This is a genomic window from Streptomyces sp. BK340 (assembly GCF_007827595.1).
In the GTDB taxonomy this organism is placed as follows: domain Bacteria; phylum Actinomycetota; class Actinomycetes; order Streptomycetales; family Streptomycetaceae; genus Streptomyces.
In genome coordinates this window covers 1-56979 of sequence record NZ_VISR01000043.1, presented here as the reverse complement: position 1 = coordinate 56979, position 56979 = coordinate 1, and the positions used below count along the sequence as shown (strand labels likewise).

Genomic DNA, 56979 nt, shown 5'->3' with positions numbered 1-56979 from the left:
TACACCGGTGCGCCGTGCAGGTCCAAGGCCCGCTCCACGATGCCGATCGCCCGCCGTACACCGGCGCAGAAGCCGCGCGGCTGGGCCAGCTCGACTTTCCCGGCCCCGCTCACGTGGCGTCACCCCCGCCGAGGCGGGGCGAGGGTACCGCCCCGGCCGTGGGGCGCTCGGCGCGGGTGCTGATCCGCAGCCGCAGCCTGCGGGGGTGGTAGACGGTGGCCAGCGGGACCGGCCGGACGTCGGCGTCGGGCTCGCAGGTGATCCGCCACTTGCCGAGGATGGTGGCGAGTCCGAGGGTGGCCTCGGTGCGGGCGTACAGGTCGCCGATGCACTTGCGGGCGCCGGTGCCGAACGGCATGAACGCCTGCCGGGCGAGCGGGCTGACCCGGTCGGGCAGCCAGCGGTCGGGGTCGAAGCGGTGCTCGTCGGGGTAGGCCTCCTCGTTCAGCGCCACCGCGGCGGGGCTGAAGACGATGGTGGTCCCCTTCGGCAGCTGCCGGCCCGCCAGTTCGGTGTCGGCGGCGGTGAGGCGGGTGAACAGCCAGGCCGGCGGGTGCAGTCGGAGGGTCTCGCTGATGATCCGGTCGGTCAGCGAGAGGTTCGGCAGGTCGTCCCACTGCGGTGTCCGCCCGCCGAGAACGGTGTCGATCTCCTCGTACAGCGCGGCCTCGATGTCCGGGTGCTGGGAGAGCAGGTGGAAGATCCAGGTGAGGGTGCCGGCGACGGTCTCGGTGCCGGCCGCCATGACGGTGATGACCTGGTCGTGGATCTCGGTGTCGTCCAGCCGGCCGCCGTCCTCGTCGCGCGAGGCGAGCAGGGCGGAGAGCAGGTCGTCGTGTTCGGCGTCGTCGCGGCGGTAGTCGTCGATGAGCTGCTGGGTGGTCGTGTGCAGGTAGTCCAGGTTGCGGCGGTAGCGGCGGTTGGCCGGGGTGGGCAGGCGGCGCAGGAAGCGGGGCAGGAACATCTGCCGGAACAGTCCGTTGAGCACGGTGTCGAAGGCACGCTCCACGCCGTCGGCGAGTTCCTTGCTGACGGGCGTGGAGTACAGGGTGCGGGCCACCGTGCGCAGGGCCATGCCGTACAGCTCCGGGAAGGCGTCGACGACCATGCCGTCGTGCCAGCGGCCGGTGGTGGCCTCGATCTCGGCGTGCATGGCGGTGGCGTAGCGTTTGAGCTGGGAGCGCTGGAAGGCCGACTGCATCAGCCGGCGCTGTCGGCGGTGGTCCTTGAACGGGCAGGTGACCAGGCCGTTTCCGGCGATGTCACGGGCCCGGTCGTAGAAGACGCCGCCCTTGTCGTAGGTGCGGTCGTTGGTCAGCACGTCGCGCAGGAGTCCGGGGTGGCAGGGGACGTAGGCGGAGGTCGGACCGATCTTGATCTTCACCAGGTCGCCGTGGGCGGACAGCGACGACATGAAGCGGACGGGCTGGCGCATCATCTGCAGGGCGTGGCCGACGACCGGGACCGCCCCGGGGGCCGTCCCGGCGGTGTACGTCTGCTGGGGCATCGCAACCTCACATCGGGTGGGTGGTCGGGGGTCTAGCGACTGCTGCCGAGTTCTTCGAGGTAGCCCTGGACGCTGGCGGCCACCGCGAACTCGGCGTCGTAACGGCCCGAGGAGCGGTGCCAGTCGTAGGAGCCGCGGATCACCGTGCGCACGGCGTCGGTGCGGTACCGTTCCACGGCCTCACGCTCGGCGGCGTCGAGTTCGTAGATGTCGCACACCTTGGACAGGCAGCTCTCCAGCAGGAGGTACTGGGAGAGGCGGGCGTGCACCTCGTCCTGGAGGTGGGCGATGCTGCGGCCCTTCGGCCAGCCGTGCTCCCGCTGCAGGATGAAGACCAGGTTGTTCCGCTCGCCCCGGGCCTCCTCCTTCTCCAGTGACGCGATGTCGTTGAACATCAGGTTGACGTCGATGGCGATCTGCAGCATCGCGGAGAGCACCGCGCTGTCGAAGACCCGCTGGGGCACCTCGAAGTGCCCGGCGGCCTCGGCCATGTCCACGGTGGGCTGGACGCCGATGGTCTGCCGGCGCACGGCCAGGTACTGGGCGGCGCTGTCGTAGGGGGTGTCGTGGAAGCGGCTGAGGGCCTCGTCGACGTATCCGGTGAAGTAGTTGCGCCAGTGCCGTGCGCTGCGTGCGCGCCAGGAGGCGGACATGCCCGCGCAGCTGCGGTGCCAGATGTCGGCGAAGCCGTGTGCGATGGGCGGTGCGGTGGCGGGCAACGGGCCGTCGAGGGCGGCCGCGACCGCGTCGGTGAGGCTGCGGGTCTCCTCCGGGTCCTCGCCGCGCGGTCCGTCGAAGAGGTCGTCGAAGAGGAAGAACCACGACATCAGGTCGACGCCCAGGTCGAGGTCGGCGCCGGTGGTGTGCGGATAGAAGCGCGAGGCCAGGTCGGCGTAGGCGCCGCGCAGATGGCGTGCGGCGGCGGCCTCGGTGGTGATGAGGCCCAGGGAACGCGGCCACTCCAGCTGGTCGGCCTCGGCGCGGCGGTGGTCGGGGCTCTGCCGTCCTGGCAGCGGTATGCGGAAGTCGATGTCCTGCGGCATGGTGATCTCCGTGATGGGGCGCTGGGGGAAACGGCGGTGGCGTGGGGCGGCGGGTCATGTCCCTCGGGAGGACGACCGGGCGGCGGCGCCCCGCGGCGGATGCGGACGGGTGGGGGGAGACCGCGGGCCACGCTGCCCACGGCCGGAGGGAGGCTCCGGGGCGACGCTGCCCGCGGAGCCGGGGGCCTGCCTGCCGGCACCGTCGCCCTATGGGGTGGCGGCGGGGGCCTCGGCCCGTCTCCCTCACGGTCCTCGGCAGTGCTGACAGATCTCTTACGGGGACTGGTCCGGCCGGAGTTCTCACACCTCGCGGCGGACGATGAACCGCCCGATCGCGAGCAGCTCCTCACACGTGCCGGCGTCCAGACCGGCGCCGCGCAGCGCCGCCTCGCCCAGCGCCATCCGGCGGGCCGCCTCGGCCAGGGCCCAGGCGCGGCCGCCCGCGGCCTCGATCAGGCCGGCCGCGCGGCGCAGTTCCGCCGGGCCGGGGTCGCCGGGCGCGGCCAGCCACGCGGCCAGTTCGACGCCGCGGGTCCCGCCCTGGTCGAGCGCGTAGGCGACCGGGAGGGACTTCTTGCGGGCGCGCAGATCGGAGTGGACGGACTTGCCGGTGGTGGCCGGGTCGCCCCAGATGCCGAGGACGTCGTCGGTGAGCTGGAAGGCGAGGCCGACCTGCTCGCCGTAGAGCGCGAGGGCGTCCACGGCGGGCTGCGGCGCCCCGGCCAGCAGGGCACCGATCGCGGCGCTCGCCGCCAGCAGCGCACCGGTCTTGCCGCCGGCCATCTCCAGGCACTCCTCGACCGTCACGTGCCGGCGCTGTTCGAAGGCCATGTCCTGGACCTGGCCGTGGATCAGCCGGCGTGTGGTGCGGGCGAGGAGTCCGGCCGCGGGTGCCGCGGTGGGCAGCCCGCAGTCGAGCAGCACCTCCTGGGCGAGGGCCAGCAGCGCGTCCCCGGTGAGGATCGCGCTGGAGGCGCCCCACAGCGACCAGACGGTACGACGGTGGCGGCGCTCCTCGTCACCGTCCATCAGGTCGTCGTGCAGCAGGGAGAAGTTGTGCACCAGCTCGACGGCGACCGCGCCGGGCAGTGCGGTCTCGGGCCGCGCGCCGACCGCCTGGGCCGACAGCAGGGCGAGGGCGGGGCGTACGGCCTTGCCGCCGTCGGCCGCGGTCGGCGCGCCGGCGGCGGTTATCCAGCCGAGGTGGTAGGCGGCCTGGTGGCGGGTCCGGCGGTCGAGCAGGTCGAGGGCGGTGCGCAGGCCGGGGGTGGTGACGTCCCGGCCGCGGTGCAGGCTCGCGGGGGCGACGGTCACGCCACGGCCTCCGCTCGCCAGGGCTCGGCCGGGTCGTCGAAGATGGCCACCACCTTGCGCAGGATGCGCCGGTCCGCCGGGTCGAAGGGCGTCTTCGCGTGGATGGTGCCGAGCTGGTCCCACATGACGATGTCGCCGGGCTGCCAGGTGTGGGCGTAGGTCAGTCCGGGGGCGCCGGCGTAGCCGCACAGGTCCTGGAGGAGTTCCTTGCTCGCGGTGGGGTCGAGTTCGAGGACGCGCTTGGTGTTGAGCGGGTTGACGTAGACGGCGTGGCGGCCGGTGCGCGGGTTGCGGGCGATCATCGGGTGGACGGTGGAGGTGCCGTCCTCGGGCAGGATCACGGTGGCGTCGGCGGGTCCGGCGCCGCCCTCGGGACCGGCGAGGGAGACCTCGCCCTGGAAGCCCTCCTCGATGGTCTCCTCGTAGCCGGAGCGCAGGGCGTGCCGTGCCCGGTAGGTGTGCAGCCGTCTGCGCAGCTGGGCGGGCAGGGAGTCGTAGACGGCGTACATGTCGGTGAACAGGGTCTGTCCACCGCCGGAGACGGGGAGTTCCACGGCCGCGAGGAAGCCGATCCGGGACACCCGGGGCCGGAAGGAGTAGTCGGTGTGCCAGTCCATCCAGCCGGCGTCGCCGACGCCGATCTTCCGTCCGTTCTCCACGATGTTGGAGATGATCAGGATCTCGTTGTGGTCGGGGCTGGCGCCGGTGGTGAGCCCGGTCTTGGGGATGTGTCCGAAGCGGCGCCCGAAGCCGAGCAGTTCGTCGTTCGAGGGGTCCCGGTGGCCGCGGAAGACCAGCACCAGGTGCCGGTCGAGTGCGGCCCAGATCCGTTCGACGGTGGTGCCGTCGAGGTCCGGGGTGATGTCGGTGCCGTGCACGACGGCTCCGACGGAGGAGCCTGGTATCGGCGAGACGTCCATGGCCTTGCGTCCCCCTTCATGGATGCTGCGTGGTTGCTGCGTGGACGGGTGGGTCAGCCGCTCAGTTCGAGATGGGCGAGGTCACCGGCTTCGCGCCAGGTGCGCAGGACGTTCACGAACTCCACCGAGCCGCCTCCGTAGCTGCCGTTGAGGACATGCAGCTCGCTCGGGCGGCCCTCGTTGTTGAACAGGCCCGGGGTGCACGCCTCGGCGTAGTCGAGGTTGCGGTTCGCGAGCCGGAGGATCTCCTCCACCCACTCCTTCTCGCCCGTGGCGGAGGCCTCCACGACGTGCCGGCCCCGGTCCTTGACGGCCTTGAGGATGTGCGCCACGTGCCGGCTCTGCTCGCCGAGCATGTACGGGACGTTGACGTGCAGGCCCGACTGGACCTTGGAGAGGACGAAGCAGTTGGGGAAACGATTCACCATCAGTCCGTGCAGCGTTCGCGCCCCGTCCGCCCACTTCTCCGACAGCCGCAGCCCGTCCCGCCCCACGACCTCGTAACCGGCCCGCGCGGTGTAGGGCACCGCGTACTCGGACTCGTAACCCGACGCGAAGACCAGGCAGTCCACCGGGTACTCCCGGCCCCCCGCGACCACCGCGTGCCCGGTGAGCCGCTCGATACCGCGGCCCTCGGTGTCCACCAGGGTGACGTCGGGCCGGTTGAAGGTCTCCAGGTAACCGTCGTGGAAACAGGGCCGCTTGCAGAACAGCCGGTAGTACGGCTTCAGGGCGGCCGCGGTGGCGGGGTCGTGCACGACAGCGTCGACGCGGGCCCGCAGCTCCTCCATCTTGCGGAAGTCGGCGCGCTCGACGGCGTCGGCCGCGTCCTCGGGGCTCGTCCCGGCGGACTTCGGCAGGATCGCCGCGAGCCTGGCGGTGATCTCCGTCCAGCCGTCCGCGACGAGGTCCTGCGCCACGGCGGCTCCCGAGGTCAGCGCGTGGAAGTTGTCCATGCGCCGCTGCTGCCAGCCCGGTTCGAGCCCCTTCACCCAGTCCGGGTCGGTGGGCCGGTTGGCCCGTACGCCCACCGCCGGCGGGGTGCGCTGGAAGACGTACGTGTGCGCGGCCGCCTCGGCCAGGTGCGGAATCACCTGGACGGCCGTCGCGCCCGTCCCGACGATCCCGACCCGCTTGTCCCGGAGTTCCGCGAGGCTGCCCGGCACTCCCCCGCCGGTGTAGCCGTAGTCCCACCGGGCGGCGTGGAAGGAGTGCCCGCGAAAGGTCTCGATGCCCTCGACGGAGGGGAGTTTGGGCCGGTGCAGCGAGCCGATCGCCATGCACACGTAGCGGGCCCGGAAGCGGTCGCCGCGGTCGGTGCGCACCAGCCAGTGAGCCGTGTCCTCGTCCCAGCGCAGCTCGGTGACCGAGGTCCGCAGCAGCGCGTCCCGGTAGAGGCCGTAGTGCCGGGCGACGCTCCGGCAGTGCGCGAGGATCTCGGCACCGGTCACGTACTTCTCGGTCGGCACGGTGCCGAGCTCTTCGAGCAACGGCATGTAGACGTAGCTCTCGACATCGCAGCGCAGCCCGGGGAACCGGTTCCAGTACCAGGTCCCGCCCACGTCACCGGCCGCGTCGATCAGGCGGATCCGCTCGAAGCCGCACGTCTCGCGCAGCCGTGCGCCCACCAGCAGACCGCCGATGCCGGCGCCGACGACGGCGACGTCGACCACGTCGGTGACGGGGTCCCGCTCGACCGGCCCGGTGCGGGGGTCGGCGGCGTACCGGGACAGTTCCCCGCGCGCGGACCGGTACGTCCGGCCCGCGGCCGCGGTCAGGCGTTTGTCGCGCTCCTCGCGGTACTTCGCCCGTACCGTCCCGATGTCGACGGGGGCGGCAGGGGCGGCGGGCCCCGGCCCGCCGTCGGCTAAGGGGTCTGTTCCGGAACGTTCCACAGCGTCTCCTGCAGGGGGTGGACAGGTGCGGTCAGGTGGCGCCGTACGTCGTCGAACTGGTCGCGCAGCCGGGTGGGCGCGTCGGCGTTCGTGAACAGGTAGAAGCGGTCGGAGCCCAGCGCGTCCCACACGGTCTCGGCCACCAGCTCGGCGGAGACCGTCGTGTCGCCGGTGGCGTCCCCTGGTGCGGCGAGCCCGCGGACCATCGGGGTGTCGACCCGTCCGGGGCAGAGCACCGAGACCCGTACGGGGGTCCCGGCGAGGTCGGCCCGCAGACTGCGGGCCACGGCCAGGTCGGCGTGCTTGGAGGCGGCGTAGGCCGCGCTGCCGCTGCCCACGGCGAACGCCGACATGGAGGCGGTGTGCACCAGGTGCGCGGGCCGCCCGCTCGCCAGCAGCCGGGGTACGAACGCGCGGGCGACATGGACGTGCGCCCAGTGGTTCACCTCGAACACCTCGCGCATCCGCTCCAGCGGCACCGACCACAGCGGCATGCCGACGGGGCCGACGACACCGGCGTTGTTGCAGACCACGTCGATCTCGCCGAGCGTGTCGTACGCCGTCTCGGCCAGGGCCGTCACCGCGTGGGGGTCGGTGAGGTCCACGGCCTCGGCGCGCACCCGCGCGCCGCGCGCGGTGAGTTCGGCGGCCCGGCGGTGCAGGTCGGCGTCCTGGATGTCCGCCATGACCACCTCGGCTCCGCACCGGGCGAGGCGGGCGGCGAGGGCGAGGCCGATACCGCTGGCCGCGCCGGTGACCACGGCCGTCCTGGGGTGTAGGTGCACGGGACCGTCCGTTCCTCGCATCCTGTGGGGCGGGCAAGGCACGGGCCGCGTCCTTGCGACCCGGAGGGGCTGTGCGGGGCGGGCGTACGCCCTGGTCCCGGTGGCCTCCACCCCGTGGGGAGCCGGACGGAGGCCACCGGTGGTTCAGGCGGGGTCGGGCAGTCTGAGGCTGATGGCGAAGATGGCCGCCGAGAAGACGGCGAGCAGGGCGAGGACGATCACCGCTGCCGAGGAGTGGCCCATCGAGCCGCCGAGGGCGACATAGAGGGTGCCGCCCACGGTCGCGCCCAGGGCGGTGGCCGTCTGCTGGCTGGTGACCAGCACCCCGCTGCCCATGCCGGCCTGGGCGGGCGGGACGTCGGCGAGGATCATCCGGAACAGGGTGGGCCCGATCAGGGCCTGGCCGACGCCGGTGAGGGCCAGCACGGCCAGGACCAGGACGAGGGGGACGTCCGGCCAGGTGACCCCGGTCAGCAGCGCCATCAGCAGCAGTCCGGCTCCCTGGACGGTGGCCCCCAGGGTCACGATGCGCCGGCCGAGGGCCGCCGCGATCCTCGGGGTGAACAGCGCGACCACGAAGAAGGCGGAGGCGAACGGGGACAGCACCGCTCCCGAGGCCAGCCCGCCGAGACCGAAGTCGTCCTGGGCGACCAGGGCGTAGACGAACATGAAGCTGCCGAACCCGATCGAGAACGGCACCATCGCGAGCAACCCCCGGCGCATCCCGGACTGCGCGAGGACCGACGGAGGCAGCAGCGGCGAACCGCCTTCCGCCTCCAGCCGCCGCTCGACCCGGACCAGCGCCACCACCGCGGCGGCCGCGACCACGGGCAGCGCCCACAGCCACAGCGGCCAGCCCAGTGCCTGCCCCTCCACGATCACCAGCAGGGCGCAGACCAGGGCCACCCCGAACAGCAGGGTGCCGGTCAGGTCGAAGCCCGGCCTGCGCTCGGCCCTGGTGTCCGGCATGTGCCGCACGGCGAGCAGCGCGGCCACCCCGACGGGCACGTTGATCAGGAAGACCGACCGCCAGCCGACCCCGGCGATGTCCAGCGAGACCAGCAGTCCGCCGAGGATCTGCCCGGCCACCGCCGCGAGTCCCGCGGTCGCGCCGTAGAGGCTGATGGCGCGGGCGCGGGCCTGACCCTCGGTGGCCGCCTGGATGGTCGCGAGGACCTGCGGTACGAGCATGGCCGCGGCCGCGCCCTGCAGCAGCCGGGCGGCGATGAGGAAGCCGACGCTCGGGGCCACACCGCACAGCGCGGAGCTGAGGGTGAAGGCGATCAGGCCCCACGCGAAGAGCCGGCGTCTGCCGTAGGCGTCGCCCAGACGCCCGCCGAGCACGAGCCCGAGCGCGTAGGCGACGCCGTAGCCGGACACCACCAGCTCCAGTGCGGTCTCGCCGCCGTTCAGGTCGTGGCCGATCGTGGTCAGCGCCACGTTGACGATGAAGAAGTCGACGATGGACAGGGCGAACCCGGTGAGCACCACGACCAGTCCGGTCGTGGACAAGCCGGCTGCCTTGTCGGCTTCCTGCGGGGACGGCTGCTCCTGGGTTCCGGGAGCGCCGGTGGGGGGTGCTTCGCGATGAGTCATCTATTCAACCGAGCTGGGGGTTCCGGTGATCTTGGACATGATTCCCTTGGCGGGGTCCTTCGCCGACTCCGTCCACGGGGTCAGCGCGTTGAAGCCGCGCTCCGACGCGGCCGGCTGCACGCGGGTGTCCATCGACATCCGCATGACGGGCGGGGAGGACAGGTTCGGGACCGACCTGTGGCAGGTGTAGGCGTGCAGGAACAGGACGTCGCCCGGCTCCATGGCGGAGTGCAGCAGAGGCTCGTCCGCACCCACCAGGTCGGCCGGTATGCCGCGCACCGGGTGGCCGAACCTGCGGAAGGACTCGTGCACGACGTGCTCGCGCGGTCCGCGCCGGTGGCTGCCGTCCACGAGCGCGACCCCGCCGGACTCCTCTGTCGTCGCGACCAGCGGTATCCACGTGGGGCGGAAGTCCTTGTTGGGGCCTATGTAGAAGCCGTCCTGGTGGAACGGCGTCAGGTGGGCGAACGACGGGTTCTCCGCGCCCGCGGCCGAGGGGTAGTAGCGGATGGTCGTGGAGCGGAAGACGAAGACGGGCTCGCCGAAGACCTGCTCGAACACCCTGAGGGTCGAGGGGTGGTTCCAGAACTCGTCGTACTTCACGTACTTGTGCATCGCCACCTCGTCGACCTCCTCGAAGGAGTCGATGGCGACGTCGTCCAGCGTGGCCCCCGGATCCGCCGCGCCCAGCGCGATCAGGCCGTCCAGCATCTGCTCCGCGGCGGTCCGGACGAGGCCGCGGTCGAGCACGCCGCGCAGATACAGGTAGCCGTGCTCCTCGAAGAAGCCGTCGAGCGCCTCACGGTCGTCGAGCAGAGGCGCGCAGTCCGTGTAATCCCCGGTCACGTACGTCATGGGTTCCCGTCCTTGTGACATGGCCTGGTGGCTTGGTCCGAAGGGGCGTGAGACGTGTCCCGCCCGGCTCGCGGGAAGGCCGCCGACCGCGGTGGCGTCGGCGGGCGGCAGGCATGTCAGAGGGTGGCGCCCACCAGCAGGGCGAGGTCGATGAGACGGTTGGAGTAGCCCCATTCGTTGTCGTACCAGCCGACGACCTTCACCTGCCGGTCGGTGACGCGGGTCAGTTCGGCGTCGAAGACGCAGGAGGCGGGGTCGCCCACGATGTCGGTGCTCACCAGGGGCGCCTCGGTGTACGACAGCAGGCCCTTGTAGGCCCCGGCCGCGGCCGCCGCGTACGCCTCCCTCACCTCGGCCACGGAGGTGCGCCGGCTCGGGGTCACCGTCAGGTCGGTCACCGAGCCGGTGGGCACGGGCACCCGCAGGGCGAACGCGTCCAGACGGCCGGCCAGTTCGGGCAGCACCAGGCCGATGGCCTTGGCGGCGCCGCTGGAGGTCGGCACGATGTTCAGGCCCGCGGCGCGCGCACGGCGCAGGTCCTTGTGCGGGGCGTCCTGGAGGTTCTGGTCCTGGGTGTAGGCGTGGACGGTGGTCATCATGCCCGCCTCGATGCCGACGCTCTCGTGCAGCACCTTGGCCAGCACGGCCAGGCAGTTGGTGGTGCAGGAGGCGTTGGAGATGATCGTGTGGCGCTCCGGGTCGTAGGCGTCCTCGTTGACTCCGAGCACGACCGTGATGTCCTCGCCGCTGGCCGGGGCCGCGATGATGACCTTCTTCGCACCGCCGTCGACGTGGGCGCGTGCCCGGGCGGCGTCGGTGAAGATGCCGGTGGACTCGATCACGATGTCCACGCCGAGCTCGCCCCAGGGCAGGGCGCCCGGGTCGCGCTCGGCCAGCACCTCGACCGTCCGGCTGCCCACGCGGATCGCGCCCGGCTCGGCGGCGATCTCCTCCGGGAAGCGGCCCAGGATCGAGTCGTAGGCGAGCAGATGGGCCATGGTGTCGACGTCGCCGAGGTCGTTGACGGCGACGATCTCCAACTCCGGGCCCCGCGCGGCCATCGCGCGGAAGACGTTGCGGCCGATGCGTCCAAAACCGTTGATGCCGATGCGCACAGTCATCGATGTGTCCCTCACCTTGCGCTGCTGGGTGGTTGACGCGCCGTTGCGCCGAGGTGCGATGCCGGACCACACATCACCGCTGGGCGGGGACGTGGTGCATCACGACCTTATATAAGCATGCGATACATTTCCAGGGTGACCTCTCCTCAGAACACCAGCCACCAAACCGACTTGGACGTCGACGACCTCACCAGGGCGATCGAGAACTTCAACCGCTTCTACATCCGGCTCGCCTCCGTGCAGAAGTTGTCGTTCACGACGCTGTCGGTGCTGGACACGCTGGCCTTCAGGGGTCCGACGCGGCTGACGGACCTGGTCAGAACGGAGCAGTTGAGCCAGCCGGGCATCACCCAGCTGGTGACCCGGCTCGAACGGGACGGACTCGTGGAACGCCGCCCCGACCCGACCGACGGTCGTGCCGTCCTCGTGCACATCACCGAGGAGGGCCGGAAGATCGGCCGGGCCCGGCACGAGGACCGGGCCCGCCATCTGCGGCCTCTGATCGGCGAGTTGACACCCGAGGAGCAGCAGACCATCACCGCGGCCCTCCCCGTCCTCGCCCACCTGGCCGAACTCGGCATGCGGGCACGGCAGTAGCCCGGTATCCGGGCACGACCGCAGGAGGGCGCACACGCCGGGCGCTCCGGTCCCGGCGGTACTTGTACGGTGGCCACCTGGGCCGTGCGGGACACTGGCATCCGGAGCCACGCACCGAAACGGTCCACTCCACCGCCCGCGAGGAACATGCCACCCCGATGCCCCGTCCCGCCCACCCCGACGACGACCGCGGCTGTGTCCGTCCGGTCCTCGCCGTCCCCCTGACCCTGCTCACCCTCATCGCCGCGTACTTCTGCTGGACCGCGCTGACCATCCGCCCGTCAGGCTCCTGGGACAACGACGCATACGCCGGCATCGTCCTGTCCTGCGTCCTGACCATCGGGGCTGCCGGTGCGGCGACGGGTTTGTGGCTCCTGCCGTCGGTGCGGCGGGTCATGGGGTGGGGGTGGGTGGTTCCTGCCGTGGCGCTCGGGGTTGTGGCGGGCGTGCGATGGGGCTTGGGCGGCTAGGGACCATTACCGCCCCATTCGGCGCGTCACGTGCCGGCCGTCGCCTCCTGCGAACGCTCCGCCGCCGGCCCGCCGTCCGATCGATATCCACTCGCGGCCCCCGGCCCGCCCGGCCTACCCTCGACCGCATGAGCAAGCCCCTCGTCGCCGTGCTGAGCGGGGCCGGCATCTCCACCGAGCAGAGCATCGGCAGAAGTAACCTCGCCCCATGACCGAAGACTTAGTTCAGCGAGCGCACTGGGGCGACCTGGAAGGGCAGAACTGGGCGGTGTTGGTCCGGCTGTCCCTGGAACCGGACGCCGACGAACTGACCTCCTCGGCTCCGAGCGCAACGCCGTCGGCTCGCCCGGCCGAAGACGGGCCGAAGTGGCGCCCGGCGACGGGCAGGGACATCAAGAGCCGCCAGGAGCAGGAGAAGGACGGACGCCGGTTCGTCGAGAGTCGCGGAGGCCGGCATGTCTACACGTACGAGGAACCCGACACATCGGCGTGGAAGCGCAAGCGCGTACGGCAACCTGATGGCACGGTCGCCTATCGTGTGATCCGGCCGGTGTTCGAGGGGGCGTTGGAGGACCTCAAGCGCGGCACAACACCGGACGGTCAACGGCTGGACGGTCTCATCGTCTACGACATCGACCGCCTGACGCGCGACAACCGCCACCTCGAAGACGCCATCGAAGTGGTGGAGAACTTCCGCCGCCCGATCATCGACATCACGGGCACCCTTGATCTCCTCACGGACAACGGCCGGACAGTCGCGCGCCTGCTCGTGACCGTGGCCAACAAGTCGAGCGCCGACACGGCCCGGCGCGTCCGACGCAAGCACCGCGCCCTGCAGCAAGCAGGGATCCCCACAGGGAGCACCCGCCCCTTCGGCTACAAGGACGACAAGCGCACGCTCGAACCCAAGGAAGCAGCCGCGCTCCGCAAGGCCGTCGAGCGTGTTCTCACAGGAGCCTCCCCGCGAACGATCGCGGCCGACTGGAACAAGCAGGGCATCACAACGGTGCTGGGCAACCGGTGGAGCAAGGAGACTGTGAAGCAGGTTCTCCGCAACCCCCGAATCTGTGGCTACCGTTCACGCAAGGTACGGGAGTTCAATCCGGAGACGGGCACGGAGAGCGTCAGGGTCGAGACCGTCCTCGATGACGACGGGAAGCCGGTCAAGGGGCAGTGGAAGCCGATCATCTCAGTAGCCGACTGGAAGGCAGTCACCGAGGCCATCGGCCGCAATCCCGAGCCAGGCGACGCTTACAACGCTCGCAAATACCTCGGCTCCGGCATCCTCCGGTGCGACAAGAACGGTTGCGGCGGTCGACTCCGCGCCATGAAAGCACCCGCGAGCAGGAAGAAGCCCGAAGGGTTCTTCTACTACACCTGCCCCGACAAGCGCAGCGGCTACGGGTGCGGCGGCATCCGCATCTCGGGCCCGGACACCGATGAAGCGCTCAAGATGCTGGTGATAGCCAAGTACGAGCAGGAGGCCGAGGAGCGCGAAGCGATGGCGGTGCCGGCCGAATGGTCCGGCGAAGAGGAGCTTGCGCGCATCAGGGAGGACATCGCCGACTGGACGGAGCAGCGGAACCAGCGCCTTGTCAGCAAGGAGCGGTTCTTCGCGTTCCTCTCCAAGGCAGAGGCCACGGAGAGGCGGCTTGTGAAGGAGCGCAACGAGTGGCGCCGTCGGATGCTCCTCGTGCAGGGGAAGCCTGTCGATCTGCGGAGCGAGTGGGACAACCTCGACTTTGTGGAACGAAGGGCGTACGTGGAGAAGACGCTGCTGACGGTCCTCGTGAGTCCCGCTGTCCGCCCAGGCGGTCCGGTCTGGAACAGGCTCACGCCCATCTATCGGGATGAGGACTGAGTAGCAGGTGGCAGGAGGTCTCCTCACGAGGCGCGCTTGCCACCGCGGGCCGGTCCCTTGGAGACCTCCAAGCCAAGAATGGCGTTCACTTGGCGCCAGCGAGCGTCGGACCACTTCGGCGCCTTACGAGCCTGTTCCCTGGCCCACGCCCAGCCGGCTGCCTCCGAGCCGTCCGCTCGCGCGGTCAGTGGTCCGCCTCCGCCGACGATATAGGATGCCCATCACGCGAGATTTCCCGCAACACGGCGAGATCTTCGGCGACGCCAGCGGCTATGAGCGCAGCACCAGGGGTGTGGCCGGAACCGACGTAGCGCCAGTGCCGTTCGGTGTTCGCTTCGGGCACGACGGTGTGCCCCTGGCGATGGGCACGTTCAGCTCGGAGCGCTGCGTAGGTGGTGGAGTAGGCGCGAGACTTGGTGAGGATGTGGCCCCGGTAGCCCAGGGTGTGAACCCAGGCGCGTAGGCGGAGTGGCGCGTACTCGGGAAGGCCGCCGAGGCGCCAGCAGGTCCGCATGAGGACACGGACGTGTTTGCTCACCCGCGCCGACTCGATGTCGCCCCAGGTCGAGAGTCGGTAGTCAGTGCCGGCACCTATGTCGCTCGCACCCTTGGTGACGTACTTGGCGACGTACGCGGCCACCGCGTCATCATCAGGGCCGTCGCCGTCGATCCGTAGGGGCCGTGCGTCTATCTGGGCGCCCCAGCGCAGGTTCAGCTCACCCACGGCAGGGCTGTAGGACGTGCGGACCTGGACTCGCCGGGCGGAGGCGCGTAAGGCATCGATGAGCAGTTCCGCCGTGCCCCAGGCCGGGGGTTCGTCTCCGGGTCCGGTCGGGCCGTCGAGGCGGACGACGGCATGGACGTGGACGGCCGCCCGCCTCTGGTACTCAGCGACGCGGGCGAAGGACAGCCGGGCGTGCCGGGCGAAGTGGGACTGCACCAGGCCGACAGATGATGCGAGGCGCCGCCGGACGTCGATGACGAAGCGGTCCCAGAGCTTGGAGGCGTGTGCGTGCCACAGAACGTGGGCGGTGTAGTCGTAGCAGTCGGGGCAGAGTGGTTGGCCGACACTAGGTGCGTCGGGCGCGTGGACGAGACCGCACCCGAGGGGACGGCCGTGTTCGCAGGTGCCGCCGTCGCGGCGGGGACGGCACAGCTCCGATGGCCGGTGCACCGGCCCGAAAGACGGAGCGGTGAGGGTGACGAAGAGCCGGGGGCGGTAACGGACGGCATCGGGGACGTTCTTGCCGCCGAGGAGGCCGGCGCGGACGAGGTGGTAGGTATCGCCGGCATGGAGGCGGGAGCAGGCCGGGCAGATGCTTGCGCGGCGGTTGCGGCAGCGGACGAGGAGGCGTTCCCCTGGCTCGCTGCGGGTGTCGTAGTGGTGGAGGATCTCGCCGGTCGTCCCGTCCACTGTGATGGTGGAGCCGGAGAGGTGGACGGGGTGGGAGCAGCCGCCGGTAGCGGTGATCTGCTCCAGCAGGCGAGGGAACTTCGGGTCTTGAGCGAGGCGGATTGCGTCGCGATCTGCTTCGGGGAGCTGACGCAGACGCGCCGCGCGGTCGAAGGCGGCGCGCCGGTCAGCCGGAGTGAAGTCCGAGGTGATGGTGGTGACCTTCCGGGGTGGGCCGCCGAGGCGGCAGGGGCATGGACGGCTGGTGGTGCGGCGTGGGTCATGGAAATCACCTCCGTGTCGGGGGCGGGTTGGTGGTCAGCGGATGGTTCCGGTGCCCCGGCAGACGCGGCAGCGGCGCGTGCGACCGGTCCAGGTCTTGCGGGCTCCGTCGCCCTTGCAGTGGGGGCACCTCACGCGAGGCATGGGCATGGCTGTGTGTCCCTTCGGGTCAGTGGTGGGCGAAGCCGCTGATGAGCCAGGTCACGAGGCCGTGGACGGTGAAGACCACGGGAGTCTGACCCAGGTAGAGGCCGAAGAGGCCGACGCAGACCGCTTCCCAGGCGCGCATGTCGCGGGAGCGGACAAGGAGGACGGTGATGATCCCGAAGATCACCGAGAACGTGAACGCCGTACCTTCGCTGATCACTTGTCGTCTCCTTCCGGCACCCCGAGGGCGCGGTTCAGGGCGGGCAGTTCCGGGGCCGTCGCGGCGTACTTCCGCGCCGTGGAGACGGCTTCTTCGGTCGGGGTGAGGTGGGAGCGGGCGCGGCTCCAGCCGCCGTCGGGGCCGGTGCAGACGGCCACGCCGCGTTCCTCCGCAGTGATCGACTGGGCGACCGCTACGGCGTCCTTGTTCAGGTCGCCCAGGGTCATTTCGGCCGTGGCAGGGTCGTTGACGCGGTGGCAGATCCGGCCGCCGAGCTGAGCCCGCAGCGCGGTGACGCCGACGCCGAGGTCGGAGCCGACGCGTTGACCGGCGATGACCAGGTGCAGGCCGAGCGCGGCGCCGAGCTGCCCGATCCGGAGCAGGAGGGTGGAGCACTGTTCGGCTTCCGCCTTGCTCTCACGGGTGCCGTCGGACAGGTACAGTTCGGCGATCTCGTCCACGATCACGACGACCGGCACCGGCCGGAGCTTGTCCGGCAGTTCCCAGATGGAGCGCACCCCGGCCGACCGGCAGGCGCTCGTGCGGGCCTGCATGTCGATCACGAGCGCGGAGAGCACGGCGACCGCTTCGCGTCGGCAGGTGGCCAGCGCGCTGAGCCGGTCAGCAAACAGACCCAGTTCCATGCCGCCCTTGCAGTCAATGCCGACCAGGGCGACCGGCTGCGGGGCGAGCTGGGTGATCAGCCGGGCCAGCAGTGTGGACTTACCCGAGCGAGTGGCACCAGCGATGAGCCAGTGGGGCACGAGCCGCAGGTTCATCACCCAGGCGCCGCCGCTCTCCAGGACCCCGATGAGCGCCGACAGCAACTCCGCCGGAGCAGACGCTAAGCCGGGCCGCTCAAGCGGATCAGTGGCCGTCGCCGTCAGCATGACGAGCCCGCGTTCGGGCGAGGCGACCCGGACCGCATGAACCTTCCACGCATGCACGAACGCGTCAGCGGCCTTCAGGAAGGTCGCCGGGGTCTGCCCGGCATGGAGCCGGACCAGCACCGTCAAACCCATACGTGTGGCGCGCGGGAAGGAGATCCGCGGGGCCACCGGCCGCAGCGGGTCACCCTTGACGACCAAGTCGCCGAGCAGCCCACGCGGCGGACGTTTGGACACGGCGAGGTCGTTGAGCATCGCCACCTTGCGCCAGGTGAACACGACCCGGCAGGCGGTGACCGGATAGCCGATCAGGTACCAGTGCCAGACGGGGCGGTGCCGGCGGACCAGGTCACCGACGACGAGCACCCAGGCCAGCACGGCCAGGCCGAGGGCGAGCAGGATCGGCCCCATCAGGCGTCACCGCCCTTGGCGTGCGCCAGACCGGTCACAGGGGTGATCGCATCGGCGCGGAAGCTGACGCCGTGCCGGTCCCCCATCGACCACATGAACGCGGTCAGGCCCGTGACCTTGACGATCTGCCCTTCCTCGATGCCCTTCGGCTGACCGCTCACGGCGATCTCGATGACGGAGATCCGCCGTCCGTCCTGCCGCACGGTGACAGCCACGGTCCACACCGGGTTGCCGTCCCGGTCCCTCTTCACCTCCTGCGTCTCGGTATTGCTGAGCTTTGCTTCCGGAGCGATGGCGCACCGCAGTACGCCCAGTCGCGCCGTGTCCACGGGAATGGACTGCATTTCGTTGGCCTCCTTGGCCAGTCGGGACGCCAGTCACATCCTGACGTCACTTGTCCTTACGAGTGATGACTATGGAGCTCTGTACGGCGGTGGCGCAACTACTTATACTGACGAGTGATGTCGCGCGTGCGACGTGCCTATGACTTCCACCCGGAGATGACCGAATGTCGGAGATCCAGCGCCCCGGAGCCCTCTACCAGCAGGTGGCCGCCGCGATCCGTGAGGCGATCCTGTCCGGCGAGTTCGCGCCTGAGTCCCTGCTGCCGTCCGAAGCACAGCTCATGACTCGCTACGGTGTCTCCCGGCCGACCGTCCGCAACGCCATTGCGGCATTGCGGGCCGAAGGGCTCATCGACGTCCGGCACGGCAAAGGCAGCTTTGTCCGCTCCAGCGGTCAGCCCGTCCTCACCCTGGAACGGGGCGTCAGCCGCACCAGCGACGGCAAGTTCATGATGCCCAGCGGTGACATCTGGCAGGAGGCCGAGGAGCCGAGCACCTACCGCACCCGCACGACAAAGGCCACGGGCCGACTCCTCCAACTCGGAGCCGAGGAAGCCCTGTTCGGCTGTGACCGACTGCTCACCGACCCCAGCACCGGGACGCGCGCCATGCATCGCACCTTGATCCCGTTCGAAGTTGCCGAGGGAGTTCCCCTGCTCGGTCAGGAACCGTGCAAGCCATCGGCCGCCCTCTACTGGGTGCTCACTCAGGCCGGCCACAAGCTCAGCTGGACCGAGGCCGTACGGGCACGCATGCCCCTGCCCGACGAGCGCACCACGCTCCAGCTCCCGGACGCCACACCGATCCTGCACGTCAGCCGCGTCGCGCACGGCACCGACGACCGCCCGCTGATCCTCGAAGAACTGCGCTTCGGCGCCGACCGGGCAGAACTCGCCTACCGGATCACCGCCGACAAGCAGCCCGCACGACGTCCCCGCGCCTGAGCGCCGACAACGATCGGTCGAAACCGCCTTCACTTCCTCAAGGGCGCACCTGCGGCGCGCCGGGGCGCCCGGCCGCCCCGGCCGGGCGTGCGGCGTGGACGCCGGTCCCGTCCGGTCGGCCGGCACCCCCGCCCACAGCACGCCCAAGGAGTCGAGGTGTCGACCACTCATCAGTGCCGAGCCTCGGTCCGTACCGGCTGCGACGATCAAGAACACGGAAGCGTGGTTGCTGCCGGTGGGTGGCTGAGCGAGACATACGCGTGCCAGCTCTCTCGCCGCACGGCATCGTCGTGGCTGACTGTCTGTGGCTGAGGCATCAAGCAGGGGAGTCGCCGACCTCACGCAGACTTGACCAGCTGAAACGCCCCTCACGCTGCACCGCCATCGCTGTCCGCGCGTGCGTCCAGGAGCTGAGCGAGCCGGTCCACGACGGCCGGCCAGCCCGTCAGCCGCACCACTCCGCGCCCGTCCTCGTTCGTGGACGCGACGGCCCGCACGGCGGACAGGTCCAAGCCCGCGCCCAGGAGCGCGCGATTCAGCCGGTCAGCAGCCTCACGCGCCTCACGCCAACCGGAGATGTAGTCCACCCCGGACACCCAGAGACCGGAGTCCGTCCCCGACAGGTCGAGACCATCGTTCAGCCAGCCCTCACCCGAGCCAGTCACCTTGCCACCTCTGCCCTGATCTAGGTAACGGATCATCAATTTCCTTGGACCAGGGCTAAAACGCAGCACGGCGGCCCCGGTACCATCAGGCACCGGGAACCGCCGTGTTCCCAGCCGGGCCACCCTTCGCTTTCCAGGGCTGACGGGGTGGCCCGGCCTATATGGGGATGTGAAGCGCGGACTCTCGCTCGGGAGGGGAGCCCCCGGGCCGTCCGAGAGACCGCGCCCCTTCGGCCGGAGTGGTCAGGCTCCGACCAGTTACCGGGCCGCCGCCCAGCTCCCGATCGCGAGGGAGCAGAGCAAGAGCGGCGACCCGGCGTCTGTCAGGCCGACGACTCGAACCAATCGGCCCAGACGCGATCAAGATCAAACCGGCACCACACTGACTTGCCAGCACCCTTCAGCCCCGGTGACCACCAGACCGCATCGGCCAGGCGCTGAACGATCATCAGGCCGCGTCCCCGATCCGGTACGAGCGCTTCGACGAAGTCGCCAGTCAGATCCGGCGAGAGAAACTCACCCGCCGGGAGGTCGGGAGGATTCGAGTCCTCGTCGAAGACACCAATCCCCAGCAGCCCCGGCCAGTTGATCAGCCACACGTCGATGCGCCTCTTCGCACCGGGCATCGACAGGCGCTCATCCGGTACGGCGTGGTGGACGACGTTGCCGACCAGTTCCGATACGACGAGCTTCGCGTCATCGACCACGTACCCCAAGCTCCAGGTCGTGAGGTAGGAGCCGACCATGTCCCGCGCGGCCTTCACGCAGTCCGTGTCCTCTGCGTAGACCGTCAGCGCCCGGAAGTGGCCGCTAGAGGGGTCGTGCCACGAGCGGTGCGGAGCGCCCACCGTCGGGGCGTTCGCTGTGTGTTTGCTCTGCCGCGCTTCCACCGCGTTCCCTCCCGTGCACTGGCGAGCCACTTGGCCCGCCCAACAGTGGTGACCAGTGAACGGCGCGGCAGGCTTGGCCGGGAGCGTTCATCGGGGGGTTCACGTGACCACCGGCAAATGCGAAGGGGGTTCACCAATGAACCCCCCAACGCGACACTGCTGTGACACGATGAACACTCGCCGTAATCCTCGGGTTGGCAGGGGAGCATGAGCCGAGAACCGAACGCTCAGTTGATCGCGGTCATGGACGAGGCGAAGGTCTCCAACAAGGGGCTGGCCAAGCGGATGAAGGACGCTGCCGCCCAGCGAGGCATCAGTCTCGGAACGACACACATCGCTGTGCAGCGCTGGCGAGACGGCATCGGCATCAAACCGCAGACGGCAGCGATCATGGCCGACGTCCTCAGCGCCAAGCTGGGCCGCCGCATCACACCGGGCGATCTCGGCTTCTTCGACCACACGCGGCCGACTGCCCCGGAGCCGATCGGCTACCCGAGCACGGTTCCCGAGGCCCTGTCCATGCTGGACGGCCTTGCGCAGGAGCCGGCCGACACCCCCGCCTCAGACCAACTGATCATTGCGGACGCCGACCTCAGCTCAGCTGTCCTGTCATGGATGATCGCGCGGCCTGACGGCATCCAGGCCGACAAGCCTGCGCACCAACGAGTCGGCATGCGTGACGTACGGGCGATCAGGGATGCAGCCTCGATGTTTATGCAGCTCGACTTCAAGTACGGCGGAGGCCACGGCCACAAGGCATTACGCCACTACTTCCGTCATGAGGTGCTTCCCCTGCTGAACGCCAGCTACAGCGAGAAGGTAGGTACAGCGCTGTTCGGGGCCGCCGCCGAGGTCTCGCAGTTGCTCGCATGGACCGCATACGACGTCGGCAACCACCGGCTTGCCCACCGCTACCTCACCTCCACACTGCGCCTGTCCCAGGTCATCAATGACCGGATGTTCGGTGCACGCATCCTGGGCAACCTCAGCCACCAGGCCAACTACCTGGGCAACCACGCCCAAGCCATCCGGCTTGCCCGCGCAGCCGTCGAGGGCGCCAAAGGCCAAGCCACCCCGCGAGCCATGGCGAACTACTGGGCGATGGAGGCCCGTGCACTCTCCAACGCCGGCGACCGAGCCGGAGCGTCCGAGGCGATGAATCAAGCGGAACGACACTTCGAGCGTGCCGAAGGTGCCGATGACCCAGCATGGCTGAGCTACTTCGATGACGCCGAACTCCTGGGCGAGTTCTGCCACTGCTTCCGGGACTTGAAGATGCGACGGGAAGCCGTCGAGCACGCACAGCGCGCCGTCGACAGCACCGATCCGCAATACGCCCGCACGTTGGGCTTCTGCCGCATGGTGCTCGCCCAGAGCCAGCTACTGAACGGCGAGCTGGAAGCCGCCGTCACCACCGCGAGTCTTGCCGTTGACGGCGGCGATTCCCTCCAGTCCTCCCGCTTCCAGCGCTACGTCACCGACTTCCAGGCCGAAGTCAGCGCACACGCCGCGCACCCCGCCGTTGTCGCCTTCAACGAGCAGGTAAGCGAAGCGCTCGCCCGCCTGGACGACGAGGACGAGTAGCAGCTACCAGGGACGCCAATCCCGCGGAGCATCGTCGTTACGCAATCCAGCGATGCGCCGGCGGTACTCGGCCGCCGTCTCCTCGTTCTCCTGGACGTTCTGCATGAGCCACGTCGTCATGCCGAACTCTTGGAGCCGCCGGAGCGTGTCATAACCGTGCCAGTCGTACAGGTCCCGCCCGTACGCCCGCACGAAGTCCGCGTACTGCTCATCGGTCTGCCACCCAAGGCTGTAATGCTCGACCGCCGTGACCATCAGGTCCCACTCCGGGTGGTCGAAGCAGAAGGCCTCGAAGTCGATCAGGATCACCTCATCCCGATCGTTCACCATGAGGTTCTGCACGTGGGCATCCCCGTGCACCGGCCCTTTCGGAGTCTCGAACCTCAACTCCTCGAACTGGCCCCGCAGCTCCTGCCACCGCTTGCGGAGGAAGACCCGGTCATCGTCTGGGATCGGCGCCTTACTGATCCGCAGTTCTTGCTTGCCGAAGGGATCGAACGCCGGCAGCTCAAGACCCGTGGGCACCGTCATGGAGTGCAGGTCGCTCAGGACGCCGCCCAGTTCGGCGTACGTGGCCTTACGGTCGCCCTCCACAATGAGACGCCAGAAGGTCACCGGGTGGCCGTCGATCAGGAAGGGCTGTTCCAGGCCGCCAACGAGTCGGGACGCCGGGAACCCCTCTGCGGCTAGCCACCTGGCCACAGCAACCTCGACACGAGCCTTCGGCAACCACGGTTCGCCCCGAGCCACTCGAACGATCACTGGCGCCGTGGCCAGTCGGAACAGCGCGTTCTCTCCCAGCCGGATCAGCTCAGCGCCTCTGTCATCGAGCCCCGCAGCCCGACACGCGGCACTCATCACCCGCGTAGCCCTTGCCGACGTGAACCCCTCTTCCGATCGAGCAGCGTCAACCGCCATGCCCGTACCAGCTCCCCTAGTCGCGCGCGATCAACCAGCCCACGCCTACGGGTGACCAACCCAGCGTGCACCGGACACGACCATGACGGTACCCAGGGGAAGACCGTCCTAGCGACAGCAAGAGCTATCGCCTCGTGCGCCGGTACGGAGCCAAGATGCTCAGCTCGCCTCATCACCCGATCGAGTGCTCGCCCACGTAAATGCGCGTAACCGGTCAAAGCCGACGCCGGAGCTGCGTAGGCACCTACTCGCCGCTGGCACTCTACGGGCGAGCCAGACGCCGAAGTGGTAGGACTCAACACCCAAGACAAACTGGTCCGGTCACCGGAGAAGGCCACGTCGGTCGCACTCCGGACGGTTCGGCGCTGCCGGCGATCTCAACGTCTCGGCCACGTTTGGCGACGGTTAGACGGAATCGCCCTGGGCGACTGAATGTAATCCTCAAGACGCGCCACGGAGAACCCCTGTTGCTGGACCTGTTTTAGTAGACTTCTAAACATTCCCGTCATCGCCTCCGACCCGAGGAAATGAGTAAGAATGATGTCGCCCGGCCGGAGCTTCTTGTCCGCTTCCTGGTATCGGAGTTTAGTGATGCGCATGTACTCAGTCCAGCAGATAATCGCCCGGGGCCCGCATTCATTCACTGCCACCACAGTGTTGTCGTTGTATACACCGTAGGGTGGACGGAAAAACAGCGGTGGGGTACCGTATTGTTCGGTAAATGCCTTCTGAGCGCCGCACACTTCCTCCTTTTGACGACTCAGCGGAAGCGCACTTATGACGGGATGATGGAGGGTGTGGTTTTGAATTTGGTTTCCCATCTGCTGAAGCCGCTTGAAGTACCCATAGTCGGACTTAATGGCATCATTCGCCAGGAACATCGTGATCGGCGTTTTCAAGTCCTGTAGCATTTCCAAAAACTTGGCATCTTTTTCCATTCCGTCATCGACGGTGATAAATACGACCTTCTGTCTTGTAGGAACACGTCGCAAAATCGGAACTGATCCGGTAGTGGAAAGCTTTACCGGCTTGTCGGTTGGAGGTTCAGGGGGCGGGAGCAGTGGCGTCAGAGACCACTTCTGCCAGACGTTGGCGTTCACTGAGGTACTGACTGTGGAGTTGCCAGTAGTCGGCACTTGACCGACTTGACTTCCCGCATTGCACCCACCTGCCGCGAACCCCGCTACGAGCGCCCACATTAGGAGCTTACAACTCCTACTTCGCAAGTAGTGCAGTTTCACTATGTGCAGGGCTCCCTTATCTGCGATGCCGCAGTGCTCACTAGACTCCACCCATACGGCCGAGACTGCATGACTCGACCTTCACTTCCCCCCTCCTGCGTCGGGCCAATGCGCTACGGCGGCATCGTCACCAGAGTGGAGCATATGCGTGGCTTCCGACGTGCCGAAGCACTCGTTCCATGCAACGGTGATGCAGTCGAGGTCGCGGAACATCGGAAAGGTTGATGCTCGATGTGGTGGTGGAATAGCTGGACTTCCGGAGAAAAGATTTGGTTTGTATCCTTGGCCGCTACTGGGCTCCTGCTTTTGACGATTGCATGGATCATGGCGCGGGATCCAGGAAAAGTATCTCGCTGGCGGATAGCCAGATGGCTTCGTAAGCCAGTACAAGGTGATGGAAATCTTAATGTGGGACGCACTGGACTGCTAGCCGGTTTGGGTGCGGGGATTTTGACGAGCCTAGCCGTCACTTTCACACTATTTGCCGTACAATATTCGCTGCAGCAGAGCCAAGATGAGTCGACCTGGAAATCCAGTGTGGCAACTGCCGCCGATCTACCGGGCTTCGAGCCTGGCCATCATAAACTCAATGGCATGAACTTCAGCGGCAAGCAGATGCGGGATGCCGACTTCCGGAACACCCATCTGAGTGGAATTGGGGTGAAGTTCGAGGATTCAATACTTGAAAACTCCCACTTTGAAGGCGCCGATGCGAGAGGCGTCGACTTTCTAGGAGCGCACTTCTCAGGTTCCGAGTTCGCTAACACAAATTTGAGTGGGGCCGATCTACGGTCTGCGGATCTCAGTCACACAAGCATATCAGGAGCAAAGAGCCTTGATGGTGCGCTAGTAAATCAACAGACCTGTTGGCCACATGGATTCACGAAAAGTATAAAGTTTCGGGAGGCTTGCCTCCGCAAGTGGGAATGGCATGACCCAAATAACAACAAGGTGCATATATCCTATGGACAAGAATGGCCGGCATGCGGCAAGAAGGGTAGTTAGAATACCTCCCCTCCAACCGGACGCCCCAATCAGGGGCCGACGGCGATTGCCCCCTTATTGGAGGGGGCTCAGAGGGGCTGCATCGCGACAAGTCCAAGGCTCAGACAAACCACCGTCGAGAGTCTCCCGGCGTTGGCAGGGGCGATGACGGCTTGCTCTGGGAGCGCGCCGGCTACTGTCGGCAAGAAGCCCCTACGGAGGTCAGCGCAGCGGTCACCTTGTCCTCACTGGCCCCGCCAGCGCCTCCATCACTATTTGCTGCCTCGCTCCCGTCAGCGCTCGTGACCACTCGACGCGGACGCCTGACCCGCGTTCTTGACCGTCAGCGGCAACAACTTCTTGCCGATCGGGCCGATTTGTATGGCCGCCCAAGGGTCGCACCCGATACCCGTTCGCCCCAGCGATGCAGTCGTCCTACTCTCGGTCCATGAACAGCCCTCTCGTGGCCATACTCAGTGGCGCAGGCATCTCCACGGATTCAGGGATCCCTGATTATCGGGGTCCGAACGGGCTGTGGCGGCGGGATCCGGAGGCCGAGAAGCTCGTCACGTACGAGCACTACATGGGCGATCCGGAGATCCGTCGGCGGTCCTGGCAGATGCGTCGGAAGAACCGCGCGCTCCACGCCCAGCCGAACGCCGCGCACCGAGCCGTCGCCGAGCTGGAGCAGTACGGCATCCCGGTCCGGGTCATCACGCAGAACGTAGACGGACTGCATCAGCTCGCCGGCATGCCTGCCCGCAAAGTGCTCGAACTGCACGGCACTGCTCGCAGCGTCGTATGCACGCAGTGCCACGCCCGCGGCCTCATGGACGACGTCCTTGCCCGGGTCGAGGCCGGCGAGGATGATCCGCCGTGCCTTCAGTGCGGCGGCATCCTCAAGTCCGCCACTGTGATGTTTGGCGAACGACTCGACCCAATGGTGCTGGGCAAGGCCGTCGCGATCACCAAGGCATGCCACATGTTCATCGCCGTCGGTTCCAGCCTCCAAGTCCAGCCAGCCGCCGGCCTCGCAGGCATCGCAGCCGACCACGGCGCCCGCCTGATCATTGTCAACGCCGAGCCGACGCCATATGACGACATTGCCGACGACGTCATACGGGCCCCCATCGGCTCCGCGCTGCCCGATCTCCTGAGTTCGTTGCGTACGCAGCGTCATCAGTAGACCTACCTCAGGTGATCCTCGCCGGACGCACGTACTACGACGTGCGCCGTTCAGCACCAACGATGCCTGACTGCGAGCTGAGACCGGCTGCCACAGGCACCCGGCGAGGTGTTGGACACTCCGTGGGCAGTACAACTCGTCCGAGGCGACTGTCAGTTGTACGGTCATCCCACCTGGCATGATTTGGCTAGGACGGTGCCTGCCCGGACCGCATCCTCCGGGCTGGGATTGGGGAGGGGCCCACTTGGAAGCACAGGTATCCCTGAGCGGCAGCGCCACGCTTGAGGAGTTCGTATCGCTAGTTCAGTGGCTGCGCACCGAACGTGCGCTCCAGGGTCTTGTCCGTACAAGGCGCCGCTCCCCTCGCGAGGACGAACTAGGCGGAGCCTTCGAGCTGATCAGTGTAGCCATTGGCTCGGGTGGTATCGCCACCGCGCTCGTCTCATCTTTGCAGGCATGGCTGAGTGGCCGACGCACCGAACAAAAGATTGCGGTCACCCTAGAAGGCCGCTCCGTCGAGATTGTTCGAAACAGCACGAGCGCTGTGAGCGAGGAGGAACTGCTTCGGCTCATCAAGGATGCACTCAATGAGCAATGATCCCAGCAATCACGCGGTGTTGATCGGTGTGTCTCGCTTTGACGATGAGGCGTTCCCTCCAGTACCCGCAGCAGCAAATAGTCTTCGCGACATGTATAAGGTGCTCACGGATCCGAACCTCTGCGGTTGGCCCGTAGAAGACGTCAGTGTGATCAAAGATCCAATGTACGATCACAAGTTTGTAGTGCAGCTACGCCGCCTCGCCCAGGAGACCACAGGAACCTTCTTGGTCTTTTTCGTAGGGCACGGAACGATGACAGAGAAAGGCGAGCTATGTCTCGTCTTCAGTGACACACTTTCAGAGCACGCCGACATTACTGGGCTATCTTATGGTCAGGTTCGAGAGGCGCTGCTTCTTTCGCCTGCGCGGGTGAAGATTGCCGTTCTCGATTGCTGCTATTCCGGACGTGCCCTTCAAGCTCTCTCAGGCCATTCCACCGCCCTCGCCAATGCCACCGACGTGCGAGGAACCTATACCCTGACAGCAGCAGATGGTGCGGCACATGTTGTACCACTGGCCCAGCAGAAGGACGAGTTGACGTCCTTCACGAGAGAGCTGACACGCCAAATCCGTGAAGGCGTCCCTGGAAAAGCGAGCACTCTTACGCTAGATGACCTATGGGTGCCGTTGCGCAGTCGGATACTCTCCCAAGGCCTTCCCATGCCTGGCCGTCGAGTCGATGACACAGCCAGCGATTTTCCGTTCACGCGCAATGCAGCCGTCTCCGCCATTGCCGCCGCGCGCAACCATCGACGCTCGCCCGACAAAGACGCAGATAGCATAGAAACGGACAGCAGCAAGACTGGGATCAGAATAGGCGATTGGAAGGCCCTGAAAAGCGCCGTGTCAATCGACTCTGTCATTTCCCGGTACGTTCAGCTACGTCGCGCCGGACGTGAGTTCCGTGGCCCCTGCCCGTTTCATGAGGGAACCGAAGAGTCTATTAGCGTGAACCGCGAAAAGGGAGTCTACTACTGCTTTGGTTGCGTGGAGGGCGGAGATGTAGCAAAGTTTATAATGCGGATCGAGCATCTATCTTCCGGGGAAGCCTTTGAATGGCTGGCGAGCCGCGCAGGTATCACCGTACTCGCCAACGAACCTGGCTATCATCCAATTAAGCGGGCCCGCCTAATTGAAGCTAACCAGCTCGCCGCAGTCTGGTACGCAAAGCAGTTAATGTCCAGCTCCGAGGCGAACATCGGTCGCGAATTCCTCGCTGAGCGCGGCTTCGACCAGGCCGCAGCAGTTCGCTTCAGTGTCGGCTACAGCCACCAGGGTTGGGACCATCTTGTTCGGTACCTACGAGGCGAGGGCTTCTCCAACAGTGAAATCATCGCCTCTGGACTTGCCCAGGAAGGGCGTCGGGGCCCCATAGACCGTTTTCGTGGCCGTCTAATGTGGCCGATCCGTGACATTGGTGGCAATGTCGTGGGATTCAGAGCACGCAAACTGCGCGAGATGGACAATGGGCCTAAATATCTGAATACTCCAGAAACTGAGATCTACAAGAAGAACCAGATTCTCTACGGTATCGATCTCGCCAAGAAGGAAATCGCCATTACCAAGCATGTCGTCCTAGTGGAGGATCACACTGACGTCATGGCTTGCCACCTGGCAGGGGTCGCAACAGCCATTACCACGTGCGGTGCAGCATTCAGCAGCGACCACATCAAACTCCTACGTCGCCTGCTATCTGATGACGGAATCGGTCGAGCCGTCTTCGTCTTCAATGATAGAGCGGTCGGCGAGGAGGCATCCCTACGCACATATGACAATGACCAAAATTTCGCTGCCGAAACGTACATCGCCATCACACCAGACGGCACTGGGCCCTGCGAGTTGCGTCTAGCCAAAGGCGACGAAGCAGTGGTCGATCTGGTGAAGCCGCGCACGCCACTCTTCGAGTTCGTGCTCCAGCAGATCGCCATGCGTTACGACCTGTCTTCGCCTGCTGGCCGCAGCGCCGCACTCGACCAGGCTGCCCCTGTAATCGCCCAAATCAAAAATTCGGGGATGCGGCATGAGGTAGCCCTTGAACTTGCTCGCATCTTGGGTATTTTCGACACAATGTTCGTGGTGAGACGGGTTAATCAACTCGCCCGTGTGGCCCGTGAGCAAGCAAGCACAGCTGAGGCCACGAGTCTTCGCGATCCGGCGCTCGCTGCCGAGCGTGAACTTCTCAAGCTCGCGCTTCAGCACCCGGAACTGGTTTCCCCGGCATTCGACGCGTTCAGCGTCGAAGAATTCACGGCCCCACCATATGCGGCTGTGCGCCAGGCGATCATGGACGCGGACGGTGCTGCGTCTGGCGCCCGGGAACCTCAAAAGTATTTGATCCGGGTGCGCGAAGTAGCTCCGGACGATGAGGTCCGGGCCATGGTGACGGAGCTCTCAGTGGAACCGGTCTTGCGACGCGTCGTCGACGCGCAGTACGCGGGCAGCATCCTTTCCCAGGTGCGCCAGCGCTCTGTCGATCGCCGTATCGCGGAGCTCTCAGTCGCCCTGGGAATTTCAAGTGTCGACGATGACCGCGAACATACAGAGCGAGTCCAGAGTGAACTGTGGACCCTACATCAGTACCGCATGTCTCTGCGCGAGAGAGGGGCAGAAGCGCTTTAGGCGACGACGATAGCCAGCACATATAGGGCACTACAAGCAACACTGCACTCACGAACCGCACCACAGCGCTCCTCGCTCACGGCACACGTCGACGCGTGTTACATCTGCCGATTCCTTGCGACTCCGGCATTCCGGACTACCGCGGACCCAACGGGCTGTGGCGGCGGGATCCGGAGGCCGAGAAGCTGGTCACGTACGAGTACTACATGCGCGATCCGGAGATCCGGCGGCGCTCATGGCAGATGCGCCGCAAGAACCGCACGCTCCAGGCCGAGCCGAACGCCGCGCACCTGGCCATCGCCGAGCTGGAGAGGTCCGGGGTCCCGGTGCGGGTGATCACCCAGAACGTGGACGGGCTGCACCAGCTGGCCGGCCTGCCCGCCCGCAAGGTCCTGGAGCTGCACGGCACCGCACGCAGTGTCGTCTGCACGAAGTGTCACGCCCGCGGTCCCATGGAGGACGCGCTGGCCCGGGTCGAGGCCGGTGAGGAGGATCCGCCGTGCCTGGAGTGCGGCGGGATCCTGAAGTCGGCGACGGTGATGTTCGGCCAGCGGCTGGACCCGGTCGTCCTCGGCGAGGCCCTCGCCATCACCAAGGCCTGCCAGGTGTTCATCGCCGTCGGGACCAGCCTCCACGTGCAGCCCGCGGCCGGGCTCGCGGGTGTCGCCGCCGACCACGGGGCACGGCTCGTCATCGTGAACGCCGAACCGACACCGTACGACGAGCTCGCCGACGAGGTCGTACGGGAACCGATCGGTACGGCGCTGCCCGCGTTGCTGGGGCGTCTGGTGGCCGAGCACGACGGCTAGAACAGGGCCGTCCCCCGCTCGAAGTCCAGCAGGCGGCGCTTGCGGTCCAGGCCGCCGCCGTAGCCGGTGAGGCCGCCGCCCGCTCCGATGACGCGGTGACAGGGCACGATGATGCCGATCGGGTTCTTCCCGTTGGCGAGGCCGACCGCGCGGGACGCCCCGGGGTTGCCAAGGGCCTCGGCGAGTTCGCCGTAGGAGCGGGTCTCGCCGTACGGGATGCGGGTCAGCTGGTCCCAGACACTGCGCTGGAACGGGGTGCCGTTCAGACGGAGTTCGAGGGTGAACTCCGTCAACTCGCCGGCGAAGTAGGCGGCCAGCTGCTTCTCGGCGTCCGCGAAGGGGGTGTCGTCGAGGCTGCCGAAGGTCTCCTCCGGCGGGCGGTGGCGCTGGTCGGTCATGTAGAGACCGCACAGGACACCGTCGTCGGCGACGAGGGTGAGGGGGCCGTAAGGGCTGTCGACGACGGTGTGCTGTTTCGTCTCGCTCATGTCGCTCATCTCGCGGAGATCCTCACACGGGCAGGAAGTTGATCGGGTGGCTGTCGGTCGCCCACAGGTACTGGACCGCGTAGGCCCGCCAGGGACGCCAGGCCTCGGCCCGGGACGTGAGCGCGGCCGGGGTGGCGGGCAGGCCCAACTCCCCGGCGGCGCGGCGGATTCCCAGGTCGGTGGCGAGGAAGGCGTCGGGGTCGCCGAGGGCTCGCATGGCGATGACGTCGACCGTCCAGGGACCGAAGCCGGGCAGGTCCAGCAAGCGTGCGCGGGCTTCCGCCCAGTCGGACTCCACACCCAGGTGGAGTGTGCCGTCGGCCAGTTGACCGACGAGGGTGGTGAAGGTGGTGCGCCGGGTACGGGGCATGGCCAGGGTCTCCGGGTCCACGGCGGCCAGTGCCTCGGGGGACGGGAAGAGGTGGGTGAGTCCGCCCTCGGGGTCGTCCAGCGGCTTGCCGTGGGCGGTGACCAGGCGGGCGGCGTGGGTACGGGCGGCGGCCGTGGAGACCTGCTGTCCGAGCACGGCCCGGACGGCGAACTCGGCCCCGTCGACCGTGCGCGGCACCCTACGGCCCGGCGCCTTGTCGACCAGGGGCGCGAGGAGGGGGTCCGTGCGCAGGTGGTCGTCGACCGCGACCGGGTCCGCGTCCAGGTCGAGCAGGCGCCGGCAGCGGCTGGTCGCCACGGTCAGATCGCGCAGGTCGCTGAGCGCGAGGCGGCAGGCGATGTGGTCGGGTTTCGGGGTGAGGGCGACGATTCCGTGTCCGTACGGCAGCCGCAGCGTGCGCCGGTAGGCGCCGTCCCGCCACTCCTCCACGCCCGGTACGGCCGTGGCGGCCAGGTGGCCGAAGAGGTTGTCGGGGTTGAGCGGCGCCCGGAACGGCAGCCGCAGCGCGAGGGTCCCCGGGGTGCCCGGGGCGCTGGTCCGGCCCTTCGGCGCCCGGGCGCGCAGCTCGCTCGGGGACAGGGCGAAGACCTCGCGGACGGTGTCGTTGAAGGTGCGGATGGAGGAGAAGCCGGCCGCGAAGGCGATCTCCGCCATGGGCAGCGGGGTCGTCTCGACGAGGAGGCGGGCGGTCTGGGCGCGCTGCGCGCGGGCCAGCGCGAGCGGGCCGGCGCCCAGCTCGGCGAGCAGCTGCCGCTCCACCTGCCGGGTGCTGTAGCCGAGCCGGGAGGCGAGCCCGGGCACGCCCTCGCGGTCCACCACCCCGTCGGCGATCAGCCGCATGGCCCGGGCCACCAGGTCGGCCCGCTGGTTCCACTCCGGGGAGCCCGGGCTGGTGTCGGGGCGGCAGCGCTTGCAGGCTCGGAACCCGGCCTGCTGGCAGGCGGCAGCGCTCGGGTAGAAGGTCATGTTCTCCGCCTTGGGCGGGACGACCGGGCAGCTGGGCCGGCAGTAGATGCGGGTGGTCAGGACGGCCGTGAAGAACCACCCGTCGAACCGCGCGTCCTTGGACTGCACGGCGCGCACGCAGTGCTCCCGGTCGAAGTGCGTCCCTGTCTCCATGCGTCCAGGATCGACCAGCGCGGGGGGCGTCCGCTGGCGAGAATCCGACACGTACCTGGGGCCGGTCAGGGACGCGGTGGCGTCACCCTGGCCGGCCCTCGCAGCAGGCGTGGCGTTCAGCGGCTTCAGGAACCTCAGGGACAGACGTAGGTGAAGCTCGCCTTGGCCTCCATCGGGGTCCGCTGGTGCGCGATCCGCAGCCGGGCGGTGCCCCGGAAGCGGCCGGGGCCGCGGACCGTCCAGCGCAGGTGCACCCGGAGCCGGCGTTCACCTCGGTGGGCGGTGCTGACCAGCTCGCCCGAGTCCTGGCCGTCCCCGCGCAGCCATCGGTACGTGACGGGTCCGCCCTGACCGTCGGTGGTGACGACCGCGACCAGGTCGGCCGTCCGACCGCAGTGCAGCGTCCCCGCGGGGGCCTGGACCCGGACGGCGACGACCGCGGGGGCGGGGGCCGGGCGCAGCAGGAGCCAGAGCAGGACGGCGGCCGTCGCCACGACTGCGGTGCCGATGATCCAGCCCCGGCGCCTTCGGCGCGGGCGCGGGCGCTGCCGCGCGGGTACGACGGTTTCGGTACGCCACCGGGCGCGCAGCACGTCCTGCTCGTCGGCCGGAATCCCGGGTCCGAAACGGAGCAGGATCTCGCCGGAGTCCTCCCCGGCGGACACCGGGGGCGGGGGCGAGGCGACACGGTGGCGCTTGCCGAGAACGGTGGCCTGGGCGTCGGGGGCGGTGGAGCGGTGGGCGCGGCCGGGGGTGGTGAGCTGGTCCGCGGCGGCTGACGCGGCGAACTGGTCGGCCGCGGCTGAGGCGGTGAGTTGGTCGGCGGGTACCGGGGCTGCGAGCCGGTCGGCAGGTACCGGGGCGGTGAGCCGGTCGGCAGCAGGTGCCGGGGCGGCGAGGCGCTCGGCCGCTGCCGCGTCGGCGAGCCGGTCGGCTGGTGCCGAGGTGGTGAACTGGTCTGCGGCCGCCGGGGCGGTGAGCTGGTCAGCGGCGGCTGCGGTTGTGGGCTGCTCTGCCGCAGCCGAGGGGTGAGGGTGAGATGCCGGGGCTGTCGGGGCGGATGTGGGGGCGGTGGGCTCGGCGGCCGCCGGGCGTCGAGCGGGGGGCGGCGTGAGCGCCGGCGCCGGGTGTCGGTCCCCCGGTGCCGCCGGGCTCTCGGAAGCCGCTGGAGCCGGGTGCGGCGGTGGTGTGGTCGGTGCGGCGAACCGCGGAGCCGCCGCTGCCGCCGCCGCGCGCAGCGCCGTGCGGCGCAGGAAGTCCGCCGGGAGTGCCGCGCGCCCGGCCACGAGCACGGCTCGGGCCGCCGCGAGGCCCTCGGACTCGGCGGTGGTGGCGCAGTCGGCGAACAGGACCGCCGCAGGGGTCCCGGCCTGCGTCCAGGCAGCGCCGAGGGTACGGGCCAGGGCGGCCCAGGCCGCGGTGTCGGCTGCCTGGCGGTCCGGGTACGGGCGGTCACCCGACCGGGGTGCGGCCACTGCGCCGGTACCCGCCTGCTCCGGACGCGAAAGGTCACCCGGCAGGGGTGCGACCGCCCCGCTGAAATCCGCCCGGTCCGGCGGGTGCGGGGGGTCACCCGGAAGAGGTGCGGTCGCCGCGCCGATGTCCGCCCGCCCCTGACTCGGAAGTCCACCCGGCAGCGGTGCGCCCACCCCGGTGAAGTCCGCCCGGTCCGGCGGGTGCGGGAGGTCACCCGGAAGAGGTGCGGTCGCCGCGCCGATGTCCGCCCGCCCCTGACTCGGAAGTCCACCCGGCAGCGGCGCGCCCACCCCGCTCAGGTCCGACCGGTCCGGCGGGTGCGGGAGGTCGCGCGGCAGAGGTGCGCCCACCCCGTCGACGTCCGCCGCCGGAGGCTCGGGCTGTGGTGTGTCGCCCAGTGTCGCGTTCAGTGCCGTCTCCGCCAGCAGTGCCACGCCGTCCGGCGCGAGGACCACGGTGTCCGGGCCGAGCGAGCCGTGGGCCAGGCCTGCCGTGTGCAGGGCCAGCAGGGTCTGTGCGGTCTCGTTGAGGATGCTCGCCACGCTGCCCGCGTCGGGGCGGGGGCCGTCGGCGGACAGGACGTCGGCGAGCGCGGGGGCCGGCGGGCGGGCCGTGAGCAGCCAGACTTCGCCTGCCTCGGACACCAGGTCGACCGTGCCGAGCAGTCCTGGCAGCCGGAGCTTCGCCGTGGCGAGCACCGCGGCCGCCAGGCGCTCGCGGGTGCCCTGTGGCCCGAGCAGGGCCCGGTCGATGCGCAGCGCCCCGAGCGCGGGCTCGCCGGAAGCATCCGGGAGCAGGGCGTACCAGGTACCGAAGCGCGTGTCCCGTGACCAGCCGGACAGGGGCCGGCCGGCCACTGTGGTGGCTGTCGTCATGTCGATCCGTTCTCGTCGGGCGGTGTTCAGCACGGCGGTGCGTCCAGGGAAGCCGTCTGGGGGCCGTCGACGGCCGCCGGGTCGCTGCTGAGCGTGACGTCCCAGGTCCCCCGGCAGGGGTGGTTGGAGAAGTCCGCCTCGAAGGTCAGGTCGTACCGGGTGCTCCCGGACAGCGGCTGGGACTGGGAGCCGTACGGGTCGGCGGGGGTGTCGACGTAGTAGTTCGCGGTGACGGTCAGCGGGCCGGTGCCCGTCGTCTGGACGGTCACCGCCGCGACGAGCGTGCCCGGTTTCTGCCCGCGCTGCCACGAGCCGATGGTGATGGTGATGTCGCCGGGTGCGGCCGGGCCAGGAGCCGTGGTGGTGGGGGTCCCGGCCGGTGCCGTCGGCTCGGTGGAGGGTGCGGGCGAGGACGACGGGCTGTCCGAGGGAGTGGCCGAGGGTGTGGTGTCCGCCGTGGGCGGGAGGCTGCTCGGCGAAGTGGACGGGGATGAGGAGGGGGAAGTGCCGGGCTTCGTCGGGGAGTCGATTGGTGTGGGGGTTGAACTCGCCGCCGTCGTCGATGTCTCGTGCGGGCGGCCCGCCGCGTACGTCGCTCCGCCCGCGACGACCGCCAGCGCGGCCACCCCGCCGGTCGCCACCTTCCACCCGCCGCGCTTCAGCCGGCCCAGCAGGGTGAGTGCGGTGGCCGAGCCGTCGAGCGTCGCGGTCGCGGTGAACGGGAACAACAGGGCCAGCAACGCGGCGAGTTCGGCGAGCCGGCGGCGGCCGCGCTGCTCCCAGCCCGCGCCGTACCCCTCGGTGGCGGCCCGTTCCAGTTCGGCGAGGAAGGCCTCGACGCCGGGCCGGTCCGCCGGGTCCTTCGACAGGCCCGCGCGCAGCAGCCCCCGCACCGGAGCGGGTACGTCGTCCAGCGGGGCCGGTGCGCGCAGGTGCTGCAGGCGCAGGGCCGTCAGGTCGTCGGCGGGGAACGGGCGCCGTCCGGTCAGGCACTCGAAGAACACCACGGAAGCCGCGTAGACGTCGGCGGCGGGGCCGGCCGGCGCGCCGTCCCACTGCTCGGGCGCCATGTAGGCGGGCGTGCCCGCGGCCTCGGTCTCCCGGCCGCTGCGCACCGCGATGCCGAAGTCGGCCAGTGCGCTGGTGCCGTCGGCGCGGACCAGGACGTTCTCCGGCTTGTAGTCGCGGTGCACCACCCCGGCCGTGTGGGCCGCGCCCAGCCCGAGCAGGGAACCCTTGAGCAGGACGAGCGCGGCCTCGGGGCCGGTCGCCCCGTGCCGGTGCAGCAGCCGGCGCAGGCTGACGCCGTCGACCGCCTCCATCACGATCGCGGCACCGGTGCGTGCCTCGACGTACTCGTACAGCCGCACCACGCACGGGTGCCGCAGCTCGCCGAGCAGCCGGGCCTCGGCCCGGAAGCGGGCCAGGAACTCGTGGTCCGTGCGCAGGCGTTCGCCCAGGTACTTGACCGCGACAGGCACGCCGGTAGCGGTGTGCCGGGCGAGGACGACCCTGCCTCCTGCCCCCTCGCCCAGCGTGCGGACGGTCTCGTAGCCGGGTACGGCCCAGCCGGCGTCGTCGGTCATGCCGTCCCCTCCACGGGCGCGGCGACCCCGGCACCCTGCGGTACGTCCTTGGCGCCCCGCCGGCGCCGTACGCTGCGCAGCACCCAGCGCACGGGGGCGGCCCACACCGGGAAGGCCACCAGGGCGACGACGGCCGCCTCGATCACCGTGGTCCACGGCTCGGCCAGCCGGCCTTCGAGCAGGTCGCCGATCCGGGAGCGCCAGGCCAGCAGGGCGAGGGCGAGGAAGCCGTAGGTGCCCACGACGACCGCGAGGCCGTAGGCGGCCATGCCCGCCTGGCGCGGCCCGGGCCGGTTGCCCGCGCGCAGGTCCCGCCAGAGGCCGGTGCGGAAGTAGGCACTCGCCTCCTCGCGCAGCCGCGGCACCCGCAGCGCGTCGGTCAGCGCCTGGTAGCCGTCCAGCGGCATCAGCGGGTTGAAGTTGTACAGCGTGTTCAGGTAGAGGCCGAAGGCCAGGTGGTAGAGGACGGCCGAGGCGGGTCCGGCGGGCAGCAGGGCAGCGCCGGTGGCGCACCAGCCGGCCAGGGCCGCCGTGGACAGCGGCCCGGACAGGGCCACGACGACCCGGGACCAGCGGGTGCCGAACCACATGTCGCTGGTGTCCACGAACGCGAACGGCATGCCCATCATCAGCAGGAACCCGCCGCGCCGGACCTTGCGGCCGTACGACTTCACGGCCAGCGCGTGCGTCAGCTCGTGCACGAGCAGCGCGGTGACGTACCCGGTGGCCAGCAGGATTGGGCCCCACACGCCCGCCCCGCCGAAGTCCAGCAGGTGGTGCCGGCCCTGGGCGGCGAAGAACGCGACCAGGCCGCCGGTCACCGACAGCCAGGCGAGCAGTACCCCGGTGCGGGTGAACAGCCGCCAGCCGAATCCCTGGTAGAGCCGGGTCACCAGTCCGTCGAGGCCGGGGACGGACACCTCCAGTTTCAGCAGCGCCCGGTACACGGCGCGCGCCGCCCGGCGCCAGCCCGTCGGCCGCTCCTGCTCCGGCCGGCCGGGCAGACCCCGCAGCAGGCCGGCGTCCGCGAACGCGGCCAGCGCGGACTCGATGCGGGGCAGGGCGAGTTCGCCGTAGCGCTCGGCGTAGGCGAACAGCAGGTCCCGTACGGTGTTCTCGCCGTCGACGGCGTGCCACAGGAAGACCTGGCGCTCGTCCAGCTCCAGATAGCGGCCGGTACGGGTGGAGCTGAGCACCCAGCGGGGTGCGCCGCGTTCGGTGGGGATCTGCTTGAGGGCCCAGCCGGAACGGCGGCGGGGGCGCGCGGTGAGCGGGCCGCCCGCCTCCGGGGCCTCCTCCTGTCCGGTGGCGGGCAGTTGGGTCAGCTGGGTGCCGACGACCATCGTGCGCGAGCCGATCCGGGCGTCGCGGGGCTGCTCGAACACCAGGCGTACGTCGCCCACGGACAGCTCGGTGCCGTCGGCGAGCCGGGCCGCGCCGCCGTGCAGGTCGACGCCGGCGACGGCAGTGCCGTTGAAGGAGTCCAGATCCTCGATCCGGAAGCCCTCGGCGGTGCGGACGACACGGGCGTGGCGGCGCGAGACGCTGCCGTCGGACAGGACCACGTCGTTGTCGTCGCCGCGGCCCAGCGTGGTGACCGGGCCGGTCAGCGGGACGAGCAGCGCGGGGTCGTCGAGGCCGCGCAGCTGGGGCGCGGCGTACGACGCCGGTGCGGCACCCCGGCGCGGGGTGCCGCAGTGCAGGCAGTACGGGAAGTCGCGTCGGACGTGGACGCGGCAGACATGGCAGAGCATGCGGTGGCTCAGCCTCCGCCGGAACCGCTGAGGAACGTACCGCCGTTGAAGCCGCCGTCCGCGTCGGGCGCGGAGGGTGACAGGTGAGTGGCTATGTCGCCGGTGCCGGGCAGGTCGATGCCGCCGCGCACGGTCGTCCCGGCACGGCCGAGGGTGCCTTCACGGCCCCCGCCGCCACTGGGGCGGTTGGTGTTGTCCGGGTCACCACCGCCTTCACCACCGCCACCGCCGTCACCGCCGCCATGGCCACCACCGCCACTGGGACGGTTCGTGTTCTCCGGGTCACCACCGCCCTCACCACCGCCACCGCCGTCACCGCCGCCATGGCCACCACCGCCACTCGGACGATTGGTGTTCTCCGGGTCACCACCACCCTCACCACCGCCACCGCCGTCACCGCCGCCATGGCCACCACCGCCACTCGGACGGTTCGTGTTCTCCGGGTCACCACCACCCTCACCACCACCGCCGCCGCCCTCACCGCCGCCATGGCCACCGCCACCACTCGGGCGATTGGTGTTCTCCGGGTCACCACCGCCCTCACCACCACCGCCGCCGCCCTCACCGCCGCCATGGCCACCGCCACCACTCGGACGGTTGGTGTTCTCCGGGTCACCACCGCCCTCACCACCACCGCCGCCACCCTCACCGCCGCCGTCGCCGCCGTCGCGGTCGTAGATGCCTCCGTGACCGAAGTGGCCGGCGTCCCCGCCGCCTTCACCGCCCGCACCGCCGAAGCCGCCGTCCCCACCGGCCCCACCGGCCCCACCGAAGCCGCCATGGCCACCGAGGTCTCCGAAGCCACCCTCACCGGCACCGGCACCGCCGCCACCGAGGCCCCCGTCACCGAAGCCGCCATGGCCGAACCCGCCCTCACCGAATCCACCGGTGCCCATACCGCCGTCGCCGAAGCCGCCGTCCGCACCACCGAACCCGCCGTCGCCGAAGCCTCCCGCGCCCGGCCCCCCGTCACCGAACCCGCCGTCGGCACCGCCCCCGAACCCGCCGAAGCCCCCCTCGGCTCCGCCGAACCCGCCGTCGCCCCCGGCGCCGAAGTCACCGAAGCCCCCTTCGGCTCCCCCGCCGACGTGCCCGCCGAGGTCCGCGCCGACATCCCCGTTCCCGTGGTCGCCGAAGTCACCGAAGTCACCGAAGTCTCCGAACTCGCCCGGACCGCCGATCGGTTCAGCGGGCGACCGGTCCAGCAGCGGGCCGCCGAGCAGGCTGTGGGAGCCGGTCGACGCCACGTCGATGCCGCCGCCGCCCTCCTGACCTGCGGCGGGTTCCGGCAGCTCCGACGAGTGGCCGGCGGAGGCCGGGCCCGCGGCGTCGTGGTCGCCGGAGACGTGGTCGGTCGATACGGCATGGTCGGCCGGGACGTCGTGGTGTGCCAGCGCATGCGCCGCGCCGCCGAAGAACAGGGACGACTTGGACAGCCTGGGGTCGAGCGCGGCCGGTCCCCCGTCGGTGCCGGACTCGACGCGGAGGGAGCGGAGTTCGCCGACCTGCGCGGGTGACAGGCCGAGTCTTCGCGCCACCTCGTCGGTGTCGCCGTCGAGTTCGGCGCGGAAGGCCGGGTCCACGGCCAGGCGGGTCAGGGCAGCACGATAGGCGTCGTCGGTCATGGTTCGGTCTCCGTCGGTCTGCGGGGCACTGTTGCCGATCGCGGCGGAGCCGAGGATCCCCCCTGGTCGGCGGCAACTGCCATTTCCGGCCATCCCCGCCGATACCTGCTGGAGACGTTATAGAGCTCTGGCATGACCAGCGCAAGAGCAGCAAGCAGGGAGGCAGGCGGGTCCCGGGCGTCGGGCCGGGCCTGGCGCCCACCGATCAGAAATGGCCACCGGCCCACCGGCCTGCCGTCGAGATGTCGAACAGGAGGCGGGGGACCTCCCCGCCGGTCAGGCCCCCCGGTCCGGCCGGCGGAAGCGGGCGATCCACTCCGCGGTCGTGCGCAGGCCGCCGAAGGTGTAGAAGTGCACCTTCACCTCGCCGTGGCGTGCGGGGTCGTACCCCTGGGCGAGCGCGTGCAGGAAGCGGTCGGGGCCGGCCGTGCCCATGAGGTTGGTCAGCGAGAAGCCGTACTTGCGGGCGATGGAGGCGCTGGTGCCGACGCCGAAGCGGGTGGCGTAGGTCACCAGCCGGCGCACGCCGGCCGGGCCGGGGACGCCGATGCGGACGGGCAGGGTGACGCCCCGGGCGCGCACGTCCGCCACCCAGCCGAGCACCCGGTCGGCGTCGAAGCCGAACTGGGTGATGACGTCGCCCGCGATCCGCTGCGCCCCGAGCACCGCGCTCTTGTCGCCGAGCGCCGACCACAGGGAGTGGTCGGTGATCGCGGGGTGCCCCTCGGGGTAGCCGCTGATGCCGACGTGCCGTACGCCGTGGCGTTCGAGCAGTCCGGTGCGGATGACGGCGAGGGCGTCCTCGTACGGGCCCTCGGGGCGGGCGGGGTCGCCGCCGACGACGAACACGTTGTCGGCGGTGCCGTCCGCCGCCAGGCCGGCCAGGAACTCCTCCAGGTGCCGCTGGGAGGGCAGCCGGCGGGCGGAGATGTGCGGGACGGGGACGAAGCCGAGCCGTTTGACCGCGCGGGCGGCCGCGAGCCGCATGTCCGGGTCCTCGCCGGCGAGGAAGGTGACGTTGATCCGCGTGCCCCGGGGGATGCTGTCGCGCGCCTCCTCCAGCTTCGGCACGTCCTTGCCGGTCATCTCCAGGGAGAAGTCGTCCAGCAGCGAGGTGCCCACCGCGGGCGGGACGGTGGCGGCGGGGTTCATCGTGCTCCTCGTACGGCTGCCTGCGACCGCGCACGTCCGTCATCGGCTACGTACGGCTTCGGTCCTTACCTCGGCCGATGATGCCACGCGTGCCCGCGGACGGAGCAGCCGGGAGAGGGGCTGGGCGGTGTCTTCTGGGTCACGTCGGCGCCGCGGGCCCCGGTCCGGCGGCCGCGGGGCCCCGGTCGGGCGGTGCCGGGCCCCGGTCGTCCTCAGGCGTGCGCCCCCGGCGCCGTGGCAGGGGTGTCGTAGGGCGTCGGGCCGCCCGGTCCCCGTGGCAGGAGGGCCGCCGCGGCCAGGCCGCCCAGGCCGATCACCGCCAGTGTGATCATGGCGGCGGCGTACGCGCCCCTGCTGAGGCCGGAGACCAGGATGGTGCCGGCGATCGCCGTGCCGAAGGACGAGCCGAGGTTGGACACGCTGCGGGACAGGCCGGAGATCTCGCCCTGCCGTTCCTCCGGGAAGGCCGACTGCACCACGTTCACCGACGGGGTCAGCATCACGCCGAGGCCGAGGCCGATCAGGAGGAGCCCGGGGACGAAGGCCCAGGCCGAGGAGGTGCTGCCGACCAGGCCGACCAGCACCGCCACGCCCACGACGGAGCACGCGAAGCCGGTCATGATCAGCGTCCGCTGGGAGCGCCGTCGCGCCAGGCTCTCGGCGGACAGCGACGTGACCAGCAGGCCGAGCGTGGCCGCCGTGAAGACCACTCCGGTCCGGATGGCGTCGTAGCCGCGGACGACCTGGAGGTAGGCGGCCACCGTGAAGGACGTTCCCATGAGCAGCAGCCACTGCACGTTCTGCGTGACCAGCCCGAGGTTGGAGGTGCGGTTGCGGAACAGGGAGAGCGAGAGCAGTGGCTCCTGGCCGGCCTGTTCCTTGGCCCGCGACGAGCGGAAGAACCAGCCGAGGACCAGGACCCCGAGGGCGATCAGGGCGATCATCAGCCAGATGCTGTTGTCCGCCGCCAGGATGCCCATGACGACCAGGACCAGGCCGGTCGCGGACAGGACCGCTCCGCCGGTGTCGAAGGAGCGGGTGGGGTCCGGGGGCAGGGGGTCCTCGATACGGCGGCTCAGCCAGACGATCACCGCGATGACCAGCGCCTGGAAGACGAAGGCCGCGCGCCAGCTGATGCCGGTCGTGATGAGTCCGCCGATCAGCGGTCCCGCCGCGGCGCCGATGCCGCCGAGCGCCATGATGATCCCGAACGCCCGGGCGCGGGAGGTCAGGTCGGGGTGGAGCAGTGTGGTGAGGATGTAGACGGGCGGGATGAGCAGGGCGGTGCCGATTCCCTCGAGGATCGAGTTGCCCAGGATGAGCACGCCGAGTCCCGGTGCCGCCGCGCTCAGCAGCGCGCCGACGGCGTAGACGACGAGGCCGACGACGAAGCACCGCTTGCGGCCGTGGCGGTCGGTCAGTTTGCCGCCGGGGATCATCAGCGCGGCCATGACCAACAGGAAGACGGTGATGGCGACTTGGACGCCCTGGACGGTGGTGTCCAGGTCCTTGCTGATGTCGTTGATCATCACGTTCATGTTGGAGCCGGCGAAGCTGCAGATGAACTGGGCCAGGGCCAGCGCGGCCAGGACCCGCCGCTGCCCCGGCGGCGCCTTCGCCGGCTCTGTCCGGTCAGTCATCTCCGCCGCCCCCGTCCGTGGGTTCGGGGGGCTCGGTCAGGCCGTGCACGACGGAGTGCCGTCTGCCGCCGGTCCCGGACCGGGTCGTGTCCCGGCTCAGCTCCTCGTCGAGCGCCATGGCCGCGGTGACCAGGGAGAGATGGGTGAACGCCTGGGGAAAGTTGCCGAGTTGCTCGCCGGACGGACCGATCTCCTCGGCGAACAGGCCGACGGGGTTGGCGTAGGTGAGCATCTTGTCGAAGGCGTGCCGGGCCTGGTGGAGCCGGCCGCTGCGGGCGAGCGCCTCGACGTAGAAGAAGCTGCACAGGTTGAACGTGCCCTCGGAGCCGCGCAGTCCGTCGGGTGAGGCCGCGGGGTCGTAGCGGTAGACCAGGCTGTCGCTGACCAGTTCCTCGTCCATGGCGTCCAGGGTGCTGATCCAGTCCGGGTCGCGCGGGGAGAGGAAACCGACCCGGGGCATGAGCAGCAGCGAGGCGTCCAGGACGTCGGTGTCGAAGTGCTGCACGAACGCCTGCCGTTTGTCGTGCCAGCCCCGCTCGATGATCTGGCGGAAGACCGCGTCCCGGGCGTCCGTCCAGCGGCTGATGTCGGCGGGGCGGGAGAACCGGCCGGCCGTGCGGATGCCGCGGTCGAACGCCACCCAGGCCATCAGGCGGCTGTACGTGAAGTTCTGCTGTCCGCCGCGGGTCTCCCAGATGCCCTCGTCCGGCCGGTCCCAGTGGTCGGTGAGCCAGTCCAGTACGTCGGTCAGCGCCCGCCAGCCACGGACCGCGCCGATGTCGCCGCCCGCCGCCAGGGCGTCGAGGGCCTCGCCGTAGATGTCGAGCTGCAGCTGGCCGGCGGCAGCGTTTCCCGCCCGCACCGGCCGTGATCCCTGGTAGCCCTCCAGGTGGCCGAGGATCTCCTCGGTCAGCTGGGGGTCGCCGTCGACCCGGTACATGATCTGCAGGGGATCGCCCGAGGCGGTGCCGCCCGCCTCGACGCGGTCGCGCAGCCAGCGGCGGAAGGCTTGCGCCTCGGCCTCGAAGCCCAGATCGATCAGGGCCCCGACGGACAGCGAGGCGTCCCGGATCCAGGTGTAGCGGTAGTCCCAGTTGCGCTCGCCGCCGATCTGCTCGGGCAGTCCCATGGTGGCCGCGGCGATGGGTGCCCCCGTCGGCGCGTAGGTGAGCAGTTTGAGGGTGATCGCCGAGCGGTTGACCACGTCCTGCCAGCGTCCGCGGTAGGTGGAGGAGCGCAGCCACGAGAGCCAGAAGAGGCGGCACTTCTCCACGTCGTCGGCGATGCCGTGGAGGGACGGCGCGGGCGGGGCCTGACCGCCCTCCGCGGTGGTGGTCAGGACGACGACGGCGGCCTGTCCGGCGGAGAGGGTGAAGTGGGCGGTGACGTCGTCGCCGTCGGCCCGCAGCCGGATCCCGGTGGTGGACTGGACGTGCAGGTCCTGGCCCGGTCCGTGCAGGACGGCCGTGCGGTCGTCGATGAGTCCGAGTGTGTGTGGTGCGCGGCCGTAGTCGAAGCGCGGCCGGCACTCGAAGGCGAAGGGGAGGCTGCCCCGTACGACGCGAGCCACCCTGATCAGGCGGTGCCGGTCGGTGGGCGCCATGGAGTCGACGGGTGGCATGAGGTCGGCGACCTCGCCGACTCCGCCGGGTCCCATGAACCGGGTGATCAGGATGGCCGTGTCGGACAGATACAGCTGCCGGACGGACATGCCGTCGCCGTGCCCGTCCGGCAGCTCCGCCGCCAGCCGGCAGTGTCCGCCGCGCTCACTGTCGAGGAGCGCGGCGAACACGCTGGGCGAGTCGAAGCGGGGAGTGCACCACCAGTCGACGTTCCCGCCGGACGACACCAGGGCCGCTGTCTGGAGGTCTCCCACCATGCCGTGGTCGGCAATGGGCGGATACCGGTCCATGCGTTCTCCTACGGCCGGATGCTGCTGCGGGTTCGTCTGCGACCGGGTCGGTGCTCTATGGGCTCATGGTGGTCTCGTCCCCCTGGACCACGCACAGGGCCCAGATGATGAAGCCGGAGATCGTGATCATCACGACCGACCAGACCGGGGCGTAGGGCAGGGACAGGAAGTTGGCGATGATGACCAGTCCGGCGATGCCCACGCCGGCGACGCGTGCCCAGGGCGCCGGCCGGACCAGGCCGAAGCTGACGACCACGGCGAGCGCGCCGAGGACCAGGTGGATCCAGCCCCAGCTGGTGAGGTCGAACTTGAAGACGTAGTTGGGCGTCGTGACGAAGACGTTGTCGTGGGCGATCGCCATGATGCCCCGGAACACACCGAGCAGTCCGGCGAGCAGGAGCATGACGCCTGCGAAGGCCGTCAGCCCGCCCGCCCACTGCTGCTTTGCAGAGCGCTGGCCTGCTGCGCGTGTGGTGCGGCTGGGACGTGTGGGGTGTGTCGCGGCCATGCGGCTGCCTCGATTCGTTCTCGTGGGTGGTGCTCAGTGTCCGGACGTGGTGGGGGTGGAGCCGGGGCGCTGCGCCGTTCCGGCGCCGCTGAGAACCAGCTCCTTGGCCCTGCGGAACTCGTCCTCGGTGATGTCACCGCGGGCCCGGATCTCGGAGAGCCTGGCCAGTTCGTCGACGCTGCTGGTCGGGGCGGTACCGCCCTTCGCGGTCTCCCGGACGTAGGAGTCGAAGGCCTCCTGCTGTGCGCGCGCCTGCGCGATCTCCCGCTTGCCCATGCCCTTGCCGCGGGCGATGACGTAGACGAGGACGCCCAGGAAGGGCAGACAGATCACGAAGAGTGTCCAGCCGGCCTTGGCCCAGCCGTTCAGGTCGTCGTCGCGGAAGACGTCGACGAGGACCCGGAACAGGATGATGAACCACAGGATCCACAGGAAGAACCACAGCATGGTCCAGAAGGCGCTCAGCAGCGGATAGTCGTACGCGAGGTAGTTCGTCGCGCTCATGCTCTCTCCTCTGTCCGGGGCACCGGCCCAAAAGAGCTCCTGAAGCTCTCGGACCGGTCTCTGCCGTTTTCAGCGTGCACACGGCGAGGCGGGAGAGTCCTCACCCGAGGCGGGTGATCGTGGCGGGTGAGGACGGCGGGCGGGACGCCCCGCCCGCTCACTCCACGCGGTCCGAGGAGCCCGGGAGCACACCGCTCCTGCGCAGCGCGGACCGCCACGAGAAGGCGACCCACACCTCGGCCAGGCCCAGCAGCACGAGCCACAGGCCGAGCAGTCTGGTCAGCACCCGCGCCGACTCGGTGGGCAGGGCCAGCACCACGATCCCGGCGACGATGCCGAGCACCGCCACGGCCAGGACGACACCGCGGTGCGGGAGGTCCTTGGCCGAGAGCGCGGTGTAGAGGGTCACGATGCCGGACGCCAGCCAGGCGAGCCCGACGATCAGCGACAGCGCGGTGATGGTCTGCAGCGGATTGCGCAGGCAGAGCACGCCGGCCAGGACGAAGAGCACCGCGATCAGCACTCCGGCGAACCGTTCGCCGTGGGCCTCGTGGGAGAAGGCCATGACGAACCGGAACGCGCCGGCGAGCAACAGGTAGAGGCCGATGAGAACGGCCAGGACGTGCAGTGTCTCGTCCGGCCAGACGAGGATCAGCACGCCCGGTACGAATGTCACGACGGCCGACCCCAGAATCCAGGTCCACGACCCGGCGAGCGCCGTCATGGCGTCCCCGGGGCCGGCGGTCGTCCCGTCGGACGGGTGCGGCGGTCCGGACGGTACCGGACCACGCGACTCGGTCATGGCTCCTCCTCGCGGGATCGAACGGGTCGCCTCCGGACCGCCGGCGGGGGCGGCGTGCGCAACCCCTCACCGGGACAGCGTGCCGCGCATGACCGGTGCGCCGGGTCACCCACCACGGGTGATCCCTCCACGGGGCCGCGGCGATGGGGTGGGGGGCACGGACGGTCGGGCCGTTCTCGGCCCTGCCGTCCCCGCGGCAGCCGGGTCCGGGAGCGGACGGCTGGCCGCCGGAAACTGGAGAGTGGATCATGACCGCACCGAGCGCCGTCACCGGCTCCTCGTCACTGGCCGACCGGGCGGCCCACGGCCGCGACGCCCGCACCCGCGCCCCGCGTTCGGGCCACAGCGTGTTCGAACCCGCGCCGGACCGGCCCGACGTGATCGATGTGCTGGAGCGTCAGTCGGCCACCCGGGTACCCGAGTTGGTGCCGATCCGGTACGGGCGCATGCTCGAATCCCCGTTCCGCTTCTACCGGGGCGCGGCCGCGGTGATGGCGACGGACCTCGGCCCGCTCCCCGACACCGGGCTCCAGGTACAGCTGTGCGGAGACGCGCATCTGCTGAACTTCCGGCTGCTGGCCTCGCCGGAGCGCCATCTGGTCTTCGACATCAACGACTTCGACGAGACCTTTCCCGGGCCGTTCGAGTGGGACGTCAAGCGGCTCGCGGCCAGCTTCGTCATCGCGGCCCGCGCCAACGGCTTCCCGGCCGGGCGGCAGGACGACGCGGTGCGCGCGTGCGTGGGCGCCTACCGGGAGCGGATGCGGGAGTTCGCCGGCATGCACACGCTGGACATCTGGTACGCCCACGACGACGCCGACCAGCTGCGCGCGCTGCTGGCCTCCACGATGGGCAAGGAGGGCAGGCGCCGTACGGCCGAGGCGACCGCGCGCGCCCGTACCCGCACCTCGCTGGAGGCCTTCGCCAAGCTCACCCGGCGCACGCCCGCGGGCCGGCGGATCACCCCGGACCCGCCGCTGATCGTCCCGCTGCGGGATCTGCAGGACCCGGCCGCCCGGCAGGACGAGGACAGGGAGTTGCAGACGTTGCTGGAGGGATACGCGCGCACCCTGCCCTCGGACCGGCGGCACCTGCTGCGTCGCTACCGGCTGGTGGACATGGCCCGGAAGGTGGTGGGCGTCGGAAGTGTCGGCACCCGGTGCTGGATCCTGCTGCTGCTCGGCCGGGACGACGACGATCCCCTGCTGCTGCAGGCCAAGGAGGCGCAGGAGTCGGTGCTCGCTGCGCACACGGGCGGCGAGCGGTACGACAACCAGGGCCGCAGAGTGGTGACCGGACAGCGGCTCATCCAGACCACCAGCGACATCTTCCTCGGCTGGACGCATGTGGTGGGCTTCGACGGGCGCGGGCGGGACTTCTACGTACGCCAGCTGCGCGACTGGAAGGGCATCGCCCGCCCGGACACCATGGACCCGCCCTTGCTGAACCTGTTCGGCCAGGTGTGCGGGGCCTCCCTGGCCCGGGCCCACGCCCGCTCCGGAGATCCCGTCGCCATCGCCGCGTACCTGGGCGGCACTGACCGCTTCGACCGTGCGCTGACCGGTTTCGCGCAGGTGTACGCGGACCGGAACGAGCGGGACTTCGCGGCCCTGGGCGAGGCGGCGCGCTCGGGGCGGATCAAGGCGGCGGTGCTGTGAGTGCCGTTGTCACTCCGGCAGTTGCCGCATCTCGACGACCCGCAGCCCCAGCGACTGGAAGCGGGTCAGCAGCCCGTAGAGGTGCGCCTCGTCGATGATGCGACCGAACAGCACCGTCTGACCGGACATCTTCACATGGTCCAGTTCAGGGAAGGCCTTGGTCAGCGTCTCCGACATGAGTCCATCGATACGGATCTCGTAGCGCATGTGCCGTTCTCCCGCCGCGGGCCTGCTGCGGTCTTCTTGCGATGCTGCTCCGTGCGGCGGCGCCCGGCCTCACCCGGCACAGGTGATCCGGGGTCCGGATTCAGTGCGTCAGGGCGAGCTTGAACGAGATGATCACGAGGCCGAGCAGCAGATTGACCGCGGCGCTGACCGACACCAGCCGCCAGGAGGCCCCCGCCTGCCGTGCCCCGGCCGCGGACCAGCCCACCTGCCCGGCCACGGCCACGGCGACCGCCAGCCAGACGGCACCCTCCACGCCCAGGCCCAGCAGCGGGCTCACGGCGACGGCGAGGGCGGGCGGGACGGCCGCCTTGACGATCGGCCACTCCTCGCGGCACACCCGCAGGACCGTCGGTCGGTCCAGTGGCCGTTGCGCGAGGTGGGCGCCGAACAACTGCGCGTGGACGTGCCCGACCCAGAAGACGACGCCGGTGAGCACCAGCAGCACCACCAGTTGCAGCCGGGGAAACTTACCGAGGCTGCCGGCGCCGATCACGACCGACGCGGCGAGCATCGACCCGTAGACCGCGCCCGTGTAGTCGGCATGGCTGCGGCGCTCGGCCCTGTCGGCCCGCGCTGTGGTGTGGTCGGTCGAGGACATCGCCTGGCCTTTCGCGCTCAATCGGTGGCGTCGGCGTCGTCTGCCGGGCTGCCGTCCTTGGACGGCCGACCGCGCCGGGCCGGCGCGGTCGGCAGGTCGGGAGTGACGAGGAGACTCGCGAGGGTGATCCCGCCAGTGGCGAAGATCGCCGCCTTCAGGCCGTCGAGCTGTGCCACGGCGTACGACTCCGTGACGGCGTCGACCTCGGACGGCGGCAGCCCGGCCTGCTCGGCCGCCGAGCGCACCTGGTCGGTCGGCACGAAGTTGACGCCCGCCTCCAGGGCGACACCGGTCTGCCGGCGCGCCTCGTCCGACAGCTGGGGGTTGTCCTGGACATGCGCGGTGAACGCGTGTGCCAGCGCGCCGATGAGGATCGAGCCGATGAGTGCGGTGCCCAGCGCCGAGCCGAGGTTCTGCGCCGTGAACTGCAGGCCGCCGACCTCGCTGCGTTCCGTCTCGCCCACGCTGGACTGGACAACGTTGCCCAGCTGTGAGGCGAGCAGTCCCATGCCGATGCCGAGCACCGCCATGGCCCCGGCGAACTGCGCGTCGTCGATGACCGGGTCGATGGTGGCCAACAGCCACACGATGGCCGCCGCAAGCATCAGCAGGGCCAGCCGTACGATCCGGCGCGGCCCCACGGTACGGCCGAGCCGGGCGGCGGTCAGGGAGGTGACGAGCATCGTGACGGACACCGGCAGCAGCCGCAGCCCGGTCTGGAAGGCGTCGAAGCCCTGCACCACCTGCAGATACAGCGGGATGGCGAAGAACAGGCCCAGCAGGATCAGGTTCTGGCTCACCAAGGTCAGCAGACCGGACCGCAGGGGCGGCACGCCCAGCAGGGACAGGTGCACCACGGGGTCGGCGCCCGTGGCCTCGCGTCGGTGCTCCCAGTGCACGAAGAGGGCCAGCACGGCCACCCCGGCGGCGACGACGAAAAGGGTGGGGGCGAAGCCGAGGACGGTGAAGGGAGGGTTGCGCGGCCTCACCCAGCCCCAGGTGCTGCTCTGCAGCACCCCGAGCACGCCGAGCCCCAGTCCGGCTGCCGAAAGGGCGGCACCGACGCCGTCCAGCCGGGGCGGGGGTTCGCTCCGGGCGGACTCGCGGATCACCCGGTGGCAGCACAGGACCGCGAGGACGACCACGACCTCGCCGGCGAAGACCAGCCGCCAGGTCAGATAGGTCGTCACCCAGCCGCCCAGCAGCGGACCGACCGCGATGCCGGCACCCGCCAGCCCGCCGATCACGCCGTAGGCCACCGCCCGGTCCCGGCCCCGGTAGGACTCGGCGACCAGGGCCGCCATGGCCGGCAGCACCATCGCGGCGCCCAGGCCCTCGATGACGGACCAGCCCAGAGCCAGGACCCACAGGGTGGGCGCCAGGGCGGTCAGGCCCGACCCGATGCCGTAGACGACCAGACCGGCCAGGAACAGCCGACGGCGGCCGTGGATGTCGCCGAGCCTGCCACCGATGATCATGAATGCGGCCATCACCAGCGCGTACAGAGTGATGACCGCCTGGATCGCGGTGACCTCGGTGTGGAAGTCCTCGACCAGTTGGCTGATGGAGACGTTCATGACGGACGTGTCCAGGACCATGAGGAACTGGGCCGTTCCGAGCACCATCAGAGCTCGCCAATGTCCCACGCCGCCACCTCGGCTCACATCAGTCCGCGTTCACGGGCCCGCCGCACCGCCTCGCCGCGCCGGTTCACCCCGAGCTTGCGGTAGACGCTCTTGAGGTGGGTCTTGACCGTGTTCACGGAGACGTACAGGTCGGCGGCGATCTCCTCCGTGGACATCAGCTGGCTCAGGCGCCGCAGCACTTCGAGCTCGCGTCCGCTCAGATCCTCGACGACCAGCGGCGCACGCTCCTCGGCCACCCGGGGAACGGGGTCGCCGGGGGTGAGCCAGCCCGCGGCGAGGCTCTGCAGCGGCGGGGTTTCCAGCAGGTGCCGGATGTGTGGCCCGGCTTCCAGGAACGGGCGCCGCAGCCGCTCCCGCCGGGCCTCCAGCAGAGCCCGGGCGAGCAGCTTGCGGGCGGTGGCGACGTCCCCGGTGTCCTGCGCGGCACGGGCGCGCACCAGCGCGGCACAGACGCTCACCCCCGGGCCGGTACGGCTCAGGGTGCGCAGCTGGTCCACCAGGTCGAGGGCCGCGTCCCGGTTGCCCGCGGCGAGCTGGGCCCACGCCAGCTCCGCCGCGTACGCCGATTCGGTGCCGTAGGGCACGTCGTCCAGCACCTTCGCGGCGGTGTCCGGCCGGCCCTCGGCCAGATGCGCGGCGGAGGTGACCAGCGCCGTGTGGACCTCGGCCCACGGGGAGGTCACGTCGGCCGGGACGGCGGGGTCGGCGGCCTCCGCCGCGGCCCTCGGGTCGCCCCGAGCGAGCAGCAGCCGGGCCGTCACGAGGGATCTGCCCGCCGCCGTCACCGGGTCGAGGACGGCGGGGCCGGAGTCGGCCGCCTCCTCCAGGAGGGCCTGGGCCTGCGCGAGGTCGGCGCGGTCCACGGCCACCGCGGCCAGCACCAGCCGCCCGAGATCCGCGCCGGAGGGCCGGTGCAGGCCGAACTGCTCGGTCTCGCTGAGCGCCGCCAGCGCCTTGCGTTCGGCCCGGCCGAGCCAGCCGTTCAGGTAGTCGATCAGCGCCAGGTGTCCGAGGGAGTCCTGGCGGGGCAGGGCGGTCGCGACGCCGCCGGGGCAGCCGACCACCTCGGACAGGGCGGCCCTGGCGTCGTCGAAGCTGCCGGCCCACAGCCGGGTCGACCCCAGATGGGTGAGCAGGAGCGCGGTGAGTTCGGGGTGCTTCTCCAGGAGGTGGGCCGGGACGTCGTGGCGCAGATCCGCGGCCGTGGCCACGGCCTTCTCGGCCCGGGAGGGAGAGCCGGTCAGCCGGGCCGCCAGGGATTCCAGCAGCACGCAGCTCAGCCGGAGCGCGGGATCGGCCTCCTCCTCGGCCAGCTGCTCCTCGGCCTGGCGCAGATGGTTCAGGCCGCGTTCGAGGTCGTGCTCGGCCAGGTCGCGGGCGGCCCGCACCACGTCCGGGGCGGCGCCCTCGGCCTCGGGCCCCATCCGCGCGAACAGCTCGCCGAGGTCGTCCGCGCGCAGCCCGGTGAACAGCTGTCCGATCGCGAGGTCGTCGACGAGGGCACCGGCGGTGAACTCCCAGTCACCGGCGGCGGCGCCGTGCGCGAGCGCCTCCGGCAGCGACCCGGTGGCCCGCAGCCACTCCCCGGCCCGCCGGTGGAGTTCCGGTTCAAGGCCCGGATGGCGCGCCCGCAGATGGGCCCGGAGGATCTCGCCGAACAGCGGATGCAGCCGGTACCAGGCGTGCCCGAGGTCCTCGACGAACGCGTTCTGCCGGTGCAGCCCGGCCAGGACCGGTTCGAGACCGCCGCGGCCCGTGAGCGCCTCCGCCAGTCCGGGAGAGAAGCGGTCCACGACGCTGACCCGCAGCAGGAGGTCCTGGGTGCGGGCCGTCTGCCGCTTCAGCACCTCGGCGAGGAGGAAGTCGGCGACCGTGCTCCGGCCCGCCTCGAACTCCCTGAGGTAGGCCTCGGGGTCCTCGCTCTCCTGGGCGGCCATGGCGCACAGGCGCAGTCCGGCGGCCCAGCCCCGGGTGCGCTCGACCAGGGCCCGGGTGGCTTCGGCCGGGAGCCGCAGACCGTGCAGCTCCAGGAGGTCGGCCGCCTCCTCGGGGGTGAAGGCCAGCTCGGCGTCCCGGATCTCGGTCATGGCCGACGCGGCCCGGTAGCGGTGCAGCGGCAGCAGCGGTTCGCTGCGGGTGACGAGGATCAGCCGCAGTCCGGGCCCGGCGTGGTGCAGGACGAACTCCAGCTGCTCCGCGGTCTGGGAGGCCGTCTGGCGGTCGAACTCGTCGAGCACCAGGATCGCGGGCCGGTCATGGCCGCTGAGTTCGTCGGCCAGGCGCGCCAGCAGCTTGTGGTCCACGCGGCTCGCGTCCGCGGGGCAGCCGATGTCGGCGGAGAGCGGTACGCCGGCGGCGCGCAGGGCGTGCAGGACGTAGGCCCAGAACATGCCGGCGCCCTGGTCCCCGGCCTCGTTGGTGAACCAGGCGACCGGCCGCCCGAGCCCGGCGGCCCAGTCCGCGACCAGCAGGGTCTTGCCGGCCCCGGCCGAACCGTTGACCATCGTCAGCGGCGTGCCGAGGGCCTTGTCCAGGTGTTCGACCAGCCGCGGGCGGCGCAGGAAGGTGGCCGGCCTGGCCGGCGGGGCGAACCGTGTCTGCAGGAACGGCTCGCCCAGGGGATCGGCACACACGTCGGCCGGTCCCCCGGTGTTCTGTTCACTCATGGCCATCGGGTCACCACCACGGTCCGTGAGGCAGTGGACGACGCTCCACGGGATCAGAATCGCAGCCTTCGCGCTCCGGCGCAGTTCATGCGGATCCGGCGGCCCCCCGCACCTGCGGTCAGGGCTGGTCGGCGGGCGGTTGCGGCGCCGCGGGGCCCGCGTCCTGCGCGGTGCGGCCGCCGGCCGCGAGCAGCGCGAGCACGGCCAGGACGGCCAGCAGGACGACGACGAGGAGCAGGACGGTGAGCACGGTCGGGTGGTTCCAGAGCGCGAAGACCAGCGCGATGACCAGCAGCGCGGCGAGGGTGAGGCCCTTGCGGTAGGCCAGCGCCCAGCTGCCGGCGCGGCCGGCGTGGATGTGGTGGCCGGCCGCCCACCGGGCGGCGGAGTCCGCGGTGTTGTCGGAGGCGCCCCGGATGGCCACGGGCAGGCGGCCCGGCCCGACCAGGTAGGCGCCGAGGGCGATGACCACGCCCAGGACGACGGCCGTGCGCAGGCTGACCTTGAGGAAACGGAGCAGGGTGTCGAAGACGGCCGCGGCGGCGGCCTTCGACTGCACCTCGGGCGGCAGGTGGTCCAGGTAGTAGTGGCGGGCGACGACCAGGGCGATGGCCACCACCAGGCAGGCGAAGGCGGCGCCCAGGGCGGTGCGTGCCAGGGCCCGGCGGCGGTGGCGGGCGAGGAAGACGCCCAGGGCACCGAGGACGACGACGATGACGGGGAACCAGTTCCCGACGACGTTGAGCAGATGCGCGCCCTTACGGGCCTTGGCGAGCTGGTCGGAGTGGAAGAGCACCATCTGCTTGTTCACCTCCGGGATCTTCTCGGCGGGCTTGAGGCCCGCGTCGACCAGCTCCTTCTTCACCTCGTCGACGGCCGTACCGACGTTCAGGGTGACCGTGCCGTCGCTGACCCCGACGGCACCGCGGCCCTCGCCGGTCAGGGCGTGCACGACGGCCTGGTGGGCGGCCCGGTTGGCGGTGCGCCAGGTCGTCGCGAAGAGGTCGCTGTCGACGACACGGGTGGCGATCTTGGTCACCGCCTGGTTCACGGCGGAGTCGATCTGCGGCCCCAGGCCCTTGAGCGCGTCGGCGGCGCGCGGCGGCAGCCCCTGGGACTGGAGCCAGGCGGCGATGTCGGAGGCGACCTGCGGTCCGTCCACCTTGGCGCCCACGGCCTCGGTGATCCGGTGGACCGCCGCGTCCTGGACGGCGGGGTCCGTGGCCAGCGGCGCGACCGTGGACACATACCGGTCGGTGTCGAGTGCGATGTCCTTCACCCAGACCGCGAGCAGGGCGACGGGGACGAGGATGCAGGTCAGCACGATCAGCACGGCCGAGGCAGTGGCGCGCGCGGTCCGCGCGGCCGCCCCGCCCCCGTTCCGGCGCGCCCCCGCCCGGCCGCCGGCCGTGGGCTCGTCGTCCGGGCTCGGGGGGTTCGGGGCGGGCGGCTCGGTCACGGTGCCTCCGGCGCGGTGGGGGTGCCTGAACCCCCATTGCGTCAGCCGCACGTGCACCGCGCGCGCTGGGCAGGCCGAATGGACGAAGCCCTAGGTCTCCTGACTCCACCGCGGGGGCGGGCTGCCCAGGCGGCTCGCCAGCGGGGGTTCCTGTGCGACGACGGCGCCCACGCTCATGCAGACGGCGACCGCGACGGCGACCACGATCATCCAGGACAGCAGCAGGAACACGAGGCCGAGGGAGCCGTAGTCGGCCAGGGCCCGGTTGATGGCCCTGGGCATGTACAGCGGCGCGGTGCTCGTCAGGACGGTCAGGGCGACGGCAGTGATGACGGCGCCCGGCAGCAGGGGTTTCCAGGTGATCAGACCGCCGAGCAGCAGATGCGGCGTCCACCACCACAGGCCCGTCTGGGTCACCAGGGTGAGGGGGATGCCCAGCCAGGCGCCCAGGCCGAACCCGTCGCGCATCGGGCCCTGCAGGAGCATCGCCCCGAGCCACAGGACGAGCCAGGCCACCCAGCGCCACGGGGCCACATGGGTGCCCGCTCTGGGGATCTCCCAAGCACGTTTGCACAACCGCTGCAGGGCCCGGCTGACGGCGGTGGCCGAGATCAGCACCATCAGTCCGCCGATGAGGCCGGTGGCCTGCCGGAGATCCTCCGTGGTCGGCTGGAGCGCCTTTTCCAGCTCGGCCTGGGCGGGGCCCGTCAGGCCCAGCACCGCGTGCACGGACCTGACCAGCTGCTGCCTCAGCCACGGCGGAGCGTAGGCCGCGACCACGAACAGCAGCGGGATGGCGGTGAGGAAGCACTGTGCGGCCAGCCGGGTGCCGGAGTCGAAGATGTTCACGGACACCATGCGGTCCGCGAGATGGGTGACGACCGGGAAGCGGATCTCCGCCTCTCGGTGCAGCGTCTTCGCCCGGGCCACGAGCTCGGTGCTGCGCCGCTTCCACCAACCAGGCCCGGGACGCCGGTTCGCCCGCCCGCCCCGTCGCATCAGGGTCCCGCGCGCGCGCTTCGGCGGTACCAGCGGCGCCGGGTCGGGGTCGGCGCGCTCGCGGTGGTCGGCATGGCGTTGCTCATGGCCCTTCAACACGCCTTCCCTTCGACACGCCTTCGCTGCGGTGCTCCTCCTCCGACCAGAGTGGCCGCCGGGGCACCCGGCGGCACCCCGAGGCGGGGGGGCGGAGGGGCGTCGTGCGCGGATGTGCGAGGCTCTGGGGCGCGTGCTGCAATGGCCAGGAGGGCTGACCTCCGCCGACGCGAGGGCGCTGCCACGGAGCCGCGGACGGCCCCCCTCCCCTGTTCCCGAGGAGTGGCCATGAACGGCATCGAAGAAATGGGCCCGGTCGACTACCTGGTCATCGAGTTCCCCGGCAACCGCATGACGGGCGAGGCGTTCCCCCTGCTGGTGGATCTGGTCGAGCGCGGCCTCGTCCGGATCATCGACCTCGCCTTCCTCCGCAAGGACACCGACGGCTCGGTCGTCGCGCTGGAGTTGCAGGACCTCGGCGACGAGGTCGATCTGACCGTCTTCGAGGGCGCCTCGGCCGGCGTGCTGGACCAGAGCGACCTGGACGAGGCCGGCAACGCGCTGGAGCCCGGCAACTCCGCCGCGGTGCTGGTGTACGAGAACGTGTGGGCCGCTCCCCTGGCCCGCGCGCTCAGGCGCAGCGGCGCCCAGCTCGTCGCGAGCGGCCGTATCCCGGTGCAGGCCCTGCTGGCTTCCCTGGACGCCACGGAGGAGACCACTCCCCCCGGTGGCTCCGCGGTCGCCTGAACGGCCGCGCCGACACCGGTCGCCCGAACGACGGGGACCGAACACCGGCCGGCTGAACGGCCGGACCGAATCATGGGAGATGACCGAACATGCCCGGACTGCTTCGGGGCGTCGCACGCACCGCCGTCGTCGCCGGAACCGCCACCGCCGTGTCCAACCGCGTCTCACGACGGCAGGCGGGGCGATGGGCGCAGCAGGACTACGAACAGCAGCAGGCCTACGCACAGCAGCAGGAGCCGGCGCCGCCTGCTCCTCCCGCACCGCAGTCCGCCGCCCCCGACGAGATGACTCAGAGGATCGATCAGCTCAAGCAGCTGGCCGACCTGAAGGCACAAGGGGTGCTGACGGAGGAGGAGTTCGAGAGCCAGAAGCGCCGGCTCCTGGGGAGCTGACCTCGGTCGGTGTCAGGCGTAGACCCGCTCGACGAAGTCGTGGATCTGGCGGTCCGTCAGATGCCTGGCCAGATCGGCCTCGCTGATGATGCCGACGAGCTTCTTCTTCTGGATCACCGGCAGTCGGCGTATCTGGTTCGTGGACATCTCGTCCAGCACCTGCTCCACGGTCGCGTTCGCGTCGATCCAGCGCGGCGTGCCCTGGGCGAGGTCTCCGCACGTCACCTTCGACGGATCGAGGCCCTTGGCCACGCACTTCACGACGATGTCACGGTCCGTGACAATGCCGCACAGCCGTTCGTCGGCGTCGCTGACGGGCAGCGCACCCACGTTCAGACGGGCCATCATCTGCGCGGCCCGGTCGAGGGTCTCGGTCGCCGGGATCCACTGGGCTCCGGAATGCATGATCTCTGCGGCGGTGGTCATCGGTTCAACCTCCTGGGGCACACGCCCTTACGGGTGAACAAGGGCGTCCTTCTTTCACCGTACGAGCATGTCAGCGTCCCCGCGCGGTGTCCCGGAGCGGCCGCGCGACCCTACCGGTGCTCGGGGTTCTCGTAGTCGCGGCGGCAGCCGGCGTCCCAGGCGGTGCGCTGGTTGCCGTAGGCGGGGATGCCACCGAGATCCTTCA

The 56979-nt window shown here is 70.2% G+C and carries 50 protein-coding genes and 2 pseudogenes (1 of these 52 only partly in view); 15 read left to right on the top strand and 37 right to left on the bottom strand.

The window, feature by feature from the left end:
- The 10 genes from ispH to gap form a co-directional block, all read right to left on the bottom strand.
- Positions 1-113, bottom strand: the 5' end (the start) of a protein-coding gene (gene ispH / locus FB157_RS44190) for a 4-hydroxy-3-methylbut-2-enyl diphosphate reductase (RefSeq protein WP_145887054.1). It extends 877 nt beyond the left edge of the window; 113 of the gene's 990 nt are visible here — the first part of the coding sequence; its start codon is at positions 111-113; the stop codon falls past the left edge of the window.
- Positions 110-1507 carry a pentalenene oxygenase gene (gene ptlI, locus FB157_RS44185; protein WP_145887052.1) on the bottom strand — a complete coding sequence of 466 codons (1398 nt, stop codon included), beginning with the start codon at positions 1505-1507 and terminating at the stop codon, positions 110-112. The genes ispH and ptlI overlap by 4 nt, the downstream gene beginning before the upstream one ends.
- Before the next feature lie 32 nt (positions 1508-1539).
- Positions 1540-2550 carry a pentalenene synthase gene (gene ptlA / locus FB157_RS44180; protein ID WP_145887049.1) on the bottom strand — a complete coding sequence of 337 codons (1011 nt, stop codon included), beginning with the start codon at positions 2548-2550 and terminating at the stop codon, positions 1540-1542.
- Between the two features lie 300 nt (positions 2551-2850).
- Positions 2851-3864: a polyprenyl synthetase family protein gene (locus FB157_RS44175; RefSeq protein WP_145887047.1), complete on the bottom strand. Its 1014-nt coding sequence runs from the start codon at positions 3862-3864 to the stop codon at positions 2851-2853.
- A complete protein-coding gene (gene ptlD, locus FB157_RS44170; protein WP_145887045.1) occupies positions 3861-4784 on the bottom strand; it encodes a neopentalenolactone/pentalenolactone F synthase in 924 nt (307 codons plus the stop codon). Before ptlD ends, FB157_RS44175 begins: the two co-directional genes overlap by 4 nt.
- Before the next feature lie 53 nt (positions 4785-4837).
- Positions 4838-6607: a neopentalenolactone/pentalenolactone D synthase gene (gene ptlE, locus FB157_RS44165; protein WP_261386963.1), complete on the bottom strand. Its 1770-nt coding sequence runs from the start codon at positions 6605-6607 to the stop codon at positions 4838-4840.
- 44 nt (positions 6608-6651) lie between these two features.
- Positions 6652-7464: a 1-deoxy-11-beta-hydroxypentalenate dehydrogenase gene (gene ptlF, locus FB157_RS44160; protein WP_145887041.1), complete on the bottom strand. Its 813-nt coding sequence runs from the start codon at positions 7462-7464 to the stop codon at positions 6652-6654.
- A 144-nt stretch (positions 7465-7608) separates the two neighbouring features.
- Complete coding sequence (locus FB157_RS44155; protein WP_145887039.1) at positions 7609-9060, bottom strand: MFS transporter; 1452 nt, start codon at positions 9058-9060, stop codon at positions 7609-7611.
- Positions 9061-9915 carry a 1-deoxypentalenic acid 11-beta-hydroxylase gene (ptlH, locus tag FB157_RS44150; protein WP_145887037.1) on the bottom strand — a complete coding sequence of 285 codons (855 nt, stop codon included), beginning with the start codon at positions 9913-9915 and terminating at the stop codon, positions 9061-9063. It abuts the gene before it with no gap.
- A gap of 116 nt (positions 9916-10031) precedes the next feature.
- Positions 10032-11036: a type I glyceraldehyde-3-phosphate dehydrogenase gene (gap, locus tag FB157_RS44145; RefSeq protein WP_145887035.1), complete on the bottom strand. Its 1005-nt coding sequence runs from the start codon at positions 11034-11036 to the stop codon at positions 10032-10034.
- 135 nt (positions 11037-11171) lie between these two features.
- Between gap and FB157_RS44140 the strand changes: the two genes are divergently transcribed.
- The 3 genes from FB157_RS44140 to FB157_RS44130 all read left to right on the top strand — a co-directional run bounded on the left by FB157_RS44140 (position 11172) and on the right by FB157_RS44130 (position 13964).
- Positions 11172-11633 (top strand): MarR family winged helix-turn-helix transcriptional regulator, encoded by a 462-nt coding sequence (locus FB157_RS44140; protein WP_261386958.1) that lies wholly within the window; start codon positions 11172-11174, stop codon positions 11631-11633.
- 158 nt (positions 11634-11791) lie between these two features.
- Positions 11792-12103 carry a hypothetical protein gene (locus FB157_RS44135; RefSeq protein WP_145887031.1) on the top strand — a complete coding sequence of 104 codons (312 nt, stop codon included), beginning with the start codon at positions 11792-11794 and terminating at the stop codon, positions 12101-12103.
- 208 nt (positions 12104-12311) lie between these two features.
- A complete protein-coding gene (locus FB157_RS44130) occupies positions 12312-13964 on the top strand; it encodes a recombinase family protein (RefSeq protein ID WP_145887029.1) in 1653 nt (550 codons plus the stop codon).
- Between the two features lie 184 nt (positions 13965-14148).
- On the opposite strand, the gene FB157_RS44125 is transcribed toward FB157_RS44130, so the two are convergent.
- The 4 genes from FB157_RS44125 to FB157_RS44110 all read right to left on the bottom strand — a co-directional run bounded on the left by FB157_RS44125 (position 14149) and on the right by FB157_RS44110 (position 17648).
- Complete coding sequence (locus FB157_RS44125) at positions 14149-15513, bottom strand: replication initiator (protein ID WP_145887027.1); 1365 nt, start codon at positions 15511-15513, stop codon at positions 14149-14151.
- 295 nt (positions 15514-15808) lie between these two features.
- On the bottom strand, positions 15809-16006 hold the full coding sequence (locus FB157_RS44120; protein WP_145887025.1) for a hypothetical protein: 198 nt from the start codon (positions 16004-16006) through the stop codon (positions 15809-15811).
- Positions 16003-17304: an FtsK/SpoIIIE domain-containing protein gene (locus tag FB157_RS44115; RefSeq protein WP_145887023.1), complete on the bottom strand. Its 1302-nt coding sequence runs from the start codon at positions 17302-17304 to the stop codon at positions 16003-16005. The genes FB157_RS44120 and FB157_RS44115 overlap by 4 nt, the downstream gene beginning before the upstream one ends.
- Positions 17304-17648 (bottom strand): hypothetical protein, encoded by a 345-nt coding sequence (locus FB157_RS44110; RefSeq protein ID WP_145887021.1) that lies wholly within the window; start codon positions 17646-17648, stop codon positions 17304-17306. Before FB157_RS44110 ends, FB157_RS44115 begins: the two co-directional genes overlap by 1 nt.
- A gap of 164 nt (positions 17649-17812) precedes the next feature.
- Between FB157_RS44110 and FB157_RS44105 the strand changes: the two genes are divergently transcribed.
- Positions 17813-18592 carry a GntR family transcriptional regulator gene (locus FB157_RS44105; protein ID WP_145887018.1) on the top strand — a complete coding sequence of 260 codons (780 nt, stop codon included), beginning with the start codon at positions 17813-17815 and terminating at the stop codon, positions 18590-18592.
- A 368-nt stretch (positions 18593-18960) separates the two neighbouring features.
- Here FB157_RS44105 and FB157_RS44100 read toward each other — a convergent pair whose 3' ends face one another.
- Both FB157_RS44100 and FB157_RS44095 read right to left on the bottom strand, forming a co-directional pair.
- Positions 18961-19257, bottom strand: coding sequence for a hypothetical protein (locus FB157_RS44100; RefSeq protein ID WP_145887017.1), 297 nt, complete (start codon positions 19255-19257; stop codon positions 18961-18963).
- A 323-nt stretch (positions 19258-19580) separates the two neighbouring features.
- Positions 19581-20147, bottom strand: coding sequence for an ATP-binding protein (locus FB157_RS44095; RefSeq protein WP_145887015.1), 567 nt, complete (start codon positions 20145-20147; stop codon positions 19581-19583).
- Positions 20148-20354: 207 nt separating this feature from the next.
- Here FB157_RS44095 and FB157_RS44090 point away from each other — a divergent pair, with 207 nt between their 5' ends.
- A complete protein-coding gene (locus FB157_RS44090) occupies positions 20355-21731 on the top strand; it encodes a sporulation protein (RefSeq protein ID WP_145887013.1) in 1377 nt (458 codons plus the stop codon).
- A gap of 3 nt (positions 21732-21734) precedes the next feature.
- Here FB157_RS44090 and FB157_RS44085 read toward each other — a convergent pair whose 3' ends face one another.
- Both FB157_RS44085 and FB157_RS44080 read right to left on the bottom strand, forming a co-directional pair.
- Positions 21735-22649, bottom strand: coding sequence for a phosphotransferase enzyme family protein (locus FB157_RS44085; protein WP_145887011.1), 915 nt, complete (start codon positions 22647-22649; stop codon positions 21735-21737).
- Between the two features lie 377 nt (positions 22650-23026).
- Positions 23027-23749 (bottom strand): polysaccharide deacetylase family protein, encoded by a 723-nt coding sequence (locus FB157_RS44080; RefSeq protein WP_261386956.1) that lies wholly within the window; start codon positions 23747-23749, stop codon positions 23027-23029.
- Positions 23750-24121: 372 nt separating this feature from the next.
- On the opposite strand from FB157_RS44080, the gene FB157_RS49790 reads away from it, so the two are divergent.
- The 6 genes and pseudogenes from FB157_RS49790 (at position 24122) to FB157_RS44055 (ending at position 30087) form a co-directional block, all read left to right on the top strand.
- Positions 24122-24895 (top strand): pentapeptide repeat-containing protein, encoded by a 774-nt coding sequence (locus FB157_RS49790; RefSeq protein WP_145887007.1) that lies wholly within the window; start codon positions 24122-24124, stop codon positions 24893-24895.
- Positions 24896-25322: 427 nt separating this feature from the next.
- The gene (locus FB157_RS44070; RefSeq protein ID WP_145887005.1) at positions 25323-26060 is read left to right on the top strand and encodes a Sir2 family NAD-dependent protein deacetylase; all 738 of its coding nucleotides are present in this window, start codon (positions 25323-25325) and stop codon (positions 26058-26060) included.
- Between the two features lie 244 nt (positions 26061-26304).
- Positions 26305-26658 (top strand): effector-associated constant component EACC1, encoded by a 354-nt coding sequence (locus FB157_RS44065; protein WP_145887003.1) that lies wholly within the window; start codon positions 26305-26307, stop codon positions 26656-26658.
- Positions 26639-27094: pseudogene (locus tag FB157_RS49135) on the top strand (caspase family protein); the annotation flags it as partial. The gene FB157_RS44065 and the pseudogene FB157_RS49135, both read left to right, overlap by 20 nt.
- Before the next feature lie 372 nt (positions 27095-27466).
- Positions 27467-29278 carry a DNA primase gene (dnaG, locus tag FB157_RS44060; RefSeq protein ID WP_261386962.1) on the top strand — a complete coding sequence of 604 codons (1812 nt, stop codon included), beginning with the start codon at positions 27467-27469 and terminating at the stop codon, positions 29276-29278.
- Between the two features lie 95 nt (positions 29279-29373).
- The gene (locus FB157_RS44055) at positions 29374-30087 is read left to right on the top strand and encodes a Sir2 family NAD-dependent protein deacetylase (protein WP_145886998.1); all 714 of its coding nucleotides are present in this window, start codon (positions 29374-29376) and stop codon (positions 30085-30087) included.
- Here the strand turns inward: FB157_RS44055 and FB157_RS44050 are convergent.
- From FB157_RS44050 to FB157_RS44030, 5 genes are all read right to left on the bottom strand, one after another.
- On the bottom strand, positions 30084-30575 hold the full coding sequence (locus FB157_RS44050; protein WP_145886996.1) for a methylated-DNA--[protein]-cysteine S-methyltransferase: 492 nt from the start codon (positions 30573-30575) through the stop codon (positions 30084-30086). The genes FB157_RS44055 and FB157_RS44050 overlap by 4 nt on opposite strands.
- Before the next feature lie 22 nt (positions 30576-30597).
- Entirely contained in the window at positions 30598-32085 is a 1488-nt protein-coding gene (locus FB157_RS44045; protein ID WP_145886994.1) for an AlkA N-terminal domain-containing protein, read from the bottom strand.
- A gap of 134 nt (positions 32086-32219) precedes the next feature.
- A complete protein-coding gene (locus FB157_RS44040) occupies positions 32220-34436 on the bottom strand; it encodes a hypothetical protein (protein WP_145886992.1) in 2217 nt (738 codons plus the stop codon).
- Between the two features lie 26 nt (positions 34437-34462).
- The gene (locus FB157_RS44035) at positions 34463-36022 is read right to left on the bottom strand and encodes a serine/threonine-protein kinase (protein ID WP_145886990.1); all 1560 of its coding nucleotides are present in this window, start codon (positions 36020-36022) and stop codon (positions 34463-34465) included.
- A complete protein-coding gene (locus FB157_RS44030; RefSeq protein ID WP_145886988.1) occupies positions 36019-37776 on the bottom strand; it encodes an FHA domain-containing protein in 1758 nt (585 codons plus the stop codon). Before FB157_RS44030 ends, FB157_RS44035 begins: the two co-directional genes overlap by 4 nt.
- A gap of 83 nt (positions 37777-37859) precedes the next feature.
- On the opposite strand from FB157_RS44030, the gene FB157_RS47810 reads away from it, so the two are divergent.
- Positions 37860-39293: a hypothetical protein gene (locus tag FB157_RS47810; RefSeq protein WP_186581955.1), complete on the top strand. Its 1434-nt coding sequence runs from the start codon at positions 37860-37862 to the stop codon at positions 39291-39293.
- Between the two features lie 384 nt (positions 39294-39677).
- On the opposite strand, the gene FB157_RS44020 is transcribed toward FB157_RS47810, so the two are convergent.
- The 6 genes from FB157_RS44020 to FB157_RS43995 all read right to left on the bottom strand — a co-directional run bounded on the left by FB157_RS44020 (position 39678) and on the right by FB157_RS43995 (position 45919).
- Positions 39678-40553 (bottom strand): methylenetetrahydrofolate reductase, encoded by an 876-nt coding sequence (locus FB157_RS44020; protein ID WP_186581954.1) that lies wholly within the window; start codon positions 40551-40553, stop codon positions 39678-39680.
- Positions 40554-40765: 212 nt separating this feature from the next.
- On the bottom strand, positions 40766-42193 hold the full coding sequence (locus FB157_RS44015) for an MFS transporter (protein WP_145886986.1): 1428 nt from the start codon (positions 42191-42193) through the stop codon (positions 40766-40768).
- Positions 42186-44105, bottom strand: a complete 1920-nt coding sequence (locus FB157_RS44010; protein ID WP_145886984.1) for a glycoside hydrolase family 15 protein — start codon at positions 44103-44105, stop codon at positions 42186-42188. Before FB157_RS44010 ends, FB157_RS44015 begins: the two co-directional genes overlap by 8 nt.
- Before the next feature lie 55 nt (positions 44106-44160).
- Positions 44161-44613: a hypothetical protein gene (locus FB157_RS44005; RefSeq protein ID WP_145886982.1), complete on the bottom strand. Its 453-nt coding sequence runs from the start codon at positions 44611-44613 to the stop codon at positions 44161-44163.
- 33 nt (positions 44614-44646) lie between these two features.
- Positions 44647-45117 carry an SHOCT domain-containing protein gene (locus FB157_RS44000; protein ID WP_145886980.1) on the bottom strand — a complete coding sequence of 157 codons (471 nt, stop codon included), beginning with the start codon at positions 45115-45117 and terminating at the stop codon, positions 44647-44649.
- 157 nt (positions 45118-45274) lie between these two features.
- Entirely contained in the window at positions 45275-45919 is a 645-nt protein-coding gene (locus tag FB157_RS43995; RefSeq protein ID WP_145886978.1) for an HdeD family acid-resistance protein, read from the bottom strand.
- Positions 45920-46167: 248 nt separating this feature from the next.
- On the opposite strand from FB157_RS43995, the gene FB157_RS43990 reads away from it, so the two are divergent.
- On the top strand, positions 46168-47577 hold the full coding sequence (locus FB157_RS43990; protein ID WP_145886976.1) for a DUF2252 domain-containing protein: 1410 nt from the start codon (positions 46168-46170) through the stop codon (positions 47575-47577).
- Between the two features lie 9 nt (positions 47578-47586).
- On the opposite strand, the gene FB157_RS43985 is transcribed toward FB157_RS43990, so the two are convergent.
- The 6 genes from FB157_RS43985 to FB157_RS43960 form a co-directional block, all read right to left on the bottom strand.
- Complete coding sequence (locus FB157_RS43985; protein ID WP_145886974.1) at positions 47587-47784, bottom strand: hypothetical protein; 198 nt, start codon at positions 47782-47784, stop codon at positions 47587-47589.
- Between the two features lie 100 nt (positions 47785-47884).
- A complete protein-coding gene (locus FB157_RS43980) occupies positions 47885-48403 on the bottom strand; it encodes a hypothetical protein (RefSeq protein WP_145886972.1) in 519 nt (172 codons plus the stop codon).
- Positions 48404-48420: 17 nt separating this feature from the next.
- On the bottom strand, positions 48421-50028 hold the full coding sequence (locus tag FB157_RS43975; protein WP_398948063.1) for an MFS transporter: 1608 nt from the start codon (positions 50026-50028) through the stop codon (positions 48421-48423).
- 35 nt (positions 50029-50063) lie between these two features.
- Positions 50064-52715, bottom strand: coding sequence for a LuxR C-terminal-related transcriptional regulator (locus tag FB157_RS43970; protein WP_261386955.1), 2652 nt, complete (start codon positions 52713-52715; stop codon positions 50064-50066).
- A 118-nt stretch (positions 52716-52833) separates the two neighbouring features.
- Positions 52834-54174: a hypothetical protein gene (locus FB157_RS43965; RefSeq protein WP_261386954.1), complete on the bottom strand. Its 1341-nt coding sequence runs from the start codon at positions 54172-54174 to the stop codon at positions 52834-52836.
- Positions 54175-54264: 90 nt separating this feature from the next.
- Entirely contained in the window at positions 54265-55269 is a 1005-nt protein-coding gene (locus FB157_RS43960) for a YihY/virulence factor BrkB family protein (RefSeq protein WP_261386953.1), read from the bottom strand.
- Positions 55270-55497: 228 nt separating this feature from the next.
- Here FB157_RS43960 and FB157_RS43955 point away from each other — a divergent pair, with 228 nt between their 5' ends.
- Both FB157_RS43955 and FB157_RS43950 read left to right on the top strand, forming a co-directional pair.
- Positions 55498-55956 (top strand): DUF6325 family protein, encoded by a 459-nt coding sequence (locus FB157_RS43955; protein WP_261386952.1) that lies wholly within the window; start codon positions 55498-55500, stop codon positions 55954-55956.
- An 89-nt stretch (positions 55957-56045) separates the two neighbouring features.
- Positions 56046-56348, top strand: coding sequence for an SHOCT domain-containing protein (locus tag FB157_RS43950; protein ID WP_145886967.1), 303 nt, complete (start codon positions 56046-56048; stop codon positions 56346-56348).
- Between the two features lie 12 nt (positions 56349-56360).
- Here the strand turns inward: FB157_RS43950 and FB157_RS43945 are convergent, their stop codons facing one another.
- Together FB157_RS43945 and FB157_RS49130 are read right to left on the bottom strand one after the other, a co-directional pair.
- Positions 56361-56774: a CBS domain-containing protein gene (locus FB157_RS43945; protein ID WP_145886965.1), complete on the bottom strand. Its 414-nt coding sequence runs from the start codon at positions 56772-56774 to the stop codon at positions 56361-56363.
- Between the two features lie 110 nt (positions 56775-56884).
- A pseudogene (locus FB157_RS49130) lies at positions 56885-56979 on the bottom strand (flavodoxin family protein); the annotation flags it as partial.

What these genes read in the sequence shown, in the direction of transcription:
- FB157_RS49790 (WP_145887007.1), top strand. Translation starts at nt 24,122, where the DNA reads ATGTGGTGGTGGAATAGCTGGACTTCCGGAGAAAAGATTTGGTTTGTA.
- FB157_RS44050 (WP_145886996.1), bottom strand. Translation starts at nt 30,575, where the DNA reads ATGAGCGAGACGAAACAGCACACCGTCGTCGACAGCCCTTACGGCCCC.
- ptlI (WP_145887052.1), bottom strand. Translation starts at nt 1,507, where the DNA reads ATGCCCCAGCAGACGTACACCGCCGGGACGGCCCCCGGGGCGGTCCCG.
- FB157_RS44115 (WP_145887023.1), bottom strand. Translation starts at nt 17,304, where the DNA reads ATGGGGCCGATCCTGCTCGCCCTCGGCCTGGCCGTGCTGGCCTGGGTG.
- FB157_RS44135 (WP_145887031.1), top strand. Translation starts at nt 11,792, where the DNA reads ATGCCCCGTCCCGCCCACCCCGACGACGACCGCGGCTGTGTCCGTCCG.
- FB157_RS44005 (WP_145886982.1), bottom strand. Translation starts at nt 44,613, where the DNA reads ATGGCCGCGACACACCCCACACGTCCCAGCCGCACCACACGCGCAGCA.
- FB157_RS43985 (WP_145886974.1), bottom strand. Translation starts at nt 47,784, where the DNA reads ATGCGCTACGAGATCCGTATCGATGGACTCATGTCGGAGACGCTGACC.
- FB157_RS43980 (WP_145886972.1), bottom strand. Translation starts at nt 48,403, where the DNA reads ATGTCCTCGACCGACCACACCACAGCGCGGGCCGACAGGGCCGAGCGC.
- FB157_RS43950 (WP_145886967.1), top strand. Translation starts at nt 56,046, where the DNA reads ATGCCCGGACTGCTTCGGGGCGTCGCACGCACCGCCGTCGTCGCCGGA.
- ptlD (WP_145887045.1), bottom strand. Translation starts at nt 4,784, where the DNA reads ATGGACGTCTCGCCGATACCAGGCTCCTCCGTCGGAGCCGTCGTGCAC.
- FB157_RS44130 (WP_145887029.1), top strand. Translation starts at nt 12,312, where the DNA reads ATGACCGAAGACTTAGTTCAGCGAGCGCACTGGGGCGACCTGGAAGGG.
- FB157_RS44045 (WP_145886994.1), bottom strand. Translation starts at nt 32,085, where the DNA reads ATGGAGACAGGGACGCACTTCGACCGGGAGCACTGCGTGCGCGCCGTG.
- FB157_RS43995 (WP_145886978.1), bottom strand. Translation starts at nt 45,919, where the DNA reads ATGACCGAGTCGCGTGGTCCGGTACCGTCCGGACCGCCGCACCCGTCC.
- FB157_RS43990 (WP_145886976.1), top strand. Translation starts at nt 46,168, where the DNA reads ATGACCGCACCGAGCGCCGTCACCGGCTCCTCGTCACTGGCCGACCGG.
- FB157_RS43955 (WP_261386952.1), top strand. Translation starts at nt 55,498, where the DNA reads ATGAACGGCATCGAAGAAATGGGCCCGGTCGACTACCTGGTCATCGAG.
- FB157_RS44020 (WP_186581954.1), bottom strand. Translation starts at nt 40,553, where the DNA reads ATGAACCCCGCCGCCACCGTCCCGCCCGCGGTGGGCACCTCGCTGCTG.
- ptlH (WP_145887037.1), bottom strand. Translation starts at nt 9,915, where the DNA reads ATGACGTACGTGACCGGGGATTACACGGACTGCGCGCCTCTGCTCGAC.
- FB157_RS44090 (WP_145887013.1), top strand. Translation starts at nt 20,355, where the DNA reads ATGAGCCGAGAACCGAACGCTCAGTTGATCGCGGTCATGGACGAGGCG.
- FB157_RS43970 (WP_261386955.1), bottom strand. Translation starts at nt 52,715, where the DNA reads ATGAGTGAACAGAACACCGGGGGACCGGCCGACGTGTGTGCCGATCCC.
- FB157_RS43975 (WP_398948063.1), bottom strand. Translation starts at nt 50,028, where the DNA reads ATGGTGCTCGGAACGGCCCAGTTCCTCATGGTCCTGGACACGTCCGTC.
- gap (WP_145887035.1), bottom strand. Translation starts at nt 11,036, where the DNA reads ATGACTGTGCGCATCGGCATCAACGGTTTTGGACGCATCGGCCGCAAC.
- FB157_RS44010 (WP_145886984.1), bottom strand. Translation starts at nt 44,105, where the DNA reads ATGGACCGGTATCCGCCCATTGCCGACCACGGCATGGTGGGAGACCTC.
- FB157_RS44030 (WP_145886988.1), bottom strand. Translation starts at nt 37,776, where the DNA reads ATGCTCTGCCATGTCTGCCGCGTCCACGTCCGACGCGACTTCCCGTAC.
- FB157_RS44070 (WP_145887005.1), top strand. Translation starts at nt 25,323, where the DNA reads ATGAACAGCCCTCTCGTGGCCATACTCAGTGGCGCAGGCATCTCCACG.
- FB157_RS44040 (WP_145886992.1), bottom strand. Translation starts at nt 34,436, where the DNA reads ATGACGACAGCCACCACAGTGGCCGGCCGGCCCCTGTCCGGCTGGTCA.
- FB157_RS44105 (WP_145887018.1), top strand. Translation starts at nt 17,813, where the DNA reads ATGTCGGAGATCCAGCGCCCCGGAGCCCTCTACCAGCAGGTGGCCGCC.
- ptlA (WP_145887049.1), bottom strand. Translation starts at nt 2,550, where the DNA reads ATGCCGCAGGACATCGACTTCCGCATACCGCTGCCAGGACGGCAGAGC.
- FB157_RS44155 (WP_145887039.1), bottom strand. Translation starts at nt 9,060, where the DNA reads ATGACTCATCGCGAAGCACCCCCCACCGGCGCTCCCGGAACCCAGGAG.
- FB157_RS43945 (WP_145886965.1), bottom strand. Translation starts at nt 56,774, where the DNA reads ATGACCACCGCCGCAGAGATCATGCATTCCGGAGCCCAGTGGATCCCG.
- FB157_RS44085 (WP_145887011.1), bottom strand. Translation starts at nt 22,649, where the DNA reads ATGGCGGTTGACGCTGCTCGATCGGAAGAGGGGTTCACGTCGGCAAGG.
- FB157_RS44015 (WP_145886986.1), bottom strand. Translation starts at nt 42,193, where the DNA reads ATGACTGACCGGACAGAGCCGGCGAAGGCGCCGCCGGGGCAGCGGCGG.
- FB157_RS44110 (WP_145887021.1), bottom strand. Translation starts at nt 17,648, where the DNA reads ATGCAGTCCATTCCCGTGGACACGGCGCGACTGGGCGTACTGCGGTGC.
- FB157_RS44000 (WP_145886980.1), bottom strand. Translation starts at nt 45,117, where the DNA reads ATGAGCGCGACGAACTACCTCGCGTACGACTATCCGCTGCTGAGCGCC.
- FB157_RS44035 (WP_145886990.1), bottom strand. Translation starts at nt 36,022, where the DNA reads ATGACCGACGACGCCGGCTGGGCCGTACCCGGCTACGAGACCGTCCGC.